Origin of the sequence: Planococcus ruber, from assembly GCF_022819085.1 — a bacterium.
GTDB lineage: Bacteria > Bacillota > Bacilli > Bacillales_A > Planococcaceae > Planococcus > Planococcus ruber.
Genome location: NZ_JALHAG010000012.1, coordinates 173,015 through 230,685 on the forward strand (window position 1 = coordinate 173,015; position 57,671 = coordinate 230,685).

Consider the following 57,671-nt stretch of genomic DNA (forward strand, 5'->3'; position numbering starts at 1 on the left):
AGAAGTCATGGGGCTGGTCAGCGGATTTATTGATGATTATGGTCTGAATAGAGAAGTGATTGAAGGTATTGCGTTTGCGTTTCTGAAGGAGTTGTCTGTGAAGGCTCGCAAACCGGAAGGATTCTACAGCCCGGCTCTTGCAGTCGGGTTTTTTAGTAGCTATTTTTATTGATTATCGGCATGATGAAAGAAAAAGGGAGGCTGGATCATGGGCAAACGGGTTTTGATCGTTGGAGCGGGAATCGGCGGATTGACGGTGGGTTCGCTGCTCGCGAAGCATGGCATGGAGGTGACGCTGCTCGAAGCATCGGCGGAACTGGGCGGATGCGCGAGCAAGTTCAAGCGTAAAAAGCTGCTGTTTCCGGTCGGCGCCACGCTTGGCATGGGGCTGGAGGCGGGCGGCATCCATGAGCGGGTGTTCCGTTTCCTGGACAAGCCAATGCCGCTCGAACCGCTCGACCAAGTGATGGAAATGGTGCATCCCCATGCAACATTTGTATTTTTGAAAGACCGCAAACAGCACGTCGATCGCATTGTACAGGAATTCCCGAAATACGAACACAATATTCGCGCGTTCTATAAAGAAATCTACCAGACGGCTTCAACTGTTCGGACGCTGATGGGGCCGCTTCCTGCTCTGCCGCCTGCAACTCTAAAGGAATGGGCGTTTCTGTCCGCCTCCATCCGCCCTCGCCATGCGCGGCTTCTGCCATTTGCCAATCAAACTCTGGAGCAGCGCCTGCATAAGCATGGACTGGGTCATTTGGCCGCTTTTCGCCACATGCTGGACGGCTTGCTGATCGACAGCATGCAAACCGGCAGCGAAGACGTCTCGTATCTGCTTGCAGCAGTGGCTCTCGATATCTACCATGAAGGCGCCTATTACGTGCCGGGCGGACTTTACCGTCTGGCGGAAGAGATGGCGGAAAGCATCAAGGAGCACGGCGGCACCATAAAAAAGCCGCGCACCGTCCAGAAACTCGAACGGCACGGCGGCGTGTGGCAAGCGTGGGATCATCGCGGCAATGTATATGAAGCGGAAGATGTGGTGCTCAACGTCCCGGTCCACCAGTTGCCGAAAATCCTGGCGCCGGATAACTTAAACCGAATGAAAAAACCGCTGCGCGAAGCGACCGTAAAACCGATGTGGACGACGCTGACGCTGTATATTGCGGTGGATTCGACGAAGCTCGGCGAACCGCTGCCGCCGTTCCGCCAAATTTCCACCGGCGAACGTATGTCGGAAGGGGGCCACTTTTTCATGTCAGCCTCACTTCTGGATGACCGGCTGCGCGCTCCGGAAGGCATGCAGACGATAACGATTTCCACTCATTCCGAAGCGCAGCATTGGAATACGAAAGAAAAATACGACGCCACCCGCAGCAGGCTGACCGAACGGATGCTGGAAGCTATTGAAGCAGTGATTCCCGGTTTCCGAGATGCGATCGTCCACATGGAAACCGGCGCGCCGAAAGGCTGGGAACGTTTCACCGGACGGCCGAACGGCTTTGTCGGCGGATTTCCACAAACATTGGATGCCTCCCTCTTCAATTCCGTTTCCCACCACTCCGGGCTGCCGGATCTCTACATCTGCGGAGATCATGTGTTTCCGGGCGGCGGCACAATTGGCGCTGCGACCAGCGGCATCCATGCCGCGCGGTCGATTGCTGGACGCCGGCTGATTTAATTTGGTTGCTGCGGATTTTAGCTTGTACAATATAATTCAAATCATTTTAAAGAAAAGCAAAAGGCTTTCTCCTTAGAATCAAAAGATGCTGAAGAGAAAGCCTTTTAACATTAGGAATGTACGTTAGCTGCAAGTATGATTTCTTGAGTCGTTTTTAAAAATGCATCCACATCTTCTTTCGAATGGCAATGAATCGGTGACACTCTTACGATTTCTTTAAGCTCGACCGCTTCCAAAATTCTTTTGGAGTAATGGCTGCTGGATTCTCGGGCGTAAACAAGAATATTGTGTTCGCCGTACTTCTGGACGGCCTCGGCACAGGACATGTTTTCGAAAGTCAGCGCTAAGATCAGATCTTGGTTGATTCCATTTGCTTCTTCGAAATGGATGGTGACTGCAGGCATGTCTTTGATGCCCATCGCATCCGCAGAGCCATGAAGAAAACGATGGAGGATCGCTTGTTCTTGCAAGTGAATACGTTTCATCCCTTCGACGATTAAAGTTCGGCGATCTGTTGATTCAGTGTAGTAGCTGCCGATGTGGCAAATGTAATGGATGATTTCGGTAAATCCAGCGAAATGAGCAGGCGTCGGGCTGCCGACATTCCAATTATCCGCATCGGTTGCGAGCAAGCGATGGTGCGGCAGGGAAGCGATGCGATCTGAAAGGTAGGCATAACCGACTCCGCGGTTGCCGAACATTTTATATGGCGCTATGTTCAACGCATCAATTTTCCAATCATCGACGTCGATCACGCCATGAGGTGCCCCTTGAACTGCATCTACGACAATGGCCGTGTCGGGATTTTTTTCTTTGATTGCTTTTGCGTATTTTTTAATATCATGCATCGCTCCCGTAATGTTTGAAGTTAGAATAACCGATACTAACACCGTCTTTTCGTCAATCAACTCAAGGATATTTAAAAGCGGTATGCTTCCGGAAGCCGGGTCCGCTGCTGCGACGCGCAGTTCATGATTATACTGTTCTGAAGCAAATTGGCAGGCATCGAAGGATGATGGGTGTTCAATTGCTGTCGTGACAATATTTCCGCCGGATTTTGAAGCAGCGACTGCAGTGATGATTTCAAACATGATTTTCGAAGCAGTAAGCGATGAAGCGATCGCCCCGTCTTTAGCATTCAGGAACAAGCGGATGTCTTCCGTTCCTTGTGCAATGACGTTGCGAATATCTAAAGCCACGTCATGATTGCGTTCTGGGCAATCTGGAAATGCTGAGTACTTGGCTTGAGCATCAACTGCCGCCTTTAAACGCAAGGAGCCGCCTGCGTTTTCAAAAAAAATACGGTCATTGCCATATACATCTTGCTTCAAAAAATAAAAGCGATCGTTTAACTGATCCTGGAGCTCCTGCGGGAAAAATTCTGTATTGCGTTCTGACATACGACACACGACCTTTCAATGCTTTTCTTAGAATACTTCTTCACTTGATGTATCGATTTTTGGATTGTTGGTAGAATTAAAAACAGCTTCATTTAAATCAGCATTTTTCTTAGCGACAACGGTAGTTCCAGTCAAATCTCCTGCAATATTAAGAGTGGTATGCCCCATATCGATGACCGGCCAAATCGCTGCTAGGATCGGGATGATCAATAACGGCATTCCTAGCGCTTCAAGAAGCACGATCGACATGACAATACCTGCACCACGTACACCTGCAGCCCCAATGGATAAAACAAGGCCCAATAAAACAAATTGCAGAATCATGCCAATCGTGATCGGGATGTTGTACAAATTGGCTGCAAACACTGAAATAACTCCAATGGCTACTGCAAAGCCGTCCATGTTGGCAGTGGCTCCAAAAGGAATAGTAAAGCCGGACGTTTTTTGGCTGATTCCTAAATTATTTTTAGACACCTGCATCGAGACCGGAATGGTCGCGGTACTCGTTGAGGTAGTAAAAGCAAAAAGCATGGATGGATAGATGTTTTTATAAAACTGAACTGGATTTAAGCCTGTTGTGACTTTAAGGATAATCGGATAAACGATTAAAAGAACCAAAATCAATGCGATGTAATCCGCTATAACAAATTTAATAACAGCAGAAAGCATTTCCGATCCGAACGTTCCAACCAAGCTCGCAAGCAGGGCAAATATGCCGTATGGAGCAAGCAAGATTACGTAACTTGTCAGCTTGAGCATGATGTTAGCGCTCTCATTTACAAACTTTGTAACGGTCGGGACGCTGTTCTCTCCCAAAGTAATCATGACCAATCCAATGAAAACGGTGAAAAGGATAATTGGCAGCATGTCCATATTTGCGAGGGACTGGAAGATATTCGTCGGAATCCACGTCATGAAATGCTCGACAAAACTGAATTCTGCCGCTTCTACAGTTTCCCCGTGGTCCAGTAAAGATTGAAGCCCTTTTCCTGGTTGTAAAATAAGTGCCACGATGACTCCGAATGATGTAGCGATGAAACTTGTAAGAACTAAATACAGCAAAAATCCTCCCCCGATTTTTCCGACTGATTTAGCATCTTTCATTTTCAAAATTCCCGCAAGAACTGAAGTTACGACAAGCGGGATGATCAACATTTTCAAAAGGTTGATAAACAACGTTCCAACGGGTTCTAAGTACTTTGCGTTTTCCCCTAATAAAAACCCGACGATGATACCGATTACTCCTCCGATTGCGATTTGCGTATATAACGGCAAATTCAACCACCATTTCATAAAGCTTCCCCCTTTGTAAGAAAATTAAGAAATAACTTTCTGTTTTAAGTATAGGAGTTCAAACAAATAGTGTAAAATTAAATTTATTGGTATTAAATATAAGGAAAACAGATATATGAGGTGGGAAGCATGAATTACAGCCAAATTGAATCGTTTCTCGCGATTATTAGGTTGGGCAGTTTATCGAAAGCGGCCGAGCATTTGTATGTATCGCAATCAACCATCAGCCAACGGCTTCATTCGATCGAGAAAGAATACAATGTGACGTTATTGAACCGGGAAAAAGGCGTCAAAAGCGTGACTTTGACAAACGAAGGAGAACGCTTTTACCAAATTGCCGAGAGGTTTGAGACTCTGTATTCAGAAACGAAGAATTTAAAGTCCGGCAGCGCAGAAGCGACTATTAGCATCGGTGCAGTAGACAGTGTCCACAACTATGTATTAAGAGATATCTATTCAGCAATCGTCCATCGGCTGCCCGATACTCGGTTGGCTATTCATACGCATCAATCCAATGAGATTTACTATTTGATCGACCAGCGAAACATCGACATCGGATTTTCCCTGCAGGACCGAGTTTTGAAAAACGTCAAAGTTCAAAAGCTGTTCGAGGAACAGATGGTATTAATCCAGAAAAAGAATCCAGGGCTAACCCAATATGAAATGGACAATAGTTCGTTGAACCCGAAGCAACAACTATTTATCAATTGGGGGATGAACTATCAAATCTGGCATGAAAAACATTGGGGACCGACGAGCAATACCTTTATCCAAATAGATACGGCAAAAATGCTCGGAGACTTTTTGGAAGAGGAAGGGATGTGGGCAATCGTTCCCGTTTCAATTGCAAGGGATTTTCACGCGAAAGGTTTGGTGGATGTATTTCTCTTAACGGATCCCCCGCCCAGCCGCTCCTGCTTCCAGGTTGAGAAGGAAGGGGGCAATAGCCAAGTGAAAGAGGTCAGTAAATTAATCCTTGGTTTAAAGGCTGAAATTGAGGAGGTAGTTAGACCGTGGAGAAGGTGACGGCGCTTATCACTATTAGTTTCCTACTTCAATCTACTCCATGTGAAAGAACTTTATCTATTTCTCTATAAATTTCCTAACGTTTTAATTAGCTCTGTTTTTCTATAAATCATTTATATAACTTCACTCTGGTAGATTACATATTAAAGTCTGAATAATTTGAGTTCACACCTCCTTAAGAGTACTCTTGAACTATACTTGAGAGGAGTGAAAGTGAATGGAAAAAGCGATACCAGAAGTGACATTGAATGATGGAACGAAATTGCCGGTGACGGGGCTCGGTACATATGGACTTTGGGGCAATGCCGGAGCGAATGCGGTGAGCAGCGGAATCAACGCCGGTTATAGGCTGATCGATACGGCTTATAATTATGAGAACGAGGGAGCCGTCGGGGAAGGCATCAAGCGCAGCGGCATTTCGCGCGAAGAGTTGTGGATCACTTCGAAACTGCCAGGGCGTTATCATAATTACGAGAAGGCAATGGTTGCGATTCAGGAATCGCTGTACCGTTCGAATCTTGATTACTTCGATCTATACGTCATTCATTGGCCGCTTCCGAAACAGGATCTTTACGTAGAAGCGTGGCAAGCTTTGATTGATGCGCAGAAGTGGGGACTGGTCCGCTCGATCGGTGTCAGCAATTTCTTGCCGGCACATTTGGAGCGCATTATTCAGGAAACAGGGGTTACACCAAGCATTAATCAGGTGGAGCTGCATCCGTTCTTTAACCAGGAAGAACAGCGGCGCGTGCATGAACAGCTCGGGATTCAAACACAGTCCTGGAGCCCGATTGCAAGAGCAGCCGATATCATGTCGGAGGAAACGGTTCAAAAGATTGCCGAAACCCACCATAAAACGATTGCGCAAGTCGTACTGCGCTGGCAATACCAGATCGGTTCGGTTTCAATTCCGCGCTCCACTTCGCCAGAGCGGCAGCGGGAAAACATCAACATTTTTGATTTTGAGTTAAGCGAAGAGGAAATGAAGGCGATTGCTGGAATGACGCGGCCGGACGGCAGGTTGTTCGGGATGGATCCGGCGACGCATGAGGAGTTTTAAGACGATTTATTTTGGTTATGATAAGAACATAGAATGGAATGTATAAAGGAAGAAGCGCCCAAATTTTATTGGGCGCTTCTTTTTAATAAGTAGCTAATGTAAGTGATTTTCTTCCGGTTATGATAGGGAAATTAAATCGACGTTGTTACTTACTATATGAAATCAATTATTGAAGAAATTAATTACTTCTGTTTTTGTACTTACTATCTTTTCTTCTTTTACACCTAGCTTTTTTGCTAACTTTAAGCTGTTATTTGCTAACTCTCTATTTGAAAAATTGGTGTTGTATGCATTTCTAGTTAATAAATGAAGCTCTTCATATTCAAGATATATTTTCTTGAGTACTTCTTGAATTTCTTCATCTAATAATTGTATTGCTAAATAATATTCATTTCTTATTTCAGTAGCACTTACTCTTGAGTCGTATACTAATAAATTCATCATTTCTTTTAACTTTGCTAGAATTTCTGCATAATGATCAATTGCATATACCACAGTTACCGAAACTATGCCTGTCAGTATCCCGCCCAAGACTCCTCCAATTAAATGAGCAAAGGGAGCAAAGGGGGTTGTTAGTAAATACGTGACAAAAGATTCTGTGAGAATGACTCCAACTGTTGTTACAACTGAGGCTGAGATAATCTTTGAAGCTTCCAAAAGTGCTTCTTTTTTAGTCATGTCTTTAGGCGGGTTAATTAAAATTTTCACTGCTTTTAATAATCCATACATACCTTCGTTTAAGATGCGCACTAAATTTTTTGCTGTGGTTGCAAAAGTATTTATAAAGACGGTAATTAAATTTCCAATGAAGCCACTAATAAAACCATCAGAGAAGGAAACTAAGAATTCTTTTTATTTTGAAATCATGTGTATAGATACATTTTTACATGCTTGCTTAAATTCACTGGTTTTTTCTTCTATCGTATGAAGTGTTTTGTATTTTTTGAAATAGGTTTTCATCTCAATCATTAGGGCATTTTGAAATTCGTATATAACTAAACCGATTGCCTGTTTTTGGCCCATTGTGAAACCTTGATTAAGGCCAGTCTTAGTAATATTCCTAACATAGTAATTTGCTTTCTCTTTCTTAATTTTACCGTCAATGTGTTGTCGAGCTTCTTTGTACTGAGTCTCAACTTTCTCTTGATCGAGATCATAATATTCTTTGTTAGTCATAGTGGAATCTTTTTTACTATCTTTATTCATCCAATTGATTAAATCATGTTCGCCTTTTGACTGGTTTAAGCTCCCATCTGTCCAAGCAAGGTTTTTTTCATCTGTCGACATTTCACCTCGAGCTTGGTCAGACATATACAATCTGGCAGCATTATTTTGCTGAATCTCACTTGCGGAAACAATATGATCTCGATGAGTACGTCCATCTTTATTTAGTACTTTTCCGGTGTAATCGTCTGTTATTACTATGCTATTTTGAAAAGTTTTTTTACGGTTTTGTTTAAAACCCGACTCATAAAGATCTTTTCTTAGGTCTTGTGAATAATTTTGCATGAAACGCTGTTCATCCTGCGAATTTGCAAATACATATTTTTCAGCGTTATGAAGTGTAGTTACATTGCCGCCACGTTGGTATGCATCAAAGATAGGTCCAAGTTGAAATTGTTGAATGAGATTAATCAATACAATTTCTTTATATTGCTTAAGTAAATTATCTATATGAGAAGATGTTAATTTTCCGCTTTGAATATCTTTCAAATCATTCCCATACTTATCATCCAGATAATCTGTAAAATGCACTATTTCCTCACTCCTAACTTTCAGCCCCAATTGGCCGATTAATTAGCTCAGCTGCTGAAGTTGTATTATTGATTAACACCATTAACAATGACATAACCACATCATTATCTTGGAAATTTTTTATATCATTTTGATAAGTCTTGGTTAAGGCTTGAACTTTTTCAACTAACTGCTGCAACTCTGTATTTGTTTCACAAACTATAGTTGCTGAACTTTTAATTTCTTTTGAGGTTGCTTCTAAAATATTTGTGTGTTTATTAATTTCATATGCCTTAGAAAAAGCTTCTTCTGCTGCTTTTTTATTTTTGCTTCTGGCAAATAAGCTTGCTCCTGCTAAAGCTGTACCGCCTATTGCCCAACCTACAGGCCCAGCCAATGCCAAAAAAGCCGAGCCAGCGCCAATTCCTCCGCCTCCAGCTGCAAGAGCGCCTCCGCCTAACCAGGCAAGTGCAGCGTTTGTAGCGGCAGCCCCGCCTAAAGTCGAAATTGCTGTTCCCGTTGAAGCCGTGCCGAACGTCATAGCTAAGGACATTGCAGCAGTTGGTCCTAAGGCAGCCACACCAGCGCCGGCTGCCACACCTGCTGCACCTAATCCTGCAGATGTTTTAATATTTTTTTCGAACTCCTGCTCAATCTGATAGATAGCATTCTCGAATTTCTTAAATTCAATACGAATTTGTTCCACTTGCACTAAAAATTTTTCAGGTTTGTTTTTCATACTGTTTAAAAATTCCCATGCGTAATCTATAGCTTCTTTTAGACTTTCTTTTTTAACTTGAAGTTTTTCTGATTCTATTACTAAGCTTTCCATGCTCTTTTCGTGTTTTTTATATGCAGATTCATATTCTGCAATTGCATCTCTTTTCAACTGACCGTTGAATAATGACATAATATTCTCCTTGAATTTAAGTAATAATTACTAATCGATAACGAATAAATGGTTTTTTATACCTTAACTAATTCTAATATTATACAGCTTGTTGGAGGTTGTATATAAAATATTTAATTCTTTGGCATTCTGCTGCTCCATAGTAAATTCATAACCAGAAATCCGTTCATTCAACTATAGGGCGGATTTTTTTATATCCACTTGTGTAACCCTACCCAAAACAGGGAACCCTTCTAATTAGCAGGGAAACCCTGATCGAATTTTGGAGGAGGCTTTCAAAATGCCAGATAAAAGAGATGAAATCATTTTGCGGGGGCTCCGTGAAAATAACTTGAAGAATATCGATTTGAATATACCGAAAGAAAAAATAAATGTGTTTACGGGGCTGTCCGGTTCGGGGAAGAGCTCGATCGTATTTGATACGCTCGCAACCGAAAGCAGACGGCAGATGACACTGAATTACCCGCTTTATGTGCGGCATCAGATGCCGCGGTATGAGCGGCCGAAAGCGGATTTGATGCAGAATTTAAGTCCGGTGGTCGTGGTGGAACAGAAACCGGTGCGGGGCAATTCGAGATCAACAGTAGGCACGTATACGGACATTGATCCGCTCGTCCGGCTTCTGTTCTCACGGATTGGCAGCCCATCGATCGGCTCAGCCACTGAGTTTTCGAGTGACAGTTCGTTCGGGAAATGCCCGGAATGCAGCGGATTCGGTGAAATCGTGGCACCGGATGTCCATAAACTTATTGATCACTCAAAATCGCTGCGGGAGCGTGCGGTGAGATTCAAACCGCTCGCACCTCCCGGCTGGCAAGGCCGGTGGATGGTGGACGGCGGCTTGTTCGACCCGGATCTGCCCATCCAAGATTATCCGGAAGATCAATACAATCTGCTCGTCTATGGCCCGAAGGAAGGCGAACAGGCATTTAGCAGGTACTACTACAAAGTGGGGAGCCGAAACATCGAATGGGACGGCATTCTGCCCCGGTTTATTCGTTTGTACATCAACCGGGATCTCACGAAGCTGAAAAACGTTTCCCAGGATGATGTGCTGGCAGTGACTTCCCACACCCCGTGCCCGACTTGCGAAGGTTCCGGGTTAAATCCGAAAGTGCTGGAATCCAAAATCAATGGCCTCAACATCGCGGATTATGCATGGCTGGAACTGACGGAACTGCTCGGGGAACTCGAAAACATAAAAGATCCGGTCGGTACGTCGATTGCCGAGCAAGCCTATCCGAGTGTCAAACAGCTGGTGGATCTTGGCTTGGGCTATTTGAGCCTTTCACGGAAAATGGGGACGTTGTCTGGCGGGGAAGCGCAGCGCGTGAAAATTGCCCGCCACCTCGGCAGCAGTTTAAACAACATCACGTATATTTTCGATGAACCGAGTGCCGGGCTTCATTCGGAAGAGATTGATATGCTGACGCATATGCTGGAAGATTTACGGGACAATTACAATACGGTTGTCGTGATCGAACACAATTTGGCAGTCATTAAAACGGCGGATGAAATCATCGAACTTGGTCCGAAAGCGGGCGTGGGCGGCGGCGAAGTGGTTTATCAAGGCACACAGGACGGCTTGAAGAAAGCTTCCGCCATCACCGATTTGGATCATAAAGTCATCATCAACAAAAATCCGCGAAAGGCGGACGGGCACTTCTCCATCAAAAATTCCTCGGCCAATAACTTGAAGGATGTCAGCGTGGAAATTCCGAAAAACGTGCTGGTTTCGGTATGCGGGGTTTCCGGTTCCGGCAAAAGTTCGCTGCTGTTCGGCGCATTTGCGGACAACTACCCTGAAACCATCGCGGTGAATCAAGGCAGCATCGGCACGTCCAGCCGTTCGACACTCGCAACCTACATGGGCATCATGGATGACATCCGGTCGATTCTCGCAAAAGAAACCGGACAGCCGGTAGGCTTGTTCAGCTTTAATTCACTCGGTGCTTGTCCGGTCTGCGAAGGAAAAGGCGTCACCACGCCGGACGTGGCATTTGCGGATCCCGTGACCGTCACTTGTGAAGCGTGCCAAGGAACGCGGTATTCCGACGAAGCCTTATCGCACCGGTATTTGGGTAAAAACATCGTAGAGATTTTGGAGCTGTCGATCGACGAAGCTAATGACTATTTGAAAATGCCGAAAATCATCAAAAAAGTGGATACGTTAAAAGATGTGGGACTGGGCTACCTGACACTTGGGCAGACGACCAGTTCGCTCAGCGGCGGCGAGGTGCAGCGCTTGAAACTTGCGAGCCATTTGAAAAAAGAAGGACAGATCTATTTGCTGGATGAGCCGTCATTAGGGCTGCATACACAGGATAATGCGCAGCTGTTGGACGTGTTCCAAGGGCTCGTCGACAAAGGAAATTCCGTCATCCTCATTGAACACAACTTGAACTTCATCGCTGCAAGCGACTGGGTCATTGAAATGGGCCCGAGCGGCGGCAAGCGGGGCGGCGAAGTCTTGTTTGAAGGCACGCCGGAAGCGATGATGGAGGCGGAGACGTTGACGGCGAAGTGGTTGAGGAAAGGTGTGGAGGGATGAACGCGGATCAAATCGTGTATTAAGGTCAGTTTGGATCATAAAGAAACACCTCCAGCTTGTCGTTGGAGGTGTTTTTTTGTTACTATTCACTGATGAACTTCCGTAATCTCTCGCATCAATTCGATCCAATCTTCTCGCTTGAAGTCATACAAGTCCAGTTCGATTTTCCGCAGCACTAAATGGATGCTGTCGAATTGGTCATCGGACCGGAACCGCCACCAGCTTTTTACGGTCGGCGCTTTGACGCCGGGCGCATAATACATCAACGTGCGTTCCGGGTTGATGATGTCTTCGACGCGGTCTGCGTCCAAATAATCATGCGGGAAATCGATGTAGAGGCCGAGCGATGCTTTGTGCGGCGTGATGTACCCGATTTTGTGCAAGGATGCGCGGTCTTTCTTTTCAAGGGAATCGCTCCAAGGAACCGGATTGCGGCTGGCGATTAGGTAGCGGCCGTCTTCCTGTTCTTCCACTGTGCAATTCGGGAGGCTGTTAAAAATTTCGAGCACTTCGCCCATTTGTTTCGTTACCGATCTGTTCATGTTGCCACTCCTTCAACTAAGCTATTCGTCCAATCATAAGATAAAACTGGGCGGCTGTAAATACGGGCTCCGTTCATGCTGCGTTTATTCAATAAGAAAACCGCCCCCGCTTTTCAAAAGAAAAGGGCAGGCGATTTGATTATTAGTCCGCTTTTGAAATGGTCCGTCCGCTTTTGCCAAGCGCGTAATAGATGCCGTGCTGGAGGCTTTTCAGGCATTCGAATTTATTTAAATCGTTTTCGGATTGGGCAATGACCATCGCCAGTTCCGGCGACACGCCGACGAGTATCGTTTCGATGCCGAGCAGGCGGGCAGAAGCGCCGAGTTTGTCGATCAGCCTCGCGGTGTGTTCAGAAATGTGTTTGTGAAGGCCGGTCAGATCCAGCAGCAAATAATGCGCCCGGTGTCTCGGCAATTCGCTGAGCGTATTGAGGATCAGGTCTTCCGAACGCTCTTCGTCATAATTGCCGATCATAGGCACGACAACGATATTTTCCAGTACCGGAATGATTGGAGACGAAATTTCTTTTATCAGTTTCTGCAGCATCATCGTTTTCTCATCGACCATTCGCTCCAGTTCTTGAATCTTCAGCGCTTCCTGTTTTCGCGAAAGGTCATGGATGTTCGATTGCACCGTGATGTCGGACGGGTAATATTCAACGATGCTGTAGGGGTTTTCGTTGTTTTGATATTGGATGGTTTTGTACCAGAAGTTTGTGCCGAAAAGGCCGGTTAAGACGCCGGCGTAATGGGCATGAACAAAAATGCCTTCGAGCCCTTTTTGTTTTCGCTGATTCATTTTGTATTCCCAATCGTCTTGGATGTGGAAAGTGAACTGCTTCGTCTCTTCGTCCATCTTGACGATTTTCACTTTTCCCCAGCCTGCGGGGGCGTATGTATTGGCCAGCCATTCAATGATATTGGATGTACTGATATTTTTCATGTGAAGAAATTCTTCACCCACGACGACGCCTTGGCGGAACCCGGTTGTTTCCAACACCAGTTTGGTGGCTTCCGTTCCGGCGATTTCCCGGATCGAGTCAAAAAACGTTTCCATCGCGGAAATCCAAAAGAACACGACGTCTCCGCCATCAAACAAGACTTCTGCTTTCTCTAAATCCCACTGTAAATCCACATCGCCGACTGTCAGTTGTTTTTTTGTCATCTCAAGTCTTCCTCCGATTTGCTGGCTGCTCCCATTATTTTTGTGAAGGCCGTTAAGTTTAATAAGTTTTGTATCTTATTCCCTAAGTTGCAGAAAACTATGCAGGGCGAAATAAAAATTATGATTGACCGATGCCTTACTTATTTATATCCGGAACCCAAAGCTTGCGGGTATGTTTTATTTCAAGAAACTTTTTTCTTCAAATCCCGGGCGAGCCAAAGAATAAAGAAGAGCAGCAAAGCGGAACTGGCAATGAGCGCAATCAAATTCGGCACCGCTTTCGTATACAAATCATTCATGGTTGTCACCATCAGCCATTCGGGAAAAGCGGGATTGACGGCGTACTGGAAAACGGAGAGGATGTTGTTGAACAGGTGGAGCAGAATCGGCACGAGCAGCGTCCCGGTTTTTAAATACAGGAGCGCGGCCACTACGGCAAACAGGAAGGCGCCTAAAATGTTGATGTGGAATGCGCTGAAAATGAGGCTGGATAAACCGATGCCTTTCCATAAACCGAGCGAGGCGATCAGCCGGTGCATGAGCACGCCGCGGAAGACGAATTCTTCGGCAATCGGTGCGAGGATCGCGATGATAAGGCCGTTCGCTATGAGGTACCAGAGTTCACTGGGAATCGGCTCCGGCGTAAGCGCGATTTCGACTGCGGCCGGGGAGACAGACACGAGCCCCCGCAGCATCAGCCAGTAGATGCTGATGGAAAATACCAGGACGAGAAGAGTGAGTCCGGCTACAGGGAGGATCCAGCGCGCTGTGCCTGTGAAGAAAAAAATCCGGCGCACTTTAATGCCATACTTCCGGAAATAGGAGCTGCAAATCCAAAGGGGCAGGACGGTGTAGAAAGCCAGGAGAAAAACAATAAACTGAAGATAGGCGTTGCCCGTGGCTTGCAGCAATAAAGAAACCGAAACAATGGCCGCGACCGTCATAATGCCGATGACAAACCGGGAACGCATTTCTTCAAACATTGGCCTCACCGCCTTCTGGAGGATTTTATTGCGGTATTTCCACTTCATCATATCATTTTAATCAAATTAATATCATAATATTCAGACAACATATAGATTTTATTAATCGAGAGGCGTATACTGGTTACGAAAATAATTGCATCTTGGCGCGGATTACGAAAAAAGGAGGGCAGCACCACAAAAACAGAAGAATCGCAGCGGTTATTGCCGGCAGTTTGAAATCCTTTTACAGACGACTGAACTGGAGAAGAGGAAAGAACGATGCTTTACAACGTTGTATTGTTTCTTCATATCTTAGGTGCGGTGATCATGTTTATGGCGATTGCGATTTTGGCTTTGTCGATGCTGTCCATGCTGCAGTCGAAAGACACTGAAAACGTCAAACGCTGGTCGGGGCTCGCTGTGAAAACGGACGGGCTATTTCCGATGAGCACAGTGCTGATTCTGTTGCCCGCGTTGTATCTCGTCTTTTCCGCTTGGGGATGGGGCACCGCTTGGATCAACGTGTCGTTGGCGGCGCTTCTTGGCACCAGCATTTTGGGTCCGGTCATCAACCTCCGCCGGCTGAAAGGAATCTTGGCCGCAGCGAAAGCGGAAACGGATGCAGTGCCATCGCCCGCTTTGATGAATAAAGTCCGAGACCGCGTTCTGTGGAATTCCGTCTCGATTATGTCGATGCTCGTATTGGGCATCCTGTTCCTAATGGCAGTGAAACTCGCATTGCTCGGCTCGCTCATTACGATGGTGCTCGCAGTAGCATTTGGCTTTGGCATCGCGCAGTTGGTTTTAAGTAAAACGCGACCGGAAACGTCGACCGACACCGTGTCATTTCGATGAAATCAAAGAAAAAAGCCGTATCCTCCTCGGGATACAGCTTTTTTCGAATGAATTAAAGCAAATGCTTCGCGAGCAGCCGATACGCATCCAAACGCTTCTCCTGCGAATGCGGGATGCTGCAGATCATCGCTTCTTCGAAGCCGTATTGCTGCTGTTCCTGCTGCAATTGCTCAGCGACGTCTTTTGCGGCGCCGACTAGATGGATGTTGCGGCTTGCCTGGATTTGCATGCGGTCCATTTCGGTGAGCGCAGAATTTTGCGCTTCTTCCGGTGTCATGAGCGGCATGATGCGGCCGCGCATAAGCATTAAACGCGAAATGTCCTGCGGCAAGGCTTCGTATTCTGCTTCTTCGGCAGTTTCTGCGGTCGTCACCAAATACGACACCGAGATTTCGGGTTTTTCCATGAAAGCGGAAGGGACGAAATTCGCCCGGTATGAATCCAAAATGTCTTTCGTCATGCCGCCGGTGAAGAACTGGGCAAACGAATAGCCGACGCCCATTCGGCCAGCTTCGTACGCGCTGTTGCCGCTTGAGCCAAGCAGCCACGCTTCGGGCAGTTGAATATGGGGTGGGGTGGCGATGGTTTTATTGTAGAGCGTTTCTTCCGGCACTTCGTCGTTGATCAGCTTTAATGCCGTATCGAATTTGCCGTACATATCATCGGTCATCGGACGGCGTCCTTGCGACAAGGCGTAGATCGAACTGTGGTCGCCGCCTGGTGCACGCCCGACGCCGAAGTCGATGCGGCCCGGGGCAAGAGCGCTCAAGGTTTTGAACACTTCCGCGAGTTTCAGCGGCGAATAATGCATCATCATGACACCGCCCGTGCCGATGCGGATTCGTTCCGTTTTCGCGCTTAAGTAAGCAGCCGTGACTTCCGGAGCGGAGCTTGAAAAAGCACCCGAGCCGTGGTGTTCCGCCATCCACATGCGCGTATAGCCCAACTCGTCAGCGAGAACGGCGAGTTCCACCGCTTTGTTCATGGCTGCTTCTGCTGTATTTCCTGCCGTGACAGGTGCTTGGTCCAATACACTTAATTTCATCTATCTAACTTCCTTCCTTATATGGCAAGTTTGCATAATAAGGAGTATAGCAGTCTGGCATGGTGAAATCACTTTATCTGTTTGGACATCAAAAAGCCATTCCGCAAGCCGTCTTGATGACCTGTCGGAATGGCTTTTGTCATTTATTGAAACAGTAAATAGTCTTTGTCGTTGATATAAGAAGGGCTGATATCGACGAATAGGAAATACTGGTCCGGCAGCGGATAGCTGAAGGTGCGGATCATTTCGCCGGTTTCGATATCCGAATACGTATCGGACAGGATGCCGTGGTGCAGCGTTCGCATGCGCATCGTGTTCTCTAAGAAATACGGACGGAATGCCCAGTGCGAGCCTTTTTGCTCCGTTTCGATTTCCCAGTGCCCGTCGCGCTTTCGGAAGTTGGAAGACACTTGCTGGCCTTCGCCGTCGCAAATGTACATCCGGAAACTTTCTTCATTAAAAGGCGCTTTGATGTTCTCGAGAAAAAAGTCTGCATCGGGTTCGCCGCGCCACTCCGGAATCGCCTTTTTCACTTTGTCTTCACAGGCGGATGAAAACGTGAGCCGGGCATCAATAAGCGATTTCTCGCGTTTAACGAATTCCTGGACATGCGCTCTCGTGTCTGTAGCCAAGGAATCGGCCAACTCAAAATCCGGTTTCGCTAAATAAAAACCTTGGTAAAAGCGTCCGCCGTGTTTCCAGGCGAACTGCAGCTGGTGGCTGTCTTCGATGTTTTCATACAGGAAAACCGCTCCGATCCGGCGTGCCAACACCGTGATTGTGTAAATGATGTCTTGAAAAACTTCGGGGCGGTTGCTGCGGATCAGCCCCGTATCGATTTTGAAAATATGCGGCTTTAATTGGCGGATGCGGTCGATGTTGGAGCTTTTGGCGCCGACATGGTCGACGGCGATTTTGATGCCGTACGTTTTATAGTAGAGAAGCAGATGGTTTAAGACATCAAAATCCTCTTCAAAATCGTGCTCGGTGATTTCCAGCACGATCCGTTCCATCGCGAACCCTTTTTGCTCAAGCTGCCGCAAGGTATGCAGGAAATCTTCGCCGCCGTTCGTTAAGAGCTGCTTGGCGTTGCGGTTAATGAAGAGGAATCCGGAATTGCCCGCTTCGAGCATTTCAGCTGCTGCTTTTTGCAGAAGGTCCTGATCGACTTCAATTTTAAATTCATCCGGCACATCCGGGTCGTGGAAAAAATCGCCGAGGCTTATCCAAATGCCATCGTCTTCAAACCGGCCGAGCACTTCGTAGCCGATGACTTTATGTTTTTCTGCGCTCACGATCGGCTGGAAGGCCGGCTTCGTTTTATGCAGATTTTCAAGAATCGTTAACGGATCCATTAGGGGACCTCCTTTGTATCGTCACGAATATTTAAATAGTTTAGCTGAATTGAAGGAATTGTTCAAATACACATGTGGATAATAGAAAACGGCCGTACCGGAAATTACCAGTGCGGCCGATTCTTATTTTTCATTCCGCTTCTGCCGCAGCCTTCACCGTACCCGGATTGAAAAACTTGTCCACCAGATCGTAAATCATGATGAGCTCATACAGGATCTTGAACTCTGGCGGAAACAGGGTAGGGTGGAGCGTATCACTTGTTGAAGCGCTTTTGCTGTCGTCCCAGAAGAAATCGGTAATGATTTTTAATTGCTGCTGATGCTTTTCGTGATTGTAGCTCGTGGAATTCTGCAAATCGTCCGCAAGTTCTGCCACGGCGTGCATAATGATGTTCCGCTCGGCCGGCGTCCACTTTAAATGGTCCGACGGGATCCGAAGCAGCGCGTCCAAATGGAATTCGAGGTTATGTAAAAACAGCAATTGCCGTTCCGCCATCTGAAGTTCCGTTTGCCGGTTCCGGACTTTTGCGTACAAACTGAAATCGTCCCGCTGAAAATGGATCAGCTTTTCGGTCTTTTGGATTTCCGTCGTCAGCCGCTTCACGAGCTCTTTGTCTTCCGGAAGGTTCGTATCGCCTTCAAAAAGAGTCGTATGGAAAGTGTGTTCGAGCATTCTTCCGGCATGTGCACTGATGCGCTGGATGCTTTTTAAAATGTCCCGCTGGTAGTTCGGCGGGAAAATGAGCATATTCACAGCCGTGGAAACCAGCAGCCCGATCGTCGTCGTACCGAGGCGAATAAAGAAGGCGATCAAGACATGGTCATGGATGACTTCAATCATCGCGACGGCTGTCAATGTAGCTACGAGCAAGCCGTCATGCAGCTTCAGTCTGGAACAGACCAAAATCGTTGCAACGGCAGCGAGCGCATACGTAATCGGGGAATTCCCGAACAAGGTGATGAACAGAACCGCAAAAGCAGAACCGATCGCAGAAGCAGGGAATCGGACAAGTCCTTTTTTAATGGAATCGCTGACGGTCGGCTCGATTGTCACAATCGCTGTAATGACCGCAAAGACAGGCGGCCAGCCGAACCATTCGCAAATGATGGCCGTTAAAAAAATGGCGATCCCGGTTTTTAAAATCCGGCTGCCATTGAAATGAAAGGGGCGCATAAGATTTTGACCACCTCTCCTTTTCTTAAGAAATTTTACCGAAGTATAGTATATCATTCCTTTCTGCTGCGGCTCTACAACAATCGTATTTTTGGCATGCAAAAATATAGCCGCCTTCGACTTTAATACGCTTGTTGCGTACAAAGTTGAAGGCGGCTGCTAAGGATTATTTGAAAGAAATTAGTTTGATTTAATTCCTGCTCCGCAAAGCGGAAGGACGATTTTCTCTTCAGCTGCTGATCTGTAGGCTAAATAGCCGGCATAATTTATGGCCGATGTCACTTCGACATAAAATCCTTTATCGGCCAAAAGCTGGCGGGCCGTTAAGATTTCTTCCTCACTGATTTCGATGAAGGTCCCGCCTGTGCCGCGCACCGCTTCGAGAATTTGCTTGGAGCGGGCAGGGGCTGCAATGGCGATTCCTTCTGCAAGCGTGCCTTTATTCGCCACAGCTTCCGCTTTCTGTTGTCCATTGCGGTAAGCCGTGGCAAGCGGCGCGCAGTTTTCGGCTTGGACGGCGATGATCTTCGGCATCCTCCCAATCAAGCGGTTAGCAAGCAATTCTTGAAAACCGTAGTAAGCGCCGAGCAGGAGCGTGCCGTTGCCGACCGGAACGATTAAAGCGTCCGGGGTTTCCGCGAGCTGCTCGTAAATTTCATAAGCATAGGTTTTCGTTCCTTCATAGAAGTACGGGTTGTATACATGGCTTGCGTAGAAGACATTTTCAGCTGCGACGGCTTGCTGGGCAGCGGCTGCGACATCTTCACGCGAACCATGGATTTCTTTGATTGCGGCGCCGTGTGCTTTGACTTGTGCGATTTTCTTCGGAGAAGTCGTATCGCTCAAGTAAATATCGCATGGAATGCCGCAGCGGGCTGCGTAAGCCGCAATCGCTGTCCCGGCATTTCCGCTGCTGTCGGCAATGACTTTGGCTGCTCCGAGTTCTTTGGCTTTTGCCATCAAAACCGCGGCGCCCCGGTCTTTGAAGGATAAGGTCGGCATCATGTAATCCACTTTTACGTATGTATTGGGCGCTTCAGCATCCAGCAGAATCAAAGGGCTCTGGCCTTCGCCCATTGTGACGGATTTCCAGGTATCCGATCCTTGTTCAAAAGGCATCGTTGCAACATAGCGCCAGAGTGAATTCGGATACTGGTCCCAAGAAGCGGGATCAACCTTCGGCGTTTCTCTGACGATATCCAAGACACCGCCGCATGTACATTTCCAAATCGTCGCCGTTACCTCATGCATTTTTCCGCATTCATTGCAGACAAACTGTTCTATCACTATCATTCCTTTCAAGATTTTTTCAACAAGGCCATTCGGTTGTGAAGATGTTTTGGCTTTCGACTTCATCTTGCTTTTCGCAAAGTCTCTTATATTTTCTATAAGTGTATCAAAAGAAAAGAAAGGTGATTAAAGAATCCATTTATTGTAATGATAAATATAAGGGACATCGCGAATTAATAGGACCATAGCCTTTAGATTTAGGGCATTTGGATACAGTAAAATGAGCAATAATCATCTGAAAAAGGCAAACTTATCCGAAAGGGAAGGACGCAAAGCCATGAGCCTAACCACTGGAATTCCAGTGAACGGTTGTCAGGCTGCCAGGCGCACATTCTGTGAGCCGCGGTTCACAGAATGGAGGAAAATAATCAATGTTCAAAAATATGGTGATCGTTGCGATGGCATTTTTTTCTTTAGCGGCTTTTTGCCTGCCGGGCCAAGCTCATGCAAATGAAATACCCGAGCCAGTCCATGCGACATGGCTATGGAATCCGTGGATGTTCGTAAGCGACGAAGCGGCAACATTAGCCTTCTTGGAAACTAAGCAAGTAAATAAAGTGTATGTTCAAATTGACCGGGACATTTCAAAAGAGCTCTATAGAAGTTTCATCAAAAAGGCGAAAGCTGCTGGAATTGATGTCTATGCACTGGACGGAGCTCCTGCATGGGCAGCGCCGAAAGGCTATATCAACCAAGATCGTTTCTTGGCTTGGGTGGCCGACTATCAAGCGGAGGCGCTGGAAGACAGCCGGTTCGCAGGTGTCCATCTGGACGTGGAACCGTATCTCTACAGCGGCTGGAATACGAACCAGGCAGCCACCGTTAAATCTTACCAGTCGCTGCTTCAAAGAGCCGCTAATCGCACAGCTGAATTAGGTCTCCCGTTGGAAGCCGACATGCCTTTCTGGTTTGACGAAATCACTTACAAAAACACTTACGGCAAAGGCTTGCTGGCAGATTGGGTCATTGCCAATACGGCCGGCGTAACCATCATGGCTTACCGTGATTCAGCGCCGATGATTATCGAAATCGTCAAAAGCGAAATGGCCACGGCGCAGCGCCTCGGCAAAAGCATCGTGGTAGGCGTTGAAACCGGAGAAACCGATGAAGGCAGCATCATCACTTTTGCGGAAGAAGGCGAAGCCTTTATGAATCAGGAGCTGGCGAAAGTAGCTGCTCATTTTGCCGAAAACCCTGCTTATAAAGGAAATGCGGTCCATCATGTGGGCAGCTGGATGACATTGCGTCCTTAATTGCATATATATTTTGAAAACCGTGTCCGTAATATCCATATTGCGAATGCGGTTTTTTTGTGCGCTTTCACGACACGAACGGAGATAGGGGTTCCCGTTTAACATTCTGCCTTCAATCGCGTTTTTATTTTCTATAATTCGAAACCAACTCCCAATTTAACCCAATTAAATGTTAGAATAAACACACAATTAATTTATGGGGTGTTTAAATGGGAAGAGAAAACAGCAATGTGTTATCGATCAAGAATTTAACGATGAGCTATGGCGGCAAAAACGTTTTGAATAACATCAACTTGGAAGTGAAGAAAGGCGAAATCATTGGATATATCGGGCCAAACGGGGCAGGGAAGAGCACGACTGTCAAGATTATGCTAGGGCTGATTGACGATTACCAGGGAGATGTTGTGATTTTCGGACATGATATTTCATCCGGCGATCCGTCGTATAAAAAGAAAATCGGCTACGTTCCGGAAAATGCGGAAGCTTACGACAATCTGACGGCAATGGAGTATTTGATCTTTACCGGAGAGCTTTATGGCATGGAACGAGATGTCGCAGAGCTGAAAGCGGAGCGGCTGCTCGAACAGTTCGAATTGCAGGATGCCCGCCATTCGAGGCTTTCTTCGTTTTCAAAAGGCATGAAGCAAAAAGTGCTGATCACCTCGAGCCTGCTTCACGATCCGGATTTGCTGTTTTGGGATGAGCCGCTCAGCGGACTCGATGCCAACAGCATGATGGTCATCCAGGAAATCTTGGCGCAGCTCGCAGCTCAAGGGAAAACGATCTTTTATTCCTCGCATATTATGGACTTGGTGGAGAAGATCAGCAACCGCATTGTTCTCTTAGTCAAAGGGGAAGTGGTGGCGGATGCGACGTTTGAAGAGCTGAAGGAAATGAGCGAGGAAGGTTCGCTTTCCGGGATTTTCAATCAATTAACGGGCTTTACGGAGCACCGCAGCAAAGCCCGCGATTTTGTATCGATTGTGCAAGGAGCCGATGTGGATGCGTGAATTCCAAACGTTGAAAGTGCTATCCACATTTAAAAGTATTTTCATCTGGCTCGGCGTAGACTATGGGGTGATGGAAAAAATCCTGCAAATCAAATTGACGATGGACGAACGTCGGGTACCGACGATTTTCAATGAAACCGGCAAGAAGAAAGAGGGCAATCAATTCCTGAAATCGCTTTGGGTTTACGGTTTATACGGATTGATCCTTATTCCGTTTTTATTGCTCGGGGAGAATTATATTTTCCAGCTGAGCCTCGCTTTTGGCATGATTCTATTCATTTTGATGACATCAATGATTTCCGACTTTTCAGCGGTCCTTCTGGATGTCCGCGATAAAAACATCATCCAGACGAAGCCGGTTTCGAGAAAGACAATGGCGGCGGCGAAAATCGTCCACATCATGATTTACATGGGGTTTGTTACGGTGGCTTTCACCGCCATTCCGTTTGTAGTGGGATTGGTGAAGCATGGTTTCCTATTTGCTGTGATTTTCCTGATTGAACTGGTATTGACCGTATTATTGGTCGTGGTCTTTACTTCCTTATTGTATTTGGTGATTTTGCGCTTTTTTGATGGCGATAAACTCAAAGACATCATCAATTACGTGCAGATCCTGCTGTCGGTCGGCGTGGTAGTGGGCTATCAAGTATTGATCCGAGCCTTTGATTTTGTGGATTTGAATTTGACGTACTCGTTTAGCTGGTGGCATGTTCTCATCCCGCCCATTTGGTACGGTGCCCCTTTTGAAGTGTTTTTAAATGGCAATTCCGCAAATTATTTGATCGCGTTTACGGTGCTTGCCGTACTAGTACCGGTGGTCGCCATCTGGCTCTATGCCAAGTTGATGCCTTCGTTTGAACGCAATTTGGAGAAATTGTTGAGCGATACGAAAAAACGGAAAAAGAAAAAGAATTGGGTGGATGAAATCGGAGCCAAGCTCTTATGCCGCTCGAAAGAAGAACGGATCTTCTTCCGTTTTGCTGCATCGATGATGAAGAAGGAACGGGAGTTTAAATTAAAAGTTTTTCCGGCGCTTGGCATGTCGCTGTTCTTTCCGTTTCTTTTCATCTTCACCTATCCGAGAGAAGGCGGTTTGGAAGAAATTTCGGGCGGAAGTATGTTCTTATTCGTCTATTTCTGCAACTTCATGATTCCGAGCCTTGTCTACATGCTTCGGTTTTCGGAAGGCTATAAAGGGGGCTGGCTATTCAGAGCAGCACCGATTGTAAAAACCTCTCGTGCTTATAGCGGGGCAATAAAAGCCTTTTTTGTGAAGTTGTATTTGCCGGTTTTTCTGGTAGTTTCTATTCTTTTTATCTGGATTTTTTCGGCGCGAATTTTACCGGATCTTGCAGCCGTCATGCTTGGCGGCCTCTTGCAAACTTTGATTACGCATAAAGTGGTGACAGAAGACGAATTTCCGTTTTCTGCATCATTCGAGTTTGCCCAGGAAGCCGGGACGGGAAAAATGCTCGTTCTCACACTGATGACTTTCGGTTTTGTACTGGCCCACTTTATCGCCATGGCAACTACGTGGGGAATTTACGTATACCTGGTTATTTTATTGGCAGCGCTTTGGATTCTTTGGAAGCGGGTGTTTCCAGAGAATAAAATACGAAGCCATGAGAGCGCGGAGCTTTCATTGGATCAGCAAGAATAAAGAAGTGGAGAAAGAACACATCGATAAAGGTGTGTTCTTTTTTATTTTTTATCAAAAAAGACTTTCAATTCTGTCAATTAAGAGTTATTATATATCTAATAGATATATATCTTTTAGATAGGGTGAATGAGTTGAAGAATTATAATCATACGACGTACGCAATTCTTGGGTTATTAACGACGGATTGCAGGTCTGGCTATGCCATCAAGCAAATGATTGACCGAAGCCTGAACCATTTTTGGAAAATCAGCTATGGCCAAATTTATCCGACGTTGAAGCTGATTGTAGACGAAGGCCTGGCAACCGTTAGTGCATCGTTCGAAGATTCGAAGCAAGGCAAAAATGAATACGAGCTGACGCCTAAAGGAAAAGAAGTGCTGAAAACTTGGCTCGAAGAACCGATAGAGCAAATTCCGGTGGAGCGGAATGAAATTTTGCTGAAGCTTTTTTTCGGCAGCCACCAGTCGAAAGAAACAACCACTGATCAGTTGGAGGAATACAAGGCAAAGCTGGAAACCCGCTACGCGGCGTATACCGGAATTGAAGAGATGCTGCAAAATAATTATGGGGAAGGAGAGGACACGAAGTATTGGCTTTTCACCTTGGATTACGGAAAGCGAACGACAAAAGCGGCAATCGAATGGTGCACCGTGACGCTTGAAGCGATTTCGAAGGAGGAATAGAAATGGGCAAAGAAGTTTTCCCCGGACGTTTCACGACCGAAAACAATGAAAACATCGTCGTCTTTCTAATTGGCATGCGGATCAACAAGCGCCGCGCAATGACTAAATGGCTCCCGGTTTTTAACGCCATGCCCGGGATGATCAAAGAGCTCTATACCCATAAGGAAGAGCTTGGGTTCATCTCAATGGAAAATTATTTCGGCCTAAGAAGCACCGTCATGATCCAATACTGGCGCTCGACTGAAGACCTCATGGCGTATGCTAAAAACGACAAACACTTGGCTGCATGGAAAAACTTCAACAAAAAAATCGGCAATAACGACGCGGTCGGTATTTATCACGAAACTTATGAAGTGCCGGCAGGAAATTACGAATCCCTTTATGGGAATATGCCGCTCTACGGATTAGGAAAAGCATTAAACCACATTCCGATCACGGCAGCACGCGGTTCAGCGCGAAAGCGGTTTGACAGTGGGAAATTGAAGCAGGCGGATGTTTAATAGAAAAGCCAATCTATAAAAAAGCTTGCCTTCAAAGAGACAAGCTTTTTCCAGGTTGTCGAGAAACTAGTTGGATGAGCGCATCGACTTCTTAAATTCGCACTGCAGTGCTATGGACTTGCCCAAGATATAGAGCAAAATACGGAGAGGATGTTTCTTGAATAAAACCTTTTTCATTTCTATTTTTTTCAGAACACTTAAAAAAGCTTCCGCACACACAAATGCGGAAGCTTTTGTTTATAAATCAACTAGCTGCTGGAAACTCGTTCTCCATTTTCTCCGTTACTTCCTCTAAAATGGTCTCATTGTAAATCAGTTCTTCGTCCAAAAGAATTTCATAGCCTTCCTGCAGGGAAGGGGAGTTGATCAATCCGTAAGCTTCTAAGTATGCCTCCAGCTCGTAAGCGTATGAGTCGTCAATGGCTTCTTCATCCGCTTGCTCAATCAATTCCAACGATTTCTTAGGATCGATGAGTACATAAAATTCGGCAAGTGTCATCAAATCGTCCGTCCGGTATTGCGGGCCGCTTGTTTCCAACCGTTTTTCCATAAAGGCAATCGCTTCATCCAGTTGGTCCTGCATGAGGTAAAGGTCTGTCTGCATCCAAGCGAGCCGAGCCAGCTCTTCGTCAGAAGCTTCTGCAGACAGCTCATCAATCAGCCTTTGTGCTTCTTTATAGTTTTTATTTTCCAGCGCTTTGTAGGCTGCGTCGTATGCTTCAGACTTTGCTTTGCTTTCTGCGATCAGATCATCCAGAAACGTTTTTTGGAAGTCAGCGAGCTTCATCTCCGTTGTTTCTTCCAACATTTTATAAAATTCGCTTGGCATTTTCGCTGCGAGGAACGATTGCAATTGGTCTTCGCCATACGCATGGGCAAGCGATTCGACCGCGAGTAAACTTTGGACGTAAGGGTCGAAGTCGCGGGTGTACGTATCGTGGAAAGTGAAGTTGTGGTCCATGAGATGAAAATCAATGGCTTCCACTTCCTCTATTTCATACCAGTCGCTGCTTTCGCCTGCCAAGTATTCAGCGGTTCCTTCTTCAAACCAAGCCGGCAGACGTGTTTCCGACAAGCCTTGTTCTGTGGAGAACAGATGGCTTTGATGATGGGTGTATTCATGAAGCAGCGTCACGTCCCATGAATACTCGTCCGGAACGAGATGAATTTCCTGCGTGTAGTAATCATAATAGCCCAGCGCGTCTTCAATGCCGGAGGCTTCAGACAATGTGTCGAAATCATCATGGAAGACAATCGTCAGCTCGCCTTTGCTTTCATTGCCGAAAAACGCATCAATCCGCTCTTTTTCCTGGCTGAGGAGTGCATCGACTTTATCGATTTCATCTTTTGTGGCAGTCGTATACGAATATGCAATGCCGTTTTTCTCGATTGTGCCGACGACGTTTTGGGAGGAAGCGCTGTTAAAAAACGATAAAGCCAGGGTTTGTGTTTTTTCTGCCGCTGTAAAATCTTTCGTCAAATCTTTCGCTTCGATCAAGGTATTGGCGAGTGCAAACAGGCCAACCGCTGAACTGAAGTAGACCGTCAAAATCAGCAGGCTGGCAACTTCCATCCGGTTAGCCAAACGCAGCTTGGCGAGCTGGCCGGTGTGGAGGCCATAGAGGCTCAGGGCTACTACCGCTAAACAAAAAATGAGCAGCACCAAAGCAAGGAATAGTCCGAGGATCAACCCTTGGCTAAAGATGAGCCAATAACTGCCGATGCTGATGCCGGTGAATAAAATCAGTAAAACGGATGCTTTTGCCAGAAACTTCATGTTGTTCTCTACTTTCTATAGGAAATTCAAACTGAATAGATACCGGATGATAGGAAAAGAATGCTCACGGAACAGCGATCTAACTTTATCCATAGCATGGATAAATATGAATATTCTTCTATTAAGTTTTCTATAGATTAACATTTATATGTGATGGAATATATCACTTTTTTATAAGCATTTAGACCTTATTTACCGCGAAAGACCGCTATAAAAACGAAGAATTGCTTTCGATTTGTTTACAAACGTTTTAGGGATTGCTATAGTGGGCACTAATAGATTCTTACAGAAAATTGGAAAAACTGATTTTGAATGGGACTGCAAATGAAAGGAGTTTTTCTTATGGAAAATGCTATCGGCATTGCTTTTATCCTGCTGCCTATTGTCATCGTCGGGGCCATCGCGCTCTTTGTGATTCAAAGCCTCAAAGCAAAGCAAAAGAAGGGGACACTCGATAACAAAAAAACAGCAGAAGCTCAAACCTGGCTTAACAGCTTGATTCCGCTCGGCCTGGTTTTTGGAAGCACTGGCGGTGTACTTTTCAGTCTCTTTTCCCCCGTATTCATGGGGACAGCCATTTCGCTAGGTGCGGCACTTGGTTTATTGGGCGGCTATTTCGCCTACGATCATTACAGCAAAACGAAAGAAACGCCTTCTTGAATAAAACAGGAAAAAGCCCGTCCGATTTTGCCGGACGGGCTTGATTTAATGTTACCGATATTCTGCGTATAGCGCTGCCCATGTATAGGTGCCGACTACGCCATCGACTTTCAAACCTTTAGCGGCTTGATACTTTAAAACGTTTTGTTTGGTCTTTGGACCGAAGATGCCATCAACCGTGGTGGGCAGTCCATATTCATTCAGAGTCCATTGAAGCAGTTGGACTTCAATGCGTTTGCTTCCTTCACGCAGGATAAACTGATGCTCCGGCGCAATGTCCATTAAGTTCCGGAGTTTCGCCGGCAGTTCACCGTCCGGCTCTGCAGGTTTCTCGTGTTCCGCATAAAGTGCGGCCCATGTATACATGCCGACAATGCCATCGGCTTTCAAGCCTTTTTCCGCTTGGTATTTCCGGACATTCGCCAAAGTTTTATTGCCGAAAATGCCATCAACCTCTGTTTTTAATCCGTAATGATTCAAAGTCCATTGGAGGAGTTTCACTTCAATCCGTTTGCTTCCTTTACGCAGGGTAAACTGATGCTCCGGGGCAATTTTCATGAGATTTGCCAAGTTGGCTGGCAGCTTGTTTTCCTGGACAGCAGTGGTGTGGCTGGTTGCTTCCGCTGGTTGAATAGCTATGGGAGATGCGGCCAATAATCCGAATGCCAGCAACGCGGGAATCCATTTTTTCTTCACGGTTGATTCCTCCTGGATTTTATTTAGTTATCTGTATACCCGGATCATTCAGAATCGAAACGATGAGTGATTGCTTTAATTTACTTATTTTTTATTTCCTTCATAATGAAAACAAACGTTTCTGGAGGAAGAGCCATGTACGAAAAAAAGCAATACGTTTTTGAAGATGAAAAGCCTGTAGCAGCAGTGGTCCGCAATTACAGCCGGACTGATTTTCCCGAATTGATCGCAATCCAGCAGGAAAGTTTTCCGCCGCCGTTTCCGTCGGAGCTCTGGTGGAGTGAGGAGCAACTGGCGAATCACGTGGCATTGTATCCGGAAGGGGCCATCTGCGTGGAAATCGATGGGGAACTTGCCGGATCGATTACGGCGCTGCTGACGGATTTTGATCCGGCGCACCCTGAACATACGTGGGAAGAAGCGACGGACAACGGTTTTATCCGTAACCATAAGCCGGACGGCAAGACGCTTTATGTCGTCGATATTTGCATTCGCCCAAAATTCCGTTCGCTGAAGCTAGGCCATCTGTTGATGCAAGCTTTATATGAACGCACTGTGCAGGACGGGTTGGAGCGCGTGCTTGGAGGCGGCAGGATGCCGGGCTACCGCCGCTACGCCGATAAACTTACGGCCGAACAATACGCAAAAAGCGTAATCGAAGGGAAATTGAAAGACCCGGTCATTTCGTTTTTGCTTCGCTGCGGAAGGACGCCGGTGACAGTCGTCACGAATTATTTGGAAGATGATGAATCTAGAGGGTATGCATTGTTGATGGAGTGGAAGAATCCTTTTTGGGAATAAGTATTGTAGAAGAAATGCATTTCCTCGAGTCACTCCATCTGACAAAAAGATTGGACAGTTTTCTGTCCAATCTTTTTTTTGCACTTGCCAAAGCTGAGCAGAATGCTTATCTTGAATTATTAGAAAAATCCGCAAATATGTTTGACATGGTAAATATGGATTGTTAAAATTATTATTGGAAAATAATGAAAATAAAAAGAAATCGGTATATGGGATTACAGGCGAGGAAAGTCAATCTTTCTTCTCGAAAGTATTGATTTCAAAAGGAGAAGGAGATATGGAAAAAGTGAAGAAAAGGCGTTTTGAAATGCCGGATGCGTTTGTCATCATCTTTGCAATTTTATTGCTGGCGGTTCTTTTGACTTACATTGTACCTGCTGGAGAATTTCAGCGGGAAGAAGTGGATGGCCGCAATATTGTAATAGAAGGAACTTATGAACGCATCGAGAACGATCCAACGACGCTGCTGTCGATTTTCACTTCGATTCAGCAAGGCTTGGTCGATTCGGCACCGATTATTTTCATGGTGTTGATCATTGGCGGTGCGGTCGGGGTTATTGATCATACCGGTGCCATCAATTCGGGCGTCAACGCATTGATTGGCCGCGCGAAAAACCAGAAATACGTGCTGGTTGCTGCGTTTATCATGATTTTCGCTATGATGGATTTTGTCGGCATTAGCGGAAATGCCATTATTGCTTTTATTCCGATTGGGATTATTTTAGCCAGGGCACTGAAACTGGATCCGATCATCGGTGTCGCGATGGTGTATCTCGGGCAGTACGTCGGCGTTGCAACGGGGACGTTCGATCCGGTCATCACGGGGCTTGCTCAATCGATTGCGGAATTGCCGCTGTTTTCTGGCTGGCACTTGCGGCTGACAGCCTTCTTTATTTTGTTGGTTATTACAATGACGTACATATTGCTTTATGTAAAACGCATCAGCAAAGATCCGTCTAAGAGCATCATCAAGTTTTCGGAGACGGATGGAACAGATCAACCAAAAGTGGAAGAATTCGGGCCGTTTACCGGCCGCCACAAATTGGTGCTTCTCACATCATTATTATTTATGGCATTTTTCATTTACGGTGTGTTCCAGTTTGAATGGAGTACGAACGAATTGGCCGGAATTTTCATCATGATGTCGATTGCGGCAGCGATTGTCGGGCGCCTCAGAATGAACGAATACGTACAAGTCTTCATCAAAGGGGCTCAAGGAATTGTCTACGGAGCGCTCGTTATTGGACTGGCACGAGCGGTCGTAATTGTCCTCGAGAACGGCAAAGTGCTTGATACGATCGTCAATACAGCCTTTATCCCGATGGCGGAGCTTCCGCTGTTTCTCGCAGCAATCGCCATGTTCATCTTCAATTTGCTGTTCAATCTGATCATCACATCGGGCACGGGCCAAGCTGCGATCGTCATGCCGTTCATGGTGCCGCTTGCAGATATGCTGGATATTACACGGCAGACAGCCGTCCTTGCCTTTAAACTTGGTGACGGTACGACAAATATCATTGCGCCGACTTCCGGAATTTTGATGGCGGTTCTCGCTGTCGGGAAAATTCCATATTCAAAATGGTTTAAGTTTGTCTTGCCGCTTATGCTGCTGTGGACAGTTGTCGGCATTGCTATGGTCGGCATTGCCGTCCTTACCGGCTATCAATAAATCGAAAAAGAAAGAAGGGCTACCGATGGATTCAGTGTTGAGGTATATGGAAGAACACCAAAAAGAAATATTGGAAGACATCCGTTATTTGGTGGAAAGCGATTCGCCTTCACTTGATAAGGAAACAACTGACCGCTGCGGAATGCGCATCCAGGAATTGCTGGAACGCCATATCGGCAAACAGGCAGAAGTGATTCCGGAAAAAGAATACGGGAATCACTACAAGCTGGAAGTTGGTGAAGGGGAAGAATCGGTCCTTATCCTCTCCCATTTTGACACAGTGTGGGACCCGGGCGAGCTGCCATACCGGTTGGAAGGGGATACCGCCTACGGACCAGGCATCCTCGACATGAAAGGCGGTTTGGTCCAAGGGATTTGGGCGTTGAAGGCGATCAAAGAACTTGGACTTCCGCTGCAGAAGAAAATCGTCTACTTGTTTACGAGCGAAGAAGAAATCGGCAGTCCGTCTTCAAGAGACGTCATCCGCCGTACAGCTGAAGGATGCAGCGCAGCTCTTGTAACCGAGCCCCCTGTCGTCGGAACCGGTGCGCTGAAAACTGCGCGCAAAGGATCTGCCCGCTACACAATCCGCTTTACCGGAAAATCCGCCCATGCAGGAAACAGCCATCACGAAGGCGCCAATGCACTGCGTGCTGCGGCACGTGCGGTCGAGTATTTGGAGTCGCAGACGGATTACGAAAAAGGCACGACCATCAATATCGGATTGGTCAAAGGCGGCGGCAAACTGAATGTCGTGCCGGACAGCGCAGAAATCGGTGTGGACGTTCGGGCCACTTCGACCAGCGAACAGGAGCGAATTGAGAAGCTGATCCGCGGGTTGAAGCCGTTTTTAGAAGGTACGGAACTTGCGGTAGAAGGGGACATTTCACGCCCGCCGATGGAACGTACCGAACAAACTGCCCGGCTTGTTGAAATGGCGAAGGCAGCCGGAGCTGAACTTGGCTTGGAGCTTGATGAGGCATCGGTCGGCGGGGCGAGTGACGGCAATATCACCGCGGCTATGGGCATTCCGACAATTGACGGTTTAGGTGCGCTAGGTGTCGGAATCCATGCACGCAACGAACAAATCGTCATTTCGGAACTGCCGAAGCGGGCGGCCCTTATCGCAAAATTGTTAGTGAAAATGTAGAAAGATTTGCCAGGCACAGTGGAACTATTTTCCGCTGTGCTTTTTCTTTTTACATTTTTAGGAGAAGCTGTCCTTTCGTTTGGGAACTCGGTATACTTGAACCAAGAACAGTACAGGAGGCGGATGCGTTGGGTTTATTTGATAAATTAGGCCTTTTCAAAAAGCCGGAGAAAGAAGAGAAAATCAGCGGAATCGATCTAAAGAAAAAATCGGCAACGATTGTGCTTGAAAAGAAAAAGCTGACCGGAGTCAAAGCAAGAGTCGGTGTGGTCCTCGACATTTCCGGGTCCATGAGAAGATTGTACAAAGAAGGCGTTGTGCAGGAAGTGGTCGAGCGGGTGCTCGCAGTCGCGAGCCAGTTCGATGACGACGGTGAGTTGGATGTCTGGGTGTACGACAACGAATTTTCCCGGTTGCCGGCAGCGACTGAAGCCACTTTCATGGGCTACGTGGAAAAGAACATCCTGTCGAATAGCGGCGTCCATAAATTTGGCCGCAACGATGAGCCGAAAGTGATGGAAGATGTGATCCGCAAGTATACGAAGCAGGATCCGAGCGATGAGCCGGTGTTTCTGGTGTTCATCAATGACGGCGGATGCAAATCCGGCATCAAGAAATTCATCGTGGAGTCCTCGGACAAGCCGATTTTCTGGCAGTTTGTCGGCATTGGCGATTCGAATTTCGATGTTTTGCGGCGGCTGGACACGATGGGCGGCCGGGTCGTCGACAATGCGAACTTCTTCCATGTGGACGATATCAGCCAAGTGTCGGACGAGGAATTATACAATCAGCTGCTGAACGAATTTCCGATGTGGCTGAAAGAAGCGAAAGACAAAGGGATTTTAAAGTAAAGCATTCGGTTTACAAAAGCCCGCCCCGTTGATATATTGAGCGTGAACCGAACGATTTTCAAATACGCATAAGGGAAAGAGGTTGGACAAATGGATGTGAAATTTCCGATTGGAAAATTAGAAGTTCCTGAACATGTGAAAGCGGAAGATCTGAATGGATGGTTCGAAAAAATCGAAAGCTATACCACGCGCCTTCGCGAAACGGTAGATTCGTTAACTGATGAGCAGCTGGGCAAAAGGTACAGAGAAGGCAGTTGGACAATCCGCCAACTCGTGCACCATATTGCGGATTCCCAGCTGAATATGTATCAGCGCCTGCGACTCGCATTGACGGACGACAATCCGGCCGTTCCGGCTTTTGACCAGGAAAAATGGGCGGAGCTTCCCGACAATGAATTGCCGGTGGAAAGTTCAATTCGAATGCTCGAGGGGCTGAACGAACGGATCGTGGCACTTGGGAAGCACGTGACGGAAGATCAATTGAAGCGCGTTTTCACTCAAGAAACTAATGGTGAGATCAGTGTCGCGACCAAACTTGCAAAGCTGTGCTGGCATGAAGAGCATCATTTGGCACATATTAAAATAGCGTTGGAAAACTGAATGGGACGGAGAAGCACACCTGTAAAAAAGCAGGTGTGCTTTTTATCTTCTCTATCGTGTTTTGCCGCCAAGCCTATTAGGGAAGAGAGAAGGAAGGAGGGATTACGAATGAATTCTTTTAAAGCGATTGTGGTGAACGAAAAGGAAGGCGAACTGGCTTACGGAGTGGAGCAAATTGGGGAAGGCCAATTGTCGAAAGGCGAAGTCTTCATCAAAGTGGCGTATTCTTCGATCAATTATAAAGACATGCTGGCGGTGCAGAAAAACGGCGGCGTGATCCGGAACTATCCGATGATTCCGGGAATCGATTTGAGCGGCACGGTGGTGCGTTCGGAAGATTCCCGTTTTACAGAAGGGCAGGAAGTGATCGTTACCGGTTTTGAAATGGGGATGAGCCATACCGGTGGATTCGCTGAGTATGCGCGGATTCCAGCCGATTGGGTGGTGCCGTTGCCGGAGCAGTTAAGCTTACGGGATGCGATGGTTTTCGGGACAGCCGGATTCACAGCGGCCCTGTCGATATTGGCGCTGGAGAAAGCGGGGATGGACCCGGCGAACAATCCGAAAGTTCTCGTGACCGGTTCAACTGGCGGCGTCGGAAGCATTGCCGTACAGATGCTCGCGAAAATCGGCTACGGGAACATTACGGCATTGGTCCGGAAAGACCATCAGGCAGAGGTGGCCAAATCACTCGGTGCCCATACTGTCATTTTCCCGGATGAGTTGGGCGAGCTGAAAAAGCCATTGAATAAACAAAAATTCGATTTTGTATTGGATACAGTCGGAGGCGATGTGACGTCTGTCTTGATTCCGCAAATTTCCTACGGCGGCAGCATCAGCACTTGCGGAATGGCTGCCGGCGTCGAACTGAAGACAACGGTCCTGCCGTTTATCCTAAGAGGAATCAATCTGCTCGGCATCGATTCCGTAAACGTGCCGATTGAAAAGCGCGCTCCGATTTGGGAAAAAATCGCAACGGATTGGAATATTGCCGGCACAACTTTGGTGGATGAAGTATCGCTTGAAGAAGTGCCCAAAACCATTGATGCCTTGAAAAACGGAGAGCATTTAGGCCGGACGATTGTAAACTGCTAATCATAAATAAGAAAGGATGGAGCTATTGTGACAGATCAAATGTTGAAAAAAACGCAATTGTTTGCAGTATTGAATCTGGTATTTTATTTTTTGACGCTCGGCGTAAATTATCTCGGTTCGTCCGGCTTCTTTAATGGACAGAGCCAAGGGGACATTTCCGACCAGTATTTGACCTTGATTTCCCCGGCGCCATTTACGTTTTCGATTTGGGGCGTTATTTATAGTCTGCTGTTCATTACGTTAGCGTATCTCTTCATCAAGCGGAAACAGCGGAACGTCAGCGAACTGATCTTGCTGATTTCGCCCTGGTTTATCTTGAGTTCCATTTTTAATATGGCGTGGATTGTGGCGTTTTCCTATGAACGCCTCGGCATCTCGACGCTGTTGATCATCGGTATGCTGTTTTCCTTGCTCGTCATCATCGGGAAGATCTATACGCACCGCTTTGAAGTGCCATCGACACTTGCAGGTCTTAGTTTTACCCTCTACTGTGCATGGGTGACGATTGCGACCGTCGTCAACACTTCACTGCTATTGGTGCAGCTGGAATGGAACGGCTTCGGCATTTCCTATTCGGTATGGACCTTGATCATTCTTGTGGTAGCAATCGCATTTGTCTTGATTTACATCTCCCGGTACAAAAATGCGGCTTATCCGCTGCCGTTGGCCTGGGCATTCTTCGGCATCTATGGCTCGTATAACAGCGGACGCGTCGATCCGGAGCTTTCAACGGCCATCCAAGGGCTTTTGATTGCAGGCATCGTGATTTTCCTGATCGCCGCCATTTATCGATTCATCAAGAACGGAAATTCCCTTTTCCTAAAACACGCGCGGTAAAAGCATATTGCGAATCAAACAGGCATAAGGTTCTTGTGCCTGTTTTGTTTATGGAAAGAAAGCCATTCGTTTATCTCCATTGGCAAAGGGTAAATAGGAATTGTGATTTCCTTTAAACCCATTTCCTAAAAGAGGTGTTCAATCATGAAAAACGAATTGACGATAAAGAACAAACTTGGACTCGGAACTGCGCCGCTCGGCAATATGTTCAGAGAAGTTCCGGAAGAGGAGGCGCTTGAGACGATCCGTTCTGCTTGGGACGCTGGCATCCGCTATTTTGATACAGCGCCGTTCTACGGGGCGGGACTTGCTGAAATGCGGCTCGGGGAAGTGTTGTCCACTTACAACCGCGATGAATTTATCTTGAGCTCGAAAGTCGGCCGAATCATCCTCGATGAAAAGGAAGAAAAAGAAGGGCTGTTTGAAGATGGCCGGCAAAATAAAATCAAGACGGATTACACCGAGGACGGCACGTTGAAATCGATCGAAGACAGCTTGAAGCGCTTGAAAACTGATCGCCTCGATATGGTTTTCGTCCACGATCTGTCTCCCGACTTTTTAGGGGACGAGTGGATTACAAAGTTTGACGAAGCGCGCCGCGGAGCTTTTAAAGTGCTGGATCGCCTTAGAGATGAAGGGGTCATTAAAGCATGGGGGCTCGGCGTCAATACGACAACGCCGATCGAAGTAGCGCTTGAACTGGAAGAAGCCCACCCGGATTTGAGTTTATCTGCGACCCAATATACGATCCTCCAGCATGAACGGGCGCTTGAACGTATGATGCCGCTCGCGCTTGAAAAAGAAGGCGGGCTGATCATTGGCGGTTCCTTCAACTCCGGTGCTTTGTTTGGCGGAGATTATTTTGACTACAAAGAAATCACGCCTGAACAGAAAAAGAAAGTCGAGCACTTTACAGAAGTCGCCAAAAACCACGGCGTAAATTTAAAAGATGCAGCGATCCAGTTCTCCACAGCACACCCAGCTGTGAAAGCTGTCGTAACGGGTTCTACACGGCCGGACCGTATCAAGGAAGACCTGCAGGCATTGAACGCGACGATTCCCGCTGCGTTCTGGGAAGAGCTGCTTGAAGCGAAGCTGATTTCTCCAAAAGCGGTCTTGCCAAAATAAACACTTCATGAAAAAAGGAGAAGGAATCCGAAATGGCATCTGTGCCTTTCGGGTTTCTTTTATGGTTGGAAAATCCGTTATTACGTAAGCTAGAATTCTTGTAGTCGAGAAGCGCCTATGCTAATTTGGATAAATGAGCCAAAAGAAAAGGGGAATACAATAGATGAAACCAGAATTCAATGCATTATTCGAAGAAATCACATTGCCGAACGGCGTCGTTTTGAATGACCGCTTAGGCGTTGCACCGATGACAACATACTCAGGAAATCCGGATGGCACCGTATCAGATGAAGAACTGCTTTACTATCGCCGCCGCTCGAATATCGGCAGCCTGTTCATCACTGCCTGCATCGCTGTTTCAGAGAACGGCATCGCGTTCCCTGGGCAATTCATTGCGTTCGAAGAAGAATTGATTATGCCTCGCTTAAAGCAATTGGCGGCTGAAATGAAAGCCAACGGCAATAAAGCCATCCTGCAAATGCAGCACGGCGGACGCCAAGGGCAGCCGGAATTGATCAAAGCCAATGAAACGGTCGCACCAAGTTCTGTAGGCGGGACGCCTGAAAAAGCGGCACCCCGCGAGTTGACGGCGGAAGAAATTACGGACATCATCCGTGACTTCGGCGAAACGACGCGCCGTGCAATCGAAGCCGGATTTGACGGCGTTGAAATTCACGGAGCGAATACGTATCTGCTCCAGCAATTTGTCTCGGAAGCAACCAATCGCCGGGAAGACGAGTGGGGCGGCAGCTTTGAGAACCGCTTGAAATTCCCGCTTGCTGTGCTGGCGGAAGTGAAACGCGTCGCAGCAGAATTCGGAAATGAAGAATTCATCATCGGCTACCGGTTGTCTCCGGAGGAATACAGCGATTTGGGTGTTGGCTATACGATTGAAGAAACAAAAGTCCTGACTGAGAAGTTAATCGAAGGCGGCATCCACTATTTGCACGTATCGTTGATGGATTATAAAAAACGTCCGCATAACGAAGCGATTGAAGGAACAATCGTTGAGATCCTGGCGAAGCAAATTGCAGGCCGCGTGGCGTTCGTCGTTGTCGGAAACATAAGAAAACCGGAAGACGCCGTTGCAGCACTTAAAGAAGGCGCGGATATTGTCGTGATGGGCCGCCAAGCATTGGTTGATCCGGAATGGACGGAAAAAGTGAAACAAGGAAAAGAAGACGAGATTTTCCACAGTGTTCCAAAAGAGCGCAAAGGCAAGCTCGATATCCCGGGACCGCTTTGGCAGTTGATGTCGATGTACAAAATGGTCGAAATCGAAGAAGAAGTGAACGTTTAATTTTTGATAACTTTCAAAACAAGAGGCAAGCGCCATTTTTTCAGCGCTTGCCTCTTTTATTTATTTTCCGAAAATCTCTTCAGATATTTCGACGATATAGCGAAGCTTGTCCCATTGCTGCTGTTCAGTGAGGATATTGCCGTGGTGGGTTGAGGCAAATCCACATTGCGGACTGATGCATAGCTGCTCAAGCGGGACATATTTGGCCGCTTCTGCTACACGTGCTTTAATGATTTCTTTGTCTTCGAGTTCGCCGTTTTTCGAAGTAAAGACACCAAGCACCACTTTTGGCCCGCCAGCGGGAATGTGTTTAAGCGGTTGGAAACTGCCGGAGCGGTCGTCATCGTATTCCAGAAAGAAGCCGTCCACTTGTTCTTTGGCGAATAGGGTCGGGGCGATCAGCGCGTAGCTTCCTTCAAATGCCCAGTCGGACTGGTAGTTGCCTCGGCACAGATGGGTCGTTACGGTAAGGTCTTCCGGTTTGCCTTCAAGGACGCCGTTTGCGACGCGAAGTGCAAGATCGATCAAGTATTCGCGGCTATACTGGCCGTCGTTGAACGGGATATCCGGAGACGATAAGCCGGCAATATAGACATCGTCAATTTGAATATAACGGGCGCCTAAATCATAGAACGTTTTAAAAGCATCGCGGTAAGCTTGGATCACGTCTGTCGCGTAGTCTTCAAGATCCGGATAGAGATTTTTGTCACGGATGCCTTCATTGAAGAATTGGTTCGGACTTGGAATTGTCAGTTTCGGGATTGCACGGCCGCCGACAATTTCTTTGAACTCGGTAAAGTCTTTGATAAAAGGGTGATTGTCGTTAAAGGAAATTTTGCCGATATTCCGCACATCATATGCTTCCGTTTCAACATTTTTGAATCGGTAGCCCGTTTCCGGCGTATAGCCTTCAAAACCGTTGATATGGGCCATGAAATCAGTGTGCCAGAATGTTCGGCGGAATTCGCCATCAGTCACAGCCTTTAAACCGACTTCAATTTGTTTGTCGACGATGCGTTTGATTTCAGTCGTTTCCACTTCCCGCAGCTGTTCCGCTGTGATAATGCCTTCTTTAAATTCTTTTCGTGCTTGGTGGATGCTGTCCGGACGGAGGAGGCTGCCGACGTGATCTGCTTTGAACGGAGCATTAACTAAAGTTTTCGGTGTTTCGGTAATTGGGTTTGTCATGTGGAATTCCTGCTTTCTGTTTTTAGTTTGGGTCAAGCTTGTTTTACAGGGCTCTCATGCAAATGAAAAAGAGCCCTCTTCAATAAAGAAGAAAGCTCCCGCCAGGAAATCTGTTCTTCTCATCTTCTAGGCTCTCGCCTATTGGAATTAGCACCTTGCCCGTGGGCGGTTGCTGAGACATCGTAGGGCCAAATCCCTCCGTCTCTCTTGATAAGAAATCGATTATTCAGTTTGTTGTGATTTGATGTTTATAACTATAGGCCAGTTCGGAAGGAAATGCAAGGATATTTGGAAAATTTATTTTTCTAAATGGATGAAGCGAACATCAGCAGAGCGTGAGGCGTCTAAAAATGCTGCCTGTAACCACCCGGTTATACTACAATAAGTGGAGAGAAAGAAGAAAAAGAGGGAATCGAAGATGGAGAAACAAACGGCATTCTTTAAAACAAAATGGAAGTATCTATTGGCTGTCGCCATTGCGTTTGCAGTCGGCGGAGGCATCGGGTTCTTACAATCCCCAGCCCATAGTTCTACAATCGAAAATCAAAAAAAGCAGGAAAAGCTCGAAGCGGCGACTAAAGATTTGGCAGCAGAAGTGGAAATGTTGGAAGCGGCGAACAGCGAGTCTAACGAAAGGATCAATAGATTGAAAGCGCAAATGAAAAAAATGGAGACACCTTCGCAGCAGCAGGCAGTCGCTCGCGCAAAGAATTTCTTGAAATACTCGCCTTTTTCAGAAAGTGGGTTGATTGACCAACTAGTGGTTGAAGGCTATGGCGAGGAAGATGCCGCATATGCAGTAGATTCCATAGAGATAAAAAATAGACGCTGAGCTCCCGGTTTTTAGGGAGTTTAGCGTCTTTTATGAGGAGAGGATTAATGGATATCCCGTTTTTTAAAGTTTCCGCCTCTGACTTCAGCGACGTCATAAACCGCTACGAATGCATTTTTGTCGATTTCGTAGATGATTTCTTTCATTTTGCTGTCTTCTAAACGGTTGATAATGCAAGTAATTTCTTTATACTGATCGTTTGTATAAGCACCTTTTACCAAGCTGTAAGTGGCATTTCGGCCAAGGCGGTCGTAAATCGTCTGCACAAGAAGATCGGGTTCTTGTGAAATGATTTTATACGTTTTCGAGCCGCTGAAGCCTTCTTCAACCAAGTGGATGACTTTGGAAGCGATAAAATAGGCGATTCCGGAAAGGAAAGCCCCTTGCAGTCCGAAAACGAACGAAACGACGATAAAGACAAATAAATTTAAGAATAAAATCATGTCACTCGTACCGAACGGCAGTTTGCGAGCAAGCAATACAGCGAGCATATCGATTCCGTCTAAAGCGCCGCCATTCCGCAAAGCAAGGCCCATTCCGAAACCGATGATGATTCCTCCGATAACTGTGACGAGCAGCGTATCGCCTTCGATGATGGTTGGAATGTGGTGCATGACGGTTGTCGCATAAGCTAAGGAAGCAATGCCGGTAATGGAGTAGATGGCAAAGCTTTTCCCGATCTGTTTATAGCCGAGATAGACGAACGGAATGTTGAGGACAGCGATCAGCAAGCCAAGCGGCAAACCGAATAATTGCGAGCCGACGATGCTGAGGCCTGTGACGCCGCCGTCTGAGACATTGTTTGGAATTAATACAGCTTCAAGTCCATAGGCTGTGATAAAGGCACCGATGATGATCGGCAATGCTTTTTTGATGATTCTTCCAATGCTCATTTTACGTTTTTGGGGTATTGCACTCATATACTATTCCTTCTTTCCCGCAATTTCTTTGATATTTTTTACTCTAACTATTAAATATAAACTTTTTTATCTTATTTTAACAGGGAAAATGGGAAATAGCAGGACATGAAAAATCGCAATCTTTCTTTTTATAAACAGAAAATTCTGTTTTATTTAAGGCGTTAGGCATGTATAATTGACCTGGGAAGTAGTTAGACTTTCTCCATACCTGAACACCTTGCTTCCTAAATTGAGGAAAATCCAGGGGAAGGGCGGAATGTTGATGATTGAGAATCTGTTTTATTCACAAGAAAATCACGGGCCATTTGAGATTTATGAGCTGGGGGATTTTGAGTTGGAAGAAGGTGGCCTGATTCCTAATTGCCAATTGGCGTATGCGACGCATGGGCAATTGAATGAAGCGAAAACGAATGCCATTCTGATACCGACTTGGTTTTCAGGAACGAGCAAAGATTACGAATCTTATATCGGAGAAGGCAGAGCGCTTGATCCGACGGAATATTTTATCGTGGTGGCCAACCAAATCGGAAATGGCTTGTCGAGCTCACCGCATAATAGCCCGGACGCGATCAGCATGAGCGGTTTCCCGAAAGTGCGGATTGGGGACGATGTGCGGGCGCAGCATCGATTGATCACGGAAAAATTCGGAATTGAAGAGTTGGCTTTAGTGGTCGGCGGTTCGATGGGGGCGCAGCAAACGTACGAATGGGCCGTCCGTTTCCCGGACATGGTCAAACGGGCGGCGCCAATTGCCGGCACAGCAAAAAATACAGTCCATGATTTCCTTTTCACGCAGACATTGATGGATGCGATCACTTCTGATCCGGGCTGGAACGGCGGCAATTACACGTCCCATACAGAAGTGGCGGACGGCTTGAAGCGCCATGCGGATATCTGGGCCGTTATGGGCTTTTGTCCGGAGTTTTTCAATCAGGAAAAATGGGATTTGTTTGGCGTAGCCTCAGTGGATGAATTGGTTGGCGGATTTTTGGAGCCGTTTTTCCAAGCGATGGATCCGAATGCCTTGCTTGCCATGGCATGGAAATGGCAGAGAGGAGACGTTAGCCGGTTAGCGGACGGGAACCTTGAAGCGGCGCTTGGGCGCATAAAAGCTGTCACGTATGCCATGCCGATCGATACCGATATGTTTTTCCCGCCAAGCGATTGCGAGCGGGAACAGAGAATGATTCCGAACAGCGAGCTCCGGGTGATTACGAGCATTGCCGGTCATTTTGGATTGTTTGGCGGCGAAGGGGAAGCGTACCACGGGCAAATCGACCGCCACTTGAAAGAGCTGCTTGCGGTGCCGGTTAAACAAGGTGTCCATGATTGATCAGACTATAAACGCATTTCGACCAACTCATCGAGGGGAACGATAAAAGAAAAATATACGGAAAAAAGCGGCCTTCAACATGAAGGCCGCTTTTTCATTTCGTTAACGGTGTTGGTGTACGTGCTTATGGCTTAATGCTTTTAAGCCGATTTTCGCAAGCTTTTCATGGCCGGCTTTGGTCGGGTGAATGTCTCCTTTGATCAAATACTTCGCTTGGTTATCGCCAAATGCCTGGTAGGAATCGGTCAATTTCACATTCTTATGCGAGTTAGCGACGTCTTTATACATGGCGTTAAGTTCCGGCAAGTACAGATCAGCGATATTATGAAATGGGCTGTTTAAGTGGAACGGATTGTATAAGTTGTACAGTATAACTTTCGCTTTCGTCAACGAGCGAATTTCTTTGACGATGTTTACTCAAAGTGTAATCCCCTGTATGTAGAATGTCTGCAGTTAGAAAATAATTTTTTATTAAAGTAGCAAATTAATAATATTTTTTATTGTGCAACTTAACGGATGAAACATTTCAATAAAAGGGTATAGGGAAGAAAACTGGAAAGGGTGATGGGGAATGAAAGCAAGATTGAACTGGAACGGTGGAATGGCTTTTGATGGCTTGACGGAATCGGGCCACCGGGTGCTGCTCGATGCGGGGGAAGAAAGTGGGGGCGCGAATAGCGGGCCTCGGCCGCCTGAAGTATTATTGCATGCGGCGGCGGTTTGTACCGGAATGGACATTGTCTTAGTGCTCAATAAAATGCGCTTAAAAGTGGATGAATTTTATATGGATATCGAAGGCACTCGTGCTGAAGAACATCCAAAGCGTTTCACTGAAATTGCCATCACGTATTATTTAAAAGGCGATCTTCCGGAAGACAAAGTCATTCGGGCAATCAAACTTTCAAGCGAAACGTATTGCACCGTCATTCATTCACTTAATGCCGCGACCAGCTATCATTATGCGATCAATGATGAACCTGTAAAAACATTGGAATAGGTCATATCTTTAAAAAGCTATCCAGCACTGGCATGGTTTTAGACAACCTAAAAACACCTCCGACAAAAATCGGAGGTGTTTTCATATATTGCTTATTAAGGGTTAGTGGACCAAAGGCCAGCTGATTTCAAGAGAACGCGCGGGTGGAGTTTCAATTGCGCCACCATCATTTCAGCCAAATCTTCCGGCTGCAAGACTTTCTCCGGATTGCCGTCTGTCAGGTTGCTTTCGATCGCAAGATCCGTAGCCACGGTGCTTGGCGTCAAAGCCGTTACGCGGATGTTGTGCTTTCTGACTTCCAGCATCAACGATTCCGTTAATCCCATCACGCCGAATTTTGATGCGCTGTATGCGCTTGTGACAGGAGCACCTTTTTGTCCGGCTGTTGATGCAACGTTGATGATATCGCCTGATTGGCGTTCGATCATTTGCGGCAATACTGCGCGGGTTACGTAATAGACACCCATCAAGTTCGTATCGATCGTGTTTTTGAATTCTTCAGCCGACAGCTCAAGGAATTTACCGAATTTGCCGATTCCGGCATTGTTGATCAAAATGTCGATCGGGCCAAGTTCCGCTGTGATGTGTTCGACGGCTGCATTGACCGCTTCCTGATCGGCCACGTCTGCTACAGCATATACGGTTTTCACGCCGTATTGCTCAAGTTCTGCGGCTGTTTTTTCCAAGTTGGCTGCCGTACGTCCGACTAGCCCTACATTAATGCCTTCTGCGGCAAAAGCCATAGCTGCTGCGCGTCCGATTCCTCGGCCGGCTCCCGTAATCAAAGCTGTTTTTCCTGTTAAGTTTTGCATTTATCTCGCTCCTCTATTTATAAAGAAATAAGTTCCATTCATTAGTGTAGCAAAGCGCGGTAAAAAAACTAACTGAAGTGCTCAGGAAAAAGAAAAACAGCAGAAAAAGTTCCTGCTGCGGTAAATCGGGTTTATTCGGCTTCTGCAGCGACTTCGATATGCTGGAAAGTTGCGACATCGAACAAGCCGCGGTCGGTCAATTTCAAATGGGGGATGACCGGCAATGACAAGAACGATAAGGTAAGAAATGCATTGAAGTGAGTGGGCGCACCGATTTGCTGCAAACTTTCATCCAAGATTTTGAGCTGGCGGTAAACGGCAGGGAACGGTTCTTTCGACATGAGCCCGGCAATCGGCAGCGACAGGCTGGCCAAAATTCTGCTGTTTTGAACGACAACGAGTCCGCCTTGCAATTGGTTGAGCGCATCCGCAGCACATAGGATGTCTGCATCATTCGTCCCGACGGCAATGATATTGTGCGAATCATGCGCAACGGTTGTCGCAATGGCTCCGTTTTGGATGCCGAGCCCTTTGACGATGCCAAGTCCGATATTGCCGGTCGCCCTGTGGCGTTCAATCACGGCCATCTTCAATAAATCCGCTTCTGCATCTGAACGGAAGAAACCGTTTGATTCAGATGCGGTTTCAATTAAATGCTCCGTGATGAGATTGTTCGGATTAATGCCAATGATGTGGGCTTGCTTGTTTTCGCCTAAAGGAATCTGCAAGTCTTGAATCGACAGCTCCGCCATTTGAACGGTATTTTGAACGGAAGAAGCGTCGCTCATGTCTTCCATTGGACCGGTGTACTGGCCATCTTTTGCGGCCAGCACGCCGCCTTTGTAAACTTCCGCAATTGTGAAATCCTCCAGGCTGTCGAGCAGCAGGAAATCAGCCTCATAGCCTGGGGCAATGGCACCTTTTCGGGTTAATCCAAAGCATTGCGCCGCGTTGAAACTTCCCATTGAAATAGCGGTGATCGGCTGGATGCCTTGCTGGATCGCCGCGCGGACATTGTAATCGACGCTGCCTTCTTCCACTAAATCATCCAGATGCTTATCGTCTGTGCAGAACAAGCAGCGATGCGCATTTTGTTCTGTGACGCCTTCAAGAAGTGCATGAAGGTTTTTGGCGACCGATCCTTCCCGCAGCATAACGTACATCCCGCGCTCAAGGCGCGAAACCATTTCTTCTTTGGAGACGCATTCGTGGTCAGTTAAGATGCCCGCCGTCCCGTATACATTAATATCGTTTTCAGAAAGGCCCGCTGCGTGGCCGTCGATCTGCGGACTAAGCAATAGCTTATCCAGCATGGCGTCGTCTCCGCGCAAGACAGCCGGGAAATCCATCACTTCCGCTAAGCCGAGAACTTGGGGCCGCTGCAAAAAAGGCGCCAAGTCTTCAGCAGATAATTTCGCTCCGGCATTTTCAAACGGAGTGGAAGGGACGCAGGAAGGCAGCATCACTTTGATGTCGAGCAACGTGGATTCTGCGTCTTTAAGCATGAATTCAATTCCTGCTATCCCGCTGACATTGGCGATTTCATGGGGATCTGTAATCACTGTCGTGACGCCTCGGGGCAAGACTACTTGCGAAAACTGGCGAGGCGTCACCATCGACGATTCGATATGGACGTGGGCATCGATTAAGCCGGGAGAGATGAACTTTCCGGCAGCATCGATTTCAACCGTTCCTTCGTATTGGCCGATGCCGACAATCATGCCGTCTTTAATAGCTACGTCTCCAGTCGTTAAGCTTTTGGTAAAGACGTTGACGATGGACGCGTTTCGAATGACGAGGTCCGCTTTTTGTTGCTTGTTGGCGGCGTCGATTCTTTTTTTCAATTGGGCTTTATTCACAGTGCTCAGGCTCCTTTGAGTGGTTTCGGGTAAAATAAACTATGCTTCATTTTACCTGAAAACGAATGAAGGGACAGCAACAAATAAGAAAATAAAAAAGCGGCTGCATCTGCCTGCAGCCGCCTTTCAATTCGTTAAATAGATGCTTTCGCTGTATTTCGTTTCTTTTCGTTTTGATCGATTACAGCAGTTCCGACCAAATCGCCGGTCACGTTCAAGGCAGTACAGCCCATTCCGACAAGTGCATCGATGGCTGTGAGCAGCGCTACCGCTTCCATTGGCAAACCGAGCTGAACGAAGACGGTTGCAATCATGACGATGCCCGCTCCTGGAATCCCCGCCGTTCCGATGGAAGCAAGCGTTCCGACAAGCACGACCAACAACATATCCGTAAGGCTCAGTGGATCGCCGATTAGATTAGCGGCAAACACAGCCGACACAGCGATTCGGATCGCGGCGCCGTCCATATTGATCGTCGCACCGAGCGGAATGCTGAAGCCATAGAGACTTTTCGAGATGCCCAGATTTTTCGCAGCTGTCAATGTCAGCGGCAGCGTCCCTGAACTGCTTTGTGTGACAAAAGCCGTAAGCATTGGGGTACGCGCTTGTTTAAAGAAGCGGCCCGGTTTAACTTTGAACAGGATTAATAGTAGGGTGTAGATGCCGATTTGGACTGCGAGTGCCGCGTACAGGACAAGAATCATTTCCCCTAAAGAGAAAAGCGTATCCAAGCCTTGGCTTCCGACTGTTTTTGCCATGATGGCAAAGACTCCGATCGGCACGTATTGAAGGACGATTTTCAAAATCAGCAGCGTTGCTTCATTCAATGCTTCGATTGATTTATAAAGGTGCCCGCCGAGTTCTCCGAGTTCTGAGGAACTGCGCATATAAGAAATGGCGATGCCGAACGCGAAAGCAGTGAAAATGATGCCAAGCAGATTGAGTTCACTGAATGCTGTGAAAATATTAGACGGCACAATGCTCAATAAAACACTCAGGATGCCTGGATTATCGGGAACATCAAACGTTTCGCTCCCATCCAGCTGCATGCCGGTTCCGGGCTGGAAAATGCTCGCTACTGCTAACCCGACTATGATGGCAAATGCAGAACTGAACGTGTAATAGAGGAATACTTTCCCGCCCATGCGCCCGAGGTCGCCGATTTGGGTCTGATTCACGCCGACAATCAGCGTAAATAAGATGAGCGGGATGATTAAGAAGGTCAGCAAGTTCAACAGCAAATCGCCGAACGGCGCAAGTGCCACAGCGTCTTCACCGAAAACGACGCCAACCACGATGCCGAGAATAAGGGCAACGGTAATTTTTAAAATTAACGAGGCATCTAAATATTTTTTCCAAATGGCTTTCATAAACTAAGGTCCTCCTGAAGGGGTAATTAATTATCTAGTTAATACTGATAGATTTACTAGGAATTATACCTTAAGTTATAGCACAAAAGGAATCTTGTCAAAACCAATGCTCAAATTACAGGATTATCAGAAGGTAGCAAAAGAAAAAGATGCAAAACGGCCACCGCTTTGCATCTTTTCAATTCCTTACTGTTTATCATTTTTGTATTGCATATAGACGACTTGAGTAGCTAGGAAATCTTCCATCCCATGTTTGCCGTCAGCGCCCCCAAGTCCGGACTGGCGCATGCCGGCATGATAGCCTTGAATAGCTTCGAAATTTTCCCGGTTCACGTAAGTTTCACCAAATTTCATTTCGTTGACGACACGCATCGCTTCGTTCAAATCATCTGTGTAAACGGAAGACGATAAACCGTAGACGGTGTCATTCGCTTTTTCAATTGCTTCGTCCAAGGTTTTAAACGTAGTGATTGGAAGGACGGGCCCGAAAATCTCTTCCCGGATGATCGCTGAATCATGTTCTACATTCGTCAAAATGGTCGGCTTGTAGAAAAAGCCGTTGTCAAAATCAGGTCGCTCTCCGCCAGTCGCGACTACAGCACCTGCAGCTACGGCTTCTTGAACCATTTCTTCAACCGTTTCAAGACGGTCTTCGCTAATTAGCGGACCTACTTCGACGTCTTTGTCCTGTCTCGGATTTCCGAGTTTTTTCGCTTCAAATGCTTTAATCAATTTCTCGGTCAATGCTTCCGCTACGCTTTCATGGACATAAACACGTTCTGCATTTGTGCAGGCCTGGCCGCCATTTGCAAGACGCGAAGTGGTGATCGCTTCAGCTGCAAGATCCAAATCGGCATTCTGTGTCACGATGGCTGGTGCTTTGCCGCCCAGTTCCAAGTTTACTTTCGTGATGTTCTGCGCTGCCGCTTCCATCACTTTCGTTCCGGCCTGGACACTGCCTGTCATGGTGATCAATTGCACTTTTTTGTGGGAAGCAAGTGCGTTGCCGATTTCAGAACCGGTACCCATCACCACGTTGTAAACACCAGCCGGAATTTCTTCCATTGCATCTACGATCTTGGTGAATTCCATTGTGGTATTTGGCGTCTGCTGGCTCGGTTTGATAACAATCGTACAGCCTGTCACTAAAGCTGTTGCAACTTTACGCGCTAAAATGAAGACCGGGAAATTCCATGGAATGATTCCCGCTACAACGCCGATCGGCTTTTTGTAAACGAGGATATTTTCATTCGGGCGGTCGCTTGGCACGATTTCGCCTTCAATTCTTCTTGCCCATTCGGACATATAGTGGAAATAATCGATGGCTAAATCCACTTCGCCGCTGGCCAATTCATAATCTTTTCCTTGTTCTTCCTGCAATAAGTCGATGAACGTATCGCGTCTTTTCGCAATTTCATCGCCTAGTTTCCGGACGATTTTCCCGCGTTCGATGTTCGGCGTCAATTCCCAGGCCTGCTGTGCCTGAAAAGCCGCTTCTACAGCTTTATCTACATCTTCTGCCGTTCCTTTTGGAATTCTCGAGATAACTTCCTCTGTGGAAGGATTGAGGATATCAATCCATTCAGTGCCAGTGGATTCTACGTGTTTGCCGTTCACATACAATTGATGGTTTTGCAAATCAATTCCTCCTAAAAATTTGAGTTTAGTGTACTTTTCCCTCATGCGAAATTGCTAAACTGAGGACAATACACTAAAAATAGGATAAACGCGTTGTACAAGAAATTTTTATGCTGGAAAAGGTTAAACGCAATGAGATATGGAACTTATGTATAATAGGGGCAATTAAAAGCGGAATTGTTTACTTTCCAAAAGGAGGCTAACTATGAACATTGGAATTATCGGAACGGGCAATATTGCTTCATATCTCTTAGAACAGATCAATAAACAGCAACGGGCCGAGGGACAAGTCATCGCCATTTTTGGGCGCAACCAAGAAATGGGCCAGCAATTGAGCGAACGGTTTGAAGCCGATTTCTATACGGATTTGCAGGGTTTCTTGGATTTGCCGCTCGATATTGTGGTCGAAGCAGCGACGGTTGAAGCGGCGGGCATTTATGTGAAGCATGTCGTCGAACATCAAAAAGACCTCGTTGTCAGCAGCATCGGCGTCTTCAAAGACATCGCTTTTCTGGAAGAGCTGAAAAGGTTGGCGGAAGCGAAAGGTACCCATATTTATTTGCCGTCCGGTGCGATTGGCGGGCTCGATGTGCTGCAATCGGCTAAAGCGGCGGATGCCTTAGACCATGTTCAGATTACGACGCGGAAATCGCCGGCATCACTTGGGGTGGAGGCGGAGGAAGAGAAAGTGATTTTCGAAGGCTCTGCATTTGAAGCCGTCGAGAAATTTCCAAAGAATATCAATGTTGCGCTGGTGCTTGCGATTGCCGGAATCGGCGCCGAAAAAACGAAGGTACGCATCATCGTCGACCCGGACATCGAGCAGAACACGCATACGATTGAAGCGGAAGGGGTGTTCGGCTGGATGGAGCTGCAGGTCCAAAACAATCCGATGCCGAGCAATCCGAAAACAAGCCTGCTTGCGGCCTTGAGTATCTTGTCCGTACTGCAGAATCGGGGAAGTGCGCTGCGGATCGGCAACTAATCATCGGAAATAAACCCTCAAATTTTCAGCCTTAAACAAAAGGTTGGCGATTTGAGGATTTTATTGACGGAAGAAAACCGGAAAGTTAAATCAGTTTTTCATATCTGCGCATTTGCCGTAGCAGCTTGATAAAAAGATAAATGTATAGAAGAATGACAGCGCCTGCAAAGATGGCTACGGATGTTGACAGCAGATTGCCGTTCCAAGTCAGCAGGATGCCGATTTGGCTGACGACCAAACAGAGGAAAATGATGGCGTAAAAAACCAGCATCCGTTTGTACATGCCTTTGATCGAAGCGGGTTCCGAATAGATTCGCTGATCGCCGATGTTGTTTTTATCGGCTCTGAAATAATGATACTGCCCAATTTCAGTTTGAATATGCTCCCAGCCGGCTTCTTGATAAAGCTCGAAATACTCGTCGCTCGCTTCCTGAAAATCAGTTTGGTAAATATACGATTTTGATGGATTTTCTTCGAAATAATAAAATCCCCAACGGTATTTATAGAAGTGGAACCCTTTGGCAGACAGATCCGTCAGCCATTTTGCTTCTTTTTCAATATCATATGCGAGCGTAAAATTAAATTTCTTCATCGTCTTCAGCTCCCCTCAAGATTTCATCGCTAATGGTCAGCATCTTTTTGAAACGCTGGTACTCCAGTTCCACTACCGCCTGTCCTTCAGTTGTCAGCTTGTAAATTTTCTTTTGCCGGCTTTCTTTTTCCGCTGCGACAAGTTCGATTAGTTTCTGTTTCTGCAAATTGGTTAAGACGCCGTACAGAGTCCCTGGTGCCAACACAAGTTCCCCGTCGCTGTACTTCTCGATTTTCTTGATGATGCCGTAGCCGTGCAACGGCTTTTTCGTTAACGCTAGTAGGACCAGATACGTGGATTCCGATAAAGCTTGCATGCCATCGCCTCTTTCGTTAATAACTTGACACTCGATATATCGTTACTCGAAGTATAACTGCTGATATATCGGGTGTCAAGGTATTAGAAAGCAGTCAAAAACCGAGGGAGCAGCACAATAAAGAAAATTCTTAATGCATTTTTTTCACCTAAAACTTAAAAAGGCCCGGCAGATGATTCCATCTGCCGGGGGTTTTTAGGAGTTCCGCAATGCAAGCGCAAGGTAGATGACAACTGCATCTTTGAATTCGGTTGGATCCAGTCTGGTCAGCTCACGAATTTTCTTCAAGCGGTACGTCAGCGTATGGCGGTGGATCTTCAAGCGCGCAGAAGTGTCCGCATGGTTTTTGTTGCATGCCAGGAATTCGGCCAAGGTTTGGCACAACGTATCGCTGAGCCCGTTCAGGATCCGGTCCGCAAATTTCTCGAGTTTGTCTTGCGGATTCCGCTTCAGGAGGGCCATCAGTTCCACATCCTCAAAATAGATCAGCTGCTGGTCAGGCTTGCCGAATTTCAAAGCGTTTCGCGCAGCCAAATAAGAAGTGCGGATATCGAAAATGCTGTCGACCGGGATGCCGACGCCGATCCGTCCTGGAGCGGTTTTCTGCAGAAAATGAAGCAGGCTGTAAAGTTCTTCTTCCAGGTTCAGGGTTCCGGCACCTGCAACGAGCAGGAAGATTTCGTTCAGCTGCGAATGGCCGGCGATTACCGTATGGCTGTCGAAATGCGCTTCCAGCTGTTCAATGATCCGCTGCGAAGAAGAGGGCGGCTTTTTCAGTTCAATCAACAGCGTCATGAACGACATTTTCCCTTCGAGGCCGATTTGGAAGATGCGTTCATGAACAGCAGCGGATAAAGGCTTGCCGCTCGTCAATTCTTCGAAAATCAATTCGTTGCGTTTCCGGTTCCATTCAATATGAGAGGTGATGAGCGACTGGTGGACCATCATTTCAGTCGTCAGCTGCACGAGTGTCGAAATTTCTTTCAGTTCTTCAGGGTTTCCGGTGATGCCGATGACGCCGACGAGGTTTCCTTGAAAGTGGATCGGCATATTGATGCCTGGTTTGACGCCTTGCCAATCCGAAAGGTTGGCTTCTGAAATCGCTACGGTTTCACCGGTTTTGGCCACCCGGGCAGCGCCCTCATGGATCTTTTCAATCCGCTCCGCTTCCCCCGAAGCCAAAATCATTCCTTTCGTATCCATGACATTTAAATTCCGGTTTAACCGGATCGTGGTCTGTGCAACGATTTCCTCCGCTAACTGTTTTGTGATCATGATTTCTCCTCAATGTATAGAAATTCTTATTATTTTGTAAATAAACTTATACATCAAGTATAATGTATCCCGTTTGCCTTTTCACTATAATTCATGTAAGCGCTTTATTTATTCGGTAAGGAGGTTGGCGCAGTGAAGGTTTTAGTGGCACCGGATTCATTTAAAGGCAGTTTGTCTGCGATGGAAGCGGCACAAGCGATAAAAGAAGCAATAGAAGAAGTAGAACAGCATGCAGAAATCGTTTTGCTGCCGGCAGCAGACGGCGGGGAAGGCACCATGGCGACGATGGTCGAAGCGACTGAAGGCCGTTTGGTCAGCCATTCTGTTGAAGATCCGCTTGGACGAAAAGTGGCGGCATCCTACGGCGTGTTGGGTGATGAAAGCACATGCGTGGTTGAAATCGCGGAAGCCTCAGGTCTTATGCGCCTCAATCACGAAGAACGGGATCCTTATAGGGCGTCGTCATACGGCACAGGGGAATTGATCCGCCATGCACTTGATGCCGGGTTCCGGAATTTTATCATCGGACTCGGAGGAAGCGCCACCAATGACGCAGGTGCAGGAATGCTCCAAGCCTTGGGCATGAAATTTTTGGACGAAAATGGGGAATCGCTTCCGCGCGGCGGCGGCTCGTTAAGCAAGCTCGTGCGGATTGATGATTCCGGGTTTGATCAGCGAATAAAAGAGAGCCGTTTCGTCATTGCGAGTGATGTGGGAAATCCTCTGGTCGGCGCAAACGGCGCCTCCGCCGTGTTCGGTCCGCAAAAAGGTGCACCTCCAGAAGCGGTCGAAAAACTCGATGCCAATCTGCGAAACTTTGCAGAAGTTGTCGAAAGGCAGATGGGCATTGCCCTGCACGAACGAAAAGGAGCGGGCGCTGCAGGGGGAGCTGGCGGTGCCATGCAAGCGTTTTTCTCCGGCCAGATGCAGCGGGGCATCGATGTCGTACTTGACGCTATTTTGTTTCACCAGCATGTAGGCACCGTCGACTTCATTGTAACGGGAGAAGGGAAAACCGATAGCCAAACGCTGTCTGGAAAGACGCCGCTCGGCATCGCCGAAGCGGCACAAAAAGCCGGGAAGCCCGTCATTTTGGTTTCCGGCATGGTAGACAGAGAAAGCCTGCCGTTGCTCCGCCCTTATTTTACAGAAATCCATTCGGTTGTCGGGGAAGGGGTGACGGCTGAACAGTCCATCGCTGAACCCTATCGCCAATTAAAATCGAAGACAAAAAAAGTTATGGCAGCGTATTTAAAAAACTAAAAGGGGTGTTCAAATGTTATTTGTGATTATTGCGTTGAGTGTTGTTCTCGTTGTGTTGCTGACGGCCGTATTCAAGCTCCACCCGTTCTTATCGCTATTGATTGGTGCGTTCTTCATGGGAATCGCTTCCGGCATGCCGCTCGCAGATGTGGTTTTGAGCGTCAACGAAGGCTTCGGCGGTTTGATGACCAGCATCGGGATCGTCATTGTGGCGGGAACCATTATCGGCGTTATCTTAGAAAAATCGGGCGCTGCTTACCGGATGGCGGAAGTGGTTCTTAGATTGATCGGCGAAAAACGGCCGCAGCTTGCGATGTCGATCATCGGCTTTATCGTTTCGATTCCTGTTTTTTGTGATTCTGGATTCATTATCTTATCAAGCTTGAAAAAAGCATTGGCGAAACGTGCAAAAGTCTCGATCGCTTCGATGTCTGTTGCACTCGCAACTGGTTTATATGCGACGCATACGTTAGTGCCCCCGACGCCGGGCCCGATTGCAGCGGCAGGGAATATCGGCGCTGAAAATTACCTCGGCACAATCATTTTGATCGGGCTGATCGTCGCGATTCCTGCTGCTGTGGTCGGTTACTTCTGGGCCGTCAAAGTCGCTTCGAAAATTGAAGTTCCTGAAGACACGGTGAAAAGCGGCGATTTGAGCTATGAAGATGTCATTAAGTCGTTTGGCGAAATGCCTTCCACTTTTAAAGCGTTCTTGCCAATCGTTCTTCCGGTTATTTTAATCGGTGCCGGTTCTGTCGCAAGTGTGCTGGGGGGAGAAGATGGCTTTACAAATTTCTTGAAATTCTTAGGTTCTCCGACGGTCGCACTTTTAATTGGTGTATTTGCAGCGTTCTTCTTGCTGCCGAAATGGAATGAAGCGAATTTAACGGGCTTAATCGGGGAAGGGCTTGTCAGTGCCGCACCGATTCTGTTGATTACCGGTGCCGGCGGAGCATTCGGACGCGTTATCACAAACTCGGGAGTTGCCGATTTAATTGCGGAAATGGATATGTCGGCGCTTGCCGGCGGTTCGCTCTTCCTGTTAATTCCGTTTTTGATTGCAGCTGCATTGAAAACCGCACAAGGTTCTTCAACTGCTGCACTTGTCATTACTTCCACGTTGATCGCGCCGCTTTTGCCATCGCTTGGCGTTGAAGGGGCTGTGCCGCTTGCATTGGTCGTTATGGCCATTGGGGCGGGCGCGATGACCGTGAGCCACGTCAACGACAGTTTCTTCTGGGTCATCACCCAGTTCAGCGGCATGAAAGTGACCGATGCGTACAAAGCGCAGACAATGGCTACTTTGCTGCAAGGTGTGACCACAATTGTCTTTACGATGATTTTATGGACGATCCTCGTCTAATCTTAAAACCATTTTCCTTCGGGAAGATGGTTTTATTTTTATCTGCTATTTTGTGGGTCGAAGTATTTAAGGCCCTTAGTCTTTGGGGGGATGAATTTACAGCAGAATGGCTAGAATAAATGACTTAAGAATTGAAAATTCAAAATATATTTACTATTCCAATTGGAGTTGCTATGCTGAGGTTGTTAAAGTAAATAATTTGAAGAAAAAAGATTCAAAAGGTAATAATAACCAAAGTCAAAGGAGTGGATGATTGTGAAGAGGAAGTTTGCGAGTACGCTTGGGGTATTAAGTTTATGTACGGCATTGGCGATGCCTGTGTATGCAGTGGGCAATGAAGTGAAGCCGGCCACGCATCACCATGATAACGGAATTTCTGGATTTATCGATTACCAGGAGCTGCAAAAAAGTTTACGGCAAATCGAATCGACAAGCAAAGGCGTTGTCCAAATAGATGTAGCTGGACAGTCGCATGAAGGCTTGGACATTTATACTGCAAGAGTCGGGACCGGAGAAAAAGTGCTGCTGGTCCAAAGTGAAATTCACGGCAATGAAAAGACCGGAACGGTAGCGATTTTAAATTTGCTGAAGACCTTGTCCGGCAATTCGAAGCAGGCACGGGAAATTCGGGAAGAAGTTACGCTTGTGTTCATGCCGATGATGAATCCGGATGCTTCTGAAGCCGACAAACGGCGCAACAGCTTGACGTGGACGGAAATGCTCGAGAGCTTCCCGCAGCTTGAAGGTGCAGCAAAATCATGGAATTACCTCGACCGGGGCATCAGCCAAAATTACGACTACGGAGCGAATCCAGGATTTGATGTGAACCGCGACTTTAATCCGGATCTTGATTATGTGCCGGAAGCTCAGGATTTCCCTGGAGCATCTGATCAGCCTGGCTGGTTTATCACCCCTGAAGCGCAAACTTCCCGCGACGTCTACAAATCCTTGCAGGAAGAGTTCGGCAAGGTGGATGTCTTCGTGGACTTGCATCACCAAGGGCTCTATTATGTCGACGGAACGGCTGATCCTGTAACGCTTTCCTTGTCCGCTGAATTTGTGCCAGATCCGACAACGCCTGCAGGTTCAAAATATGCAGCTTATGCGGACAAGTACAATTTCGATTTCTCGCGGCAATTGAATTTATTGGCGTATAACGAACTTCAGTCGTACGGCAACTCGAAATTTACGAACATCTCCCTGTATTCGCAAGATCTGGATCTGCCAGGAACGGCGCTCGGATCGTATGCACTCAATGGCAGCGGAACAGTGCTTTTTGAAGTACGCGGACAGACGCAAAGCTTAGGGCAGAAGGAAAAAGGGCAATTGGTCAAATCGGTTGAACGCGGTTTATCCGCTATTATTGAAGGGGTAGCCGATGGTTCAGTCAGTCAATTGGATCCGGAAGACTATGAAGATATTCCGCTTACTTCCTATACTCCTTCTTTTTAAAACAGGTAAAACCTGCAATTCCTTGAATGGAATTGCAGGTTTTTTCGTGTGCTGAGCTTATACAAAAACTATATACAACAGGTTTTAAAAGGCCCTGCCAGGGAATAAAGAGGATTATGGCTCCAGCTGAAGAAGTAAGTTAAAAGGGCAGCAACAGAAGAATATTCGGGGGAAGAAGGGCGGTACATATATGGTGAATCAGAAAAAATCCGTAATTGTGATCGGGGGAGGCCTTGGCGGGCTATCTGCTGCAATTTCCCTTGCACAAAAAGGCTACAAGGTTTCGTTATATGAAAAAAATAACCACATTGGCGGCAAAGTGAATCGGTTGGAACAAGACGGTTTTGGCTTTGATCTTGGCCCGTCCATTTTAACGATGCCGCATATTTTTGACCGATTGTTCCAAGGCAGCGGCAAGCGCTTGGAAGATTATGTACCGATCCAACGGCTTGAGCGGGAATGGCGTTCGTTCTTCCCGGACGGCACAGTGCTTGACCTTTTCCACGATCTTCGGTTGATGGAACGGGAAAACCCGTCACTGTCCAAAAAGGACATGAAAGAATACTATGCGCTGCTGAAGTACGCTCGCCGCATCTATAAAACCACCGAGCACAGTTATTTAAAAGAAGGCTTTGAATCGCCAAAAGAAGCGGTTGCCCAAAACGGCATCCTTGCGACTTTGACCGGCTTCGATTTGACTTCGACAATGTACAGCGCAATCTCTAAACGCATCAGCAATCCACATTTGCGCGATATGCTGTCTTATTACGTCAAATACGTCGGCTCATCGCCTTATAGCGCACCGGCCGTCCTTAATATGATGATTTACATGCAGCATGCGCAAGGGTGCTGGTATGTCAAAGGCGGCACGCATAAACTGGCAGAAGGCTTGGAAAGGCTCGCGCGGGAAGAAGGCGTACAGATCCATACGGGTATGGGCGTTGTTCGCGCACACACAAACCAGAACAAAGAAATTGCAGGCGTTGAACTGGAAGACGGCTCGTTCAAAACAGCTGACTACTATGTTTCCAATATGGAAGTCATTCCGTTCTATAAAAAAATGGTCAAAACGGATGAGAAGTTTGTCGAGAAGCTGGAGAAGAAATACGAACCGGCAAGCTCCGGTTACGTGCTTCATCTGGGCATAAACCGGTTATATCCACAGCTGAACCACCATAATTTCTTCTTTTCCGAGAATTTAAAAGAACAAATGGACAAAGTGTTCGAAAAGCACGAGCTGCCGGACGATCCGACAATTTACCTTGTCAATGTCAATAAAACCGATCCAACACAGGCACCGCCAGGACATGAGAACATTAAGATCCTGCCGCATATTCCGTATATCCAAGACAAGCCGTTCACACCGGAACAATACCGGGAATTTGAAGAGCGCGTGCTCATTAAATTGGAACGGATGGGCCTTCATGGCCTGCGCAATCACATCGTAACGCGCGACGTCTGGACGCCGCATGACATTGAGCGGGTTTATGGCTCAGACCGCGGCGCGATTTACGGCACGGTTTCCGATAAAAACAAAAACGGCGGCTTCAAGCATAAAAAACAAAGCGACCTTTACGATAATCTGTATTTCGTCGGCGGCACCGTCAACCCAGGCGGCGGCATGCCAATGGTGACACTCAGCGGCATGCAAGTGAGCGACAAGATTGTGAAGCGGGATCAATAACGAATGCAAAAGGCACACCCTTTTTAAAGGATGTGCCTTTTGGTTTGTTTAATTTATGCTTTTAATAATC

At 46.9% G+C, this 57,671-nt stretch carries 54 protein-coding genes and 2 riboswitches (1 of these 56 cut by a window edge); of the genes, 29 read left to right on the top strand and 25 right to left on the bottom strand.

Features of this window, described 5'->3' with window-relative positions; translation table 11 throughout:
* The first annotated feature begins 7 nt into the window (after positions 1 to 7).
* Together MTR82_RS15645 and MTR82_RS15650 are read left to right on the top strand one after the other, a co-directional pair.
* Positions 8 to 172, top strand: coding sequence for a hypothetical protein (locus MTR82_RS15645; RefSeq protein WP_246809799.1), 165 nt, complete (start codon positions 8 to 10; stop codon positions 170 to 172).
* A 36-nt stretch (positions 173 to 208) separates the two neighbouring features.
* Positions 209 to 1,687 carry a phytoene desaturase family protein gene (locus MTR82_RS15650; protein ID WP_246809800.1) on the top strand — a complete coding sequence of 493 codons (1,479 nt, stop codon included), beginning with the start codon at positions 209 to 211 and terminating at the stop codon, positions 1,685 to 1,687.
* A 110-nt stretch (positions 1,688 to 1,797) separates the two neighbouring features.
* Here the strand turns inward: MTR82_RS15650 and MTR82_RS15655 are convergent, their stop codons facing one another.
* On the bottom strand, positions 1,798 to 3,087 hold the full coding sequence (locus MTR82_RS15655) for an aminotransferase class V-fold PLP-dependent enzyme (protein ID WP_246809801.1): 1,290 nt from the start codon (positions 3,085 to 3,087) through the stop codon (positions 1,798 to 1,800).
* 27 nt (positions 3,088 to 3,114) lie between these two features.
* On the bottom strand, positions 3,115 to 4,380 hold the full coding sequence (locus MTR82_RS15660; RefSeq protein ID WP_052652815.1) for a dicarboxylate/amino acid:cation symporter: 1,266 nt from the start codon (positions 4,378 to 4,380) through the stop codon (positions 3,115 to 3,117).
* 129 nt (positions 4,381 to 4,509) lie between these two features.
* Between MTR82_RS15660 and MTR82_RS15665 the strand changes: the two genes are divergently transcribed.
* Both MTR82_RS15665 and MTR82_RS15670 read left to right on the top strand, forming a co-directional pair.
* Entirely contained in the window at positions 4,510 to 5,406 is an 897-nt protein-coding gene (locus tag MTR82_RS15665) for a LysR family transcriptional regulator (RefSeq protein ID WP_246809802.1), read from the top strand.
* 217 nt (positions 5,407 to 5,623) lie between these two features.
* On the top strand, positions 5,624 to 6,466 hold the full coding sequence (locus MTR82_RS15670) for an aldo/keto reductase (protein ID WP_246809803.1): 843 nt from the start codon (positions 5,624 to 5,626) through the stop codon (positions 6,464 to 6,466).
* A 162-nt stretch (positions 6,467 to 6,628) separates the two neighbouring features.
* On the opposite strand, the gene MTR82_RS15675 is transcribed toward MTR82_RS15670, so the two are convergent.
* The 3 genes from MTR82_RS15675 to MTR82_RS15685 all read right to left on the bottom strand — a co-directional run bounded on the left by MTR82_RS15675 (position 6,629) and on the right by MTR82_RS15685 (position 9,110).
* A complete protein-coding gene (locus MTR82_RS15675; protein WP_246809804.1) occupies positions 6,629 to 7,216 on the bottom strand; it encodes a hypothetical protein in 588 nt (195 codons plus the stop codon).
* 102 nt (positions 7,217 to 7,318) lie between these two features.
* Positions 7,319 to 8,221, bottom strand: coding sequence for a hypothetical protein (locus MTR82_RS15680; protein ID WP_246809805.1), 903 nt, complete (start codon positions 8,219 to 8,221; stop codon positions 7,319 to 7,321).
* 13 nt (positions 8,222 to 8,234) lie between these two features.
* Positions 8,235 to 9,110, bottom strand: a complete 876-nt coding sequence (locus MTR82_RS15685) for a DNA polymerase III subunit gamma/tau (RefSeq protein WP_246809806.1) — start codon at positions 9,108 to 9,110, stop codon at positions 8,235 to 8,237.
* A 280-nt stretch (positions 9,111 to 9,390) separates the two neighbouring features.
* Between MTR82_RS15685 and MTR82_RS15690 the strand changes: the two genes are divergently transcribed.
* A complete protein-coding gene (locus tag MTR82_RS15690; protein ID WP_246809807.1) occupies positions 9,391 to 11,661 on the top strand; it encodes an ATP-binding cassette domain-containing protein in 2,271 nt (756 codons plus the stop codon).
* An 86-nt stretch (positions 11,662 to 11,747) separates the two neighbouring features.
* Here the strand turns inward: MTR82_RS15690 and MTR82_RS15695 are convergent, their stop codons facing one another.
* From MTR82_RS15695 to MTR82_RS15705, 3 genes are all read right to left on the bottom strand, one after another.
* Entirely contained in the window at positions 11,748 to 12,203 is a 456-nt protein-coding gene (locus MTR82_RS15695; RefSeq protein WP_246809808.1) for a hypothetical protein, read from the bottom strand.
* A 142-nt stretch (positions 12,204 to 12,345) separates the two neighbouring features.
* Positions 12,346 to 13,368, bottom strand: coding sequence for an STAS domain-containing protein (locus tag MTR82_RS15700; RefSeq protein ID WP_246809809.1), 1,023 nt, complete (start codon positions 13,366 to 13,368; stop codon positions 12,346 to 12,348).
* A gap of 182 nt (positions 13,369 to 13,550) precedes the next feature.
* The gene (locus MTR82_RS15705) at positions 13,551 to 14,351 is read right to left on the bottom strand and encodes a CPBP family intramembrane glutamic endopeptidase (RefSeq protein WP_246809810.1); all 801 of its coding nucleotides are present in this window, start codon (positions 14,349 to 14,351) and stop codon (positions 13,551 to 13,553) included.
* Between the two features lie 261 nt (positions 14,352 to 14,612).
* Here MTR82_RS15705 and MTR82_RS15710 point away from each other — a divergent pair, with 261 nt between their 5' ends.
* A complete protein-coding gene (locus MTR82_RS15710) occupies positions 14,613 to 15,188 on the top strand; it encodes a DUF2269 family protein (RefSeq protein ID WP_246809811.1) in 576 nt (191 codons plus the stop codon).
* A gap of 52 nt (positions 15,189 to 15,240) precedes the next feature.
* Here MTR82_RS15710 and MTR82_RS15715 read toward each other — a convergent pair whose 3' ends face one another.
* The 4 genes from MTR82_RS15715 to MTR82_RS15730 all read right to left on the bottom strand — a co-directional run bounded on the left by MTR82_RS15715 (position 15,241) and on the right by MTR82_RS15730 (position 20,046).
* Positions 15,241 to 16,233: an MsnO8 family LLM class oxidoreductase gene (locus tag MTR82_RS15715; protein WP_246809812.1), complete on the bottom strand. Its 993-nt coding sequence runs from the start codon at positions 16,231 to 16,233 to the stop codon at positions 15,241 to 15,243.
* Positions 16,234 to 16,376: 143 nt separating this feature from the next.
* Positions 16,377 to 17,588, bottom strand: coding sequence for an EAL domain-containing protein (locus tag MTR82_RS15720; RefSeq protein WP_246809813.1), 1,212 nt, complete (start codon positions 17,586 to 17,588; stop codon positions 16,377 to 16,379).
* A 130-nt stretch (positions 17,589 to 17,718) separates the two neighbouring features.
* Positions 17,719 to 18,762, bottom strand: coding sequence for an aromatic acid exporter family protein (locus MTR82_RS15725; protein WP_246809814.1), 1,044 nt, complete (start codon positions 18,760 to 18,762; stop codon positions 17,719 to 17,721).
* A gap of 180 nt (positions 18,763 to 18,942) precedes the next feature.
* On the bottom strand, positions 18,943 to 20,046 hold the full coding sequence (locus MTR82_RS15730) for a threonine synthase (protein ID WP_246809959.1): 1,104 nt from the start codon (positions 20,044 to 20,046) through the stop codon (positions 18,943 to 18,945).
* A gap of 239 nt (positions 20,047 to 20,285) precedes the next feature.
* Positions 20,286 to 20,377: riboswitch (cyclic di-GMP riboswitch) on the top strand.
* Between the two features lie 46 nt (positions 20,378 to 20,423).
* Between MTR82_RS15730 and MTR82_RS15735 the strand changes: the two genes are divergently transcribed.
* The 5 genes from MTR82_RS15735 (at position 20,424) to MTR82_RS15755 (ending at position 25,158) form a co-directional block, all read left to right on the top strand.
* Positions 20,424 to 21,305, top strand: a complete 882-nt coding sequence (locus tag MTR82_RS15735; protein WP_246809815.1) for an amidase — start codon at positions 20,424 to 20,426, stop codon at positions 21,303 to 21,305.
* A gap of 209 nt (positions 21,306 to 21,514) precedes the next feature.
* Entirely contained in the window at positions 21,515 to 22,315 is an 801-nt protein-coding gene (locus MTR82_RS15740) for an ABC transporter ATP-binding protein (RefSeq protein WP_246809816.1), read from the top strand.
* Positions 22,308 to 23,975: a hypothetical protein gene (locus MTR82_RS15745; protein ID WP_246809817.1), complete on the top strand. Its 1,668-nt coding sequence runs from the start codon at positions 22,308 to 22,310 to the stop codon at positions 23,973 to 23,975. The genes MTR82_RS15740 and MTR82_RS15745 overlap by 8 nt, the downstream gene beginning before the upstream one ends.
* 131 nt (positions 23,976 to 24,106) lie before the next feature.
* Positions 24,107 to 24,658: a PadR family transcriptional regulator gene (locus tag MTR82_RS15750; protein ID WP_246809818.1), complete on the top strand. Its 552-nt coding sequence runs from the start codon at positions 24,107 to 24,109 to the stop codon at positions 24,656 to 24,658.
* Between the two features lie 2 nt (positions 24,659 to 24,660).
* The gene (locus tag MTR82_RS15755) at positions 24,661 to 25,158 is read left to right on the top strand and encodes a DUF4188 domain-containing protein (RefSeq protein ID WP_246809819.1); all 498 of its coding nucleotides are present in this window, start codon (positions 24,661 to 24,663) and stop codon (positions 25,156 to 25,158) included.
* A 244-nt stretch (positions 25,159 to 25,402) separates the two neighbouring features.
* Here the strand turns inward: MTR82_RS15755 and MTR82_RS15760 are convergent, their stop codons facing one another.
* On the bottom strand, positions 25,403 to 26,935 hold the full coding sequence (locus MTR82_RS15760) for a tetratricopeptide repeat protein (protein WP_246809820.1): 1,533 nt from the start codon (positions 26,933 to 26,935) through the stop codon (positions 25,403 to 25,405).
* Between the two features lie 342 nt (positions 26,936 to 27,277).
* On the opposite strand from MTR82_RS15760, the gene MTR82_RS15765 reads away from it, so the two are divergent.
* Entirely contained in the window at positions 27,278 to 27,595 is a 318-nt protein-coding gene (locus tag MTR82_RS15765) for a hypothetical protein (protein WP_246809821.1), read from the top strand.
* 51 nt (positions 27,596 to 27,646) lie between these two features.
* Here MTR82_RS15765 and MTR82_RS15770 read toward each other — a convergent pair whose 3' ends face one another.
* A complete protein-coding gene (locus tag MTR82_RS15770; protein ID WP_246809822.1) occupies positions 27,647 to 28,291 on the bottom strand; it encodes a peptidoglycan-binding domain-containing protein in 645 nt (214 codons plus the stop codon).
* Positions 28,292 to 28,426: 135 nt separating this feature from the next.
* On the opposite strand from MTR82_RS15770, the gene MTR82_RS15775 reads away from it, so the two are divergent.
* The 9 genes from MTR82_RS15775 (at position 28,427) to MTR82_RS15815 (ending at position 37,722) form a co-directional block, all read left to right on the top strand.
* On the top strand, positions 28,427 to 29,092 hold the full coding sequence (locus tag MTR82_RS15775; RefSeq protein ID WP_246809823.1) for a GNAT family N-acetyltransferase: 666 nt from the start codon (positions 28,427 to 28,429) through the stop codon (positions 29,090 to 29,092).
* A 277-nt stretch (positions 29,093 to 29,369) separates the two neighbouring features.
* Positions 29,370 to 30,761, top strand: a complete 1,392-nt coding sequence (locus MTR82_RS15780) for a YfcC family protein (protein WP_246809824.1) — start codon at positions 29,370 to 29,372, stop codon at positions 30,759 to 30,761.
* 25 nt (positions 30,762 to 30,786) lie between these two features.
* Positions 30,787 to 31,911 carry a M20 family metallopeptidase gene (locus tag MTR82_RS15785; RefSeq protein ID WP_246809825.1) on the top strand — a complete coding sequence of 375 codons (1,125 nt, stop codon included), beginning with the start codon at positions 30,787 to 30,789 and terminating at the stop codon, positions 31,909 to 31,911.
* A 182-nt stretch (positions 31,912 to 32,093) separates the two neighbouring features.
* Positions 32,094 to 32,762 (top strand): vWA domain-containing protein, encoded by a 669-nt coding sequence (locus tag MTR82_RS15790; protein WP_246809960.1) that lies wholly within the window; start codon positions 32,094 to 32,096, stop codon positions 32,760 to 32,762.
* 90 nt (positions 32,763 to 32,852) lie between these two features.
* A complete protein-coding gene (locus MTR82_RS15795; RefSeq protein ID WP_246809826.1) occupies positions 32,853 to 33,362 on the top strand; it encodes a YfiT family bacillithiol transferase in 510 nt (169 codons plus the stop codon).
* 108 nt (positions 33,363 to 33,470) lie between these two features.
* Positions 33,471 to 34,457: a YhdH/YhfP family quinone oxidoreductase gene (locus tag MTR82_RS15800; protein ID WP_246809827.1), complete on the top strand. Its 987-nt coding sequence runs from the start codon at positions 33,471 to 33,473 to the stop codon at positions 34,455 to 34,457.
* A 27-nt stretch (positions 34,458 to 34,484) separates the two neighbouring features.
* Positions 34,485 to 35,294, top strand: a complete 810-nt coding sequence (locus tag MTR82_RS15805) for a tryptophan-rich sensory protein (RefSeq protein WP_052652759.1) — start codon at positions 34,485 to 34,487, stop codon at positions 35,292 to 35,294.
* Between the two features lie 144 nt (positions 35,295 to 35,438).
* Positions 35,439 to 36,422: an aldo/keto reductase gene (locus MTR82_RS15810; protein ID WP_052652757.1), complete on the top strand. Its 984-nt coding sequence runs from the start codon at positions 35,439 to 35,441 to the stop codon at positions 36,420 to 36,422.
* Positions 36,423 to 36,585: 163 nt separating this feature from the next.
* Positions 36,586 to 37,722, top strand: coding sequence for an NADH-dependent flavin oxidoreductase (locus MTR82_RS15815; protein ID WP_246809828.1), 1,137 nt, complete (start codon positions 36,586 to 36,588; stop codon positions 37,720 to 37,722).
* Between the two features lie 60 nt (positions 37,723 to 37,782).
* Here the strand turns inward: MTR82_RS15815 and MTR82_RS15820 are convergent, their stop codons facing one another.
* The gene (locus tag MTR82_RS15820) at positions 37,783 to 38,910 is read right to left on the bottom strand and encodes a 5-methyltetrahydropteroyltriglutamate--homocysteine S-methyltransferase (protein WP_246809829.1); all 1,128 of its coding nucleotides are present in this window, start codon (positions 38,908 to 38,910) and stop codon (positions 37,783 to 37,785) included.
* Between the two features lie 116 nt (positions 38,911 to 39,026).
* Positions 39,027 to 39,127, bottom strand: a riboswitch (SAM riboswitch).
* Positions 39,128 to 39,328: 201 nt separating this feature from the next.
* Here MTR82_RS15820 and MTR82_RS15825 point away from each other — a divergent pair.
* On the top strand, positions 39,329 to 39,742 hold the full coding sequence (locus MTR82_RS15825) for an Ltp family lipoprotein (protein ID WP_246809830.1): 414 nt from the start codon (positions 39,329 to 39,331) through the stop codon (positions 39,740 to 39,742).
* Between the two features lie 44 nt (positions 39,743 to 39,786).
* Here MTR82_RS15825 and MTR82_RS15830 read toward each other — a convergent pair whose 3' ends face one another.
* On the bottom strand, positions 39,787 to 40,662 hold the full coding sequence (locus tag MTR82_RS15830; protein WP_052652749.1) for a YitT family protein: 876 nt from the start codon (positions 40,660 to 40,662) through the stop codon (positions 39,787 to 39,789).
* A gap of 256 nt (positions 40,663 to 40,918) precedes the next feature.
* Between MTR82_RS15830 and MTR82_RS15835 the strand changes: the two genes are divergently transcribed.
* Positions 40,919 to 41,995: an alpha/beta fold hydrolase gene (locus MTR82_RS15835; RefSeq protein ID WP_279577115.1), complete on the top strand. Its 1,077-nt coding sequence runs from the start codon at positions 40,919 to 40,921 to the stop codon at positions 41,993 to 41,995.
* A 102-nt stretch (positions 41,996 to 42,097) separates the two neighbouring features.
* Here MTR82_RS15835 and MTR82_RS15840 read toward each other — a convergent pair whose 3' ends face one another.
* On the bottom strand, positions 42,098 to 42,406 hold the full coding sequence (locus tag MTR82_RS15840) for an SGNH/GDSL hydrolase family protein (protein WP_341801992.1): 309 nt from the start codon (positions 42,404 to 42,406) through the stop codon (positions 42,098 to 42,100).
* A gap of 160 nt (positions 42,407 to 42,566) precedes the next feature.
* On the opposite strand from MTR82_RS15840, the gene MTR82_RS15845 reads away from it, so the two are divergent.
* Positions 42,567 to 42,992 (top strand): OsmC family protein, encoded by a 426-nt coding sequence (locus MTR82_RS15845; protein WP_246809832.1) that lies wholly within the window; start codon positions 42,567 to 42,569, stop codon positions 42,990 to 42,992.
* A gap of 95 nt (positions 42,993 to 43,087) precedes the next feature.
* Here MTR82_RS15845 and MTR82_RS15850 read toward each other — a convergent pair whose 3' ends face one another.
* The 4 genes from MTR82_RS15850 to aldA form a co-directional block, all read right to left on the bottom strand.
* Positions 43,088 to 43,804, bottom strand: coding sequence for a 3-ketoacyl-ACP reductase (locus MTR82_RS15850; RefSeq protein ID WP_246809833.1), 717 nt, complete (start codon positions 43,802 to 43,804; stop codon positions 43,088 to 43,090).
* Between the two features lie 131 nt (positions 43,805 to 43,935).
* On the bottom strand, positions 43,936 to 45,663 hold the full coding sequence (gene ade / locus MTR82_RS15855; protein ID WP_246809834.1) for an adenine deaminase: 1,728 nt from the start codon (positions 45,661 to 45,663) through the stop codon (positions 43,936 to 43,938).
* Positions 45,664 to 45,797: 134 nt separating this feature from the next.
* A complete protein-coding gene (locus MTR82_RS15860) occupies positions 45,798 to 47,033 on the bottom strand; it encodes a dicarboxylate/amino acid:cation symporter (RefSeq protein ID WP_246809835.1) in 1,236 nt (411 codons plus the stop codon).
* 186 nt (positions 47,034 to 47,219) lie between these two features.
* The gene (gene aldA, locus MTR82_RS15865) at positions 47,220 to 48,671 is read right to left on the bottom strand and encodes an aldehyde dehydrogenase (RefSeq protein WP_246809836.1); all 1,452 of its coding nucleotides are present in this window, start codon (positions 48,669 to 48,671) and stop codon (positions 47,220 to 47,222) included.
* A 205-nt stretch (positions 48,672 to 48,876) separates the two neighbouring features.
* Here aldA and nadX point away from each other — a divergent pair, with 205 nt between their 5' ends.
* A complete protein-coding gene (gene nadX, locus MTR82_RS15870; protein WP_246809837.1) occupies positions 48,877 to 49,656 on the top strand; it encodes an aspartate dehydrogenase in 780 nt (259 codons plus the stop codon).
* Between the two features lie 85 nt (positions 49,657 to 49,741).
* Here nadX and MTR82_RS15875 read toward each other — a convergent pair whose 3' ends face one another.
* The 3 genes from MTR82_RS15875 to MTR82_RS15885 form a co-directional block, all read right to left on the bottom strand.
* On the bottom strand, positions 49,742 to 50,248 hold the full coding sequence (locus MTR82_RS15875; protein WP_246809838.1) for a DUF2812 domain-containing protein: 507 nt from the start codon (positions 50,246 to 50,248) through the stop codon (positions 49,742 to 49,744).
* Positions 50,235 to 50,564 (bottom strand): PadR family transcriptional regulator, encoded by a 330-nt coding sequence (locus MTR82_RS15880; RefSeq protein ID WP_246809839.1) that lies wholly within the window; start codon positions 50,562 to 50,564, stop codon positions 50,235 to 50,237. Before MTR82_RS15880 ends, MTR82_RS15875 begins: the two co-directional genes overlap by 14 nt.
* 195 nt (positions 50,565 to 50,759) lie before the next feature.
* Positions 50,760 to 51,839: a CdaR family transcriptional regulator gene (locus MTR82_RS15885; protein WP_246809840.1), complete on the bottom strand. Its 1,080-nt coding sequence runs from the start codon at positions 51,837 to 51,839 to the stop codon at positions 50,760 to 50,762.
* A 132-nt stretch (positions 51,840 to 51,971) separates the two neighbouring features.
* Between MTR82_RS15885 and MTR82_RS15890 the strand changes: the two genes are divergently transcribed.
* The 4 genes from MTR82_RS15890 to MTR82_RS15905 all read left to right on the top strand — a co-directional run bounded on the left by MTR82_RS15890 (position 51,972) and on the right by MTR82_RS15905 (position 57,601).
* Positions 51,972 to 53,102 carry a glycerate kinase gene (locus MTR82_RS15890; protein ID WP_246809841.1) on the top strand — a complete coding sequence of 377 codons (1,131 nt, stop codon included), beginning with the start codon at positions 51,972 to 51,974 and terminating at the stop codon, positions 53,100 to 53,102.
* A gap of 13 nt (positions 53,103 to 53,115) precedes the next feature.
* On the top strand, positions 53,116 to 54,465 hold the full coding sequence (locus MTR82_RS15895) for a GntP family permease (protein ID WP_246809842.1): 1,350 nt from the start codon (positions 53,116 to 53,118) through the stop codon (positions 54,463 to 54,465).
* Between the two features lie 249 nt (positions 54,466 to 54,714).
* Complete coding sequence (locus MTR82_RS15900; RefSeq protein WP_425024026.1) at positions 54,715 to 55,917, top strand: M14 family zinc carboxypeptidase; 1,203 nt, start codon at positions 54,715 to 54,717, stop codon at positions 55,915 to 55,917.
* 190 nt (positions 55,918 to 56,107) lie between these two features.
* Positions 56,108 to 57,601, top strand: a complete 1,494-nt coding sequence (locus MTR82_RS15905) for a phytoene desaturase family protein (protein WP_246809844.1) — start codon at positions 56,108 to 56,110, stop codon at positions 57,599 to 57,601.
* Between the two features lie 48 nt (positions 57,602 to 57,649).
* On the opposite strand, the gene MTR82_RS15910 is transcribed toward MTR82_RS15905, so the two are convergent.
* On the bottom strand, positions 57,650 to 57,671 hold the final stretch of the coding sequence (locus MTR82_RS15910) for a sulfurtransferase (protein ID WP_246809845.1). The gene runs 875 nt beyond the window's last position; only the last 22 of its 897 coding nucleotides appear in the window; its start codon lies off the right edge, out of view — the gene reads right to left on this strand; the stop codon is at positions 57,650 to 57,652.

Coding starts and splice junctions, on each gene's coding strand:
- MTR82_RS15710 (WP_246809811.1), top strand. CDS start 14,613: ATGCTTTACAACGTTGTATTGTTTCTTCATATCTTAGGTGCGGTGATC.
- MTR82_RS15665 (WP_246809802.1), top strand. CDS start 4,510: ATGAATTACAGCCAAATTGAATCGTTTCTCGCGATTATTAGGTTGGGC.
- MTR82_RS15820 (WP_246809829.1), bottom strand. CDS start 38,910: ATGACAAACCCAATTACCGAAACACCGAAAACTTTAGTTAATGCTCCG.
- MTR82_RS15795 (WP_246809826.1), top strand. CDS start 32,853: ATGGATGTGAAATTTCCGATTGGAAAATTAGAAGTTCCTGAACATGTG.
- MTR82_RS15810 (WP_052652757.1), top strand. CDS start 35,439: ATGAAAAACGAATTGACGATAAAGAACAAACTTGGACTCGGAACTGCG.
- MTR82_RS15655 (WP_246809801.1), bottom strand. CDS start 3,087: ATGTCAGAACGCAATACAGAATTTTTCCCGCAGGAGCTCCAGGATCAG.
- MTR82_RS15685 (WP_246809806.1), bottom strand. CDS start 9,110: ATGTCATTATTCAACGGTCAGTTGAAAAGAGATGCAATTGCAGAATAT.
- MTR82_RS15715 (WP_246809812.1), bottom strand. CDS start 16,233: ATGAAATTAAGTGTATTGGACCAAGCACCTGTCACGGCAGGAAATACA.
- MTR82_RS15875 (WP_246809838.1), bottom strand. CDS start 50,248: ATGAAGAAATTTAATTTTACGCTCGCATATGATATTGAAAAAGAAGCA.
- MTR82_RS15800 (WP_246809827.1), top strand. CDS start 33,471: ATGAATTCTTTTAAAGCGATTGTGGTGAACGAAAAGGAAGGCGAACTG.
- MTR82_RS15860 (WP_246809835.1), bottom strand. CDS start 47,033: ATGAAAGCCATTTGGAAAAAATATTTAGATGCCTCGTTAATTTTAAAA.
- MTR82_RS15830 (WP_052652749.1), bottom strand. CDS start 40,662: ATGAGTGCAATACCCCAAAAACGTAAAATGAGCATTGGAAGAATCATC.
- MTR82_RS15735 (WP_246809815.1), top strand. CDS start 20,424: ATGTTCAAAAATATGGTGATCGTTGCGATGGCATTTTTTTCTTTAGCG.
- MTR82_RS15850 (WP_246809833.1), bottom strand. CDS start 43,804: ATGCAAAACTTAACAGGAAAAACAGCTTTGATTACGGGAGCCGGCCGA.
- MTR82_RS15880 (WP_246809839.1), bottom strand. CDS start 50,564: ATGCAAGCTTTATCGGAATCCACGTATCTGGTCCTACTAGCGTTAACG.
- MTR82_RS15755 (WP_246809819.1), top strand. CDS start 24,661: ATGGGCAAAGAAGTTTTCCCCGGACGTTTCACGACCGAAAACAATGAA.
- MTR82_RS15845 (WP_246809832.1), top strand. CDS start 42,567: ATGAAAGCAAGATTGAACTGGAACGGTGGAATGGCTTTTGATGGCTTG.
- MTR82_RS15775 (WP_246809823.1), top strand. CDS start 28,427: ATGTACGAAAAAAAGCAATACGTTTTTGAAGATGAAAAGCCTGTAGCA.
- MTR82_RS15740 (WP_246809816.1), top strand. CDS start 21,515: ATGGGAAGAGAAAACAGCAATGTGTTATCGATCAAGAATTTAACGATG.
- MTR82_RS15760 (WP_246809820.1), bottom strand. CDS start 26,935: ATGAAGTTTCTGGCAAAAGCATCCGTTTTACTGATTTTATTCACCGGC.
- MTR82_RS15660 (WP_052652815.1), bottom strand. CDS start 4,380: ATGAAATGGTGGTTGAATTTGCCGTTATATACGCAAATCGCAATCGGA.
- MTR82_RS15695 (WP_246809808.1), bottom strand. CDS start 12,203: ATGAACAGATCGGTAACGAAACAAATGGGCGAAGTGCTCGAAATTTTT.
- MTR82_RS15700 (WP_246809809.1), bottom strand. CDS start 13,368: ATGACAAAAAAACAACTGACAGTCGGCGATGTGGATTTACAGTGGGAT.
- nadX (WP_246809837.1), top strand. CDS start 48,877: ATGAACATTGGAATTATCGGAACGGGCAATATTGCTTCATATCTCTTA.
- MTR82_RS15765 (WP_246809821.1), top strand. CDS start 27,278: ATGGAAAATGCTATCGGCATTGCTTTTATCCTGCTGCCTATTGTCATC.
- MTR82_RS15705 (WP_246809810.1), bottom strand. CDS start 14,351: ATGTTTGAAGAAATGCGTTCCCGGTTTGTCATCGGCATTATGACGGTC.
- MTR82_RS15780 (WP_246809824.1), top strand. CDS start 29,370: ATGGAAAAAGTGAAGAAAAGGCGTTTTGAAATGCCGGATGCGTTTGTC.
- MTR82_RS15725 (WP_246809814.1), bottom strand. CDS start 18,762: ATGCGCCCCTTTCATTTCAATGGCAGCCGGATTTTAAAAACCGGGATC.
- MTR82_RS15690 (WP_246809807.1), top strand. CDS start 9,391: ATGCCAGATAAAAGAGATGAAATCATTTTGCGGGGGCTCCGTGAAAAT.
- MTR82_RS15650 (WP_246809800.1), top strand. CDS start 209: ATGGGCAAACGGGTTTTGATCGTTGGAGCGGGAATCGGCGGATTGACG.
- MTR82_RS15645 (WP_246809799.1), top strand. CDS start 8: ATGGGGCTGGTCAGCGGATTTATTGATGATTATGGTCTGAATAGAGAA.
- MTR82_RS15825 (WP_246809830.1), top strand. CDS start 39,329: ATGGAGAAACAAACGGCATTCTTTAAAACAAAATGGAAGTATCTATTG.
- MTR82_RS15720 (WP_246809813.1), bottom strand. CDS start 17,588: ATGGATCCGTTAACGATTCTTGAAAATCTGCATAAAACGAAGCCGGCC.
- MTR82_RS15670 (WP_246809803.1), top strand. CDS start 5,624: ATGGAAAAAGCGATACCAGAAGTGACATTGAATGATGGAACGAAATTG.
- MTR82_RS15835 (WP_279577115.1), top strand. CDS start 40,919: ATGTTGATGATTGAGAATCTGTTTTATTCACAAGAAAATCACGGGCCA.
- MTR82_RS15885 (WP_246809840.1), bottom strand. CDS start 51,839: ATGATCACAAAACAGTTAGCGGAGGAAATCGTTGCACAGACCACGATC.
- MTR82_RS15815 (WP_246809828.1), top strand. CDS start 36,586: ATGAAACCAGAATTCAATGCATTATTCGAAGAAATCACATTGCCGAAC.
- MTR82_RS15895 (WP_246809842.1), top strand. CDS start 53,116: ATGTTATTTGTGATTATTGCGTTGAGTGTTGTTCTCGTTGTGTTGCTG.
- MTR82_RS15905 (WP_246809844.1), top strand. CDS start 56,108: ATGGTGAATCAGAAAAAATCCGTAATTGTGATCGGGGGAGGCCTTGGC.
- MTR82_RS15900 (WP_425024026.1), top strand. CDS start 54,715: ATGATTGTGAAGAGGAAGTTTGCGAGTACGCTTGGGGTATTAAGTTTA.
- MTR82_RS15745 (WP_246809817.1), top strand. CDS start 22,308: ATGCGTGAATTCCAAACGTTGAAAGTGCTATCCACATTTAAAAGTATT.
- MTR82_RS15785 (WP_246809825.1), top strand. CDS start 30,787: ATGGATTCAGTGTTGAGGTATATGGAAGAACACCAAAAAGAAATATTG.